Below are 51284 nucleotides of genomic sequence, written 5' to 3' on the forward strand. Positions count from 1 at the left end.
CACAGGACGTGGCGTTTTAGGCGGGCAGCGCTTGTCGGGGCTGTTCGAGGCGCTTGCGCTTTTTGTTATCCAGTATTTTCTAGAGGTTGAGAAAAATGAAAAAAGTGCAACCCTCGAAATTTGTTGTTTTTGATCGTTTAAGGGAAAAATTCGATCTTTATCTCTTTTTCTCTCTGTTTTTTAATAATTTTCATGTTTGACAAAATAAAGTTCTTTTGGCCTTAACACCATATATAGTATTGTCGAAAATAAAAAATACACTACATATTGATTTTTGGTGTTTCGATATGATAACGTTAGGGTAATTCAAAAAAGTAGCTAGAGTTTCTTTCTGCTAGTTTCACTGTAAAGAATAGTTTTAAAATCTTGAAGGAGTTGTAGAAATGTCTATTACTATTGGCGAAAAAAGGACTTTGAATGTGGAGAGTCTGAACGAGGATATTAAGTTGTTTCCTCCGGTTCACCCCATTACACCTGATATGAAACTCACCCACAAAGGGGTCTCTCGGCTAGTGATGCTAGACCGCTATACTTTTAAAGACACAGAAAAAATCACTCTGTCAAATGGAGATTTTGTTGTCCTCACCATTAAGGAGGATCCGAAATTCCCGGCACGCGGACTTGGATTCATACAAGCTATTGATTGGGAAAACAAGACAGCGACTGTGCTTGTAGAAGAAGAGTTTCGCGGAGTGCTTGATGATCCCGAAGAATCCACTACGGGGATTATCAAACGTTCACTGGACGTGATGGAAAAGCCGCTCGAACTGTTTTACGAGCAGATCGCAAAACGAAATGCCACAGGACTTGCAGCAGTTGAAAAAACAGAACAAAAGCGCAAGGAATGGTTCGAAAAGTTTTATCAAGAGCTAGTATCCATGAATTTCATCCCAGCAGGACGAGTCCTTTATGGAGCGGGAGCTGGCACAGATGTTACCTACTTCAACTGCTATGTCATGCCTTTCGTTAAGGATTCCCGTGAAGGTATCTCCGAGCACCGCAAGCAGGTCATGGAAATCATGAGCCGCGGCGGCGGGGTAGGGACGAACGGTTCTACATTAAGACCGCGCAACACTCTAGCCAGAGGCGTAAACGGAAAATCATCCGGATCGGTTTCATGGCTTGATGACATCGCCAAGCTCACGCATCTAGTCGAGCAGGGCGGGTCAAGACGCGGTGCTCAGATGATCATGTTAGCGGACTGGCATCCTGACATTGTAGAGTTCATCATTTCAAAAATGCAAAACCCTAAAATCCTTCGTTTCCTGATTGAAAACACAAACGACGAGTCAATCAAGAAAACGGCAAAAGAAAAATTGAAATTCACGCCGCTAACCATTCAGGAAGAAGCAATGTACCAGGGGATCGTCAACTATAAGAGCATTCCTGGCTACGGTGGTTTTAGCGCAGATATCATTAGATCAGCAGAAGAAAAACTCGCAACAGGCGGAACTTATACAGTCCATAACTCAGAATTCTTAACGGGTGCAAATATCTCAGTCACATTGACAAAAGATTTCATGGATGCAGTCGAAAATAATGCTGAATATGAACTTCGCTTCCCGGACGTTGAAAGCTATGATGCTGAAACAATGAAAGTTTATAACGAAGAGTGGCATAAAATCGGGGACGTACGTGAGTGGGAAAAGCTCGGCTATAAAGTACGCACCTACAGAAAGATCAAAGCGAAAGAACTCTGGAACCTGGTCAATATCTGTGCGACATACTCAGCAGAACCCGGCATTTTTTTCATCGACAATGCCAACGACATGACGAACGCACAGGCATATGGACAGAAGGTTGTAGCGACAAACCCGTGTGGTAGAGCAGCTTAGTTTGCCTCACGTTAAAAATTGCGGAATAAAGCGGGAACCCTGAGATGGGAATCCGAACCGAAGGCCTTGAGTAAAAACAAGGACAGGGGCAACGCATAGATGGTGAACCTGCGAAAGCAGAATATAATCCATCCACGAGGCCGCAACATTACAACACTAAAAATAATGGAGAGGTTTTTATGAATAGAGGCTATGCAGGTTTCTATAAAGGATTCTATTTAAGAAGTTCATATGAGTATGCATACGCCATATATCTTGACTATCATAAGGTGAATTGGACTTATGAGGCTAAAACCTTTGATATAGGATATAAGATTTATAAACCTGATTTTTTCATTTTCGATCAAAACGGCTCTTTGTCAAAGATTGTTGAAATAAAATCTCGGAACAAAGAAGCTAAAGAAGGCGCTAGAATGGCTTTAGAAAAAATTAAAACTCTACATGGAATAGATAATGAATTGATTTCTTATGAAGAACTTTTAAACTTTTATGAATACCTACCTTTCACTTTAAACTCTGTTATAACGAAATGGATTAAATCAAAAGATACTACTATCAACAAATCGTTATCAGGGTCATTGAATGGGCACTTTAATATAAAACATTCTCCAGCTACTAAGAGGAAAATCGGGGAGCATACAAGGCAATTATGGAATTCTAATAGTGGAGCAAAACAAAGAATGTTAGACGGGTTAAAAAAATCAGGTCTTTCACAAAAAGGCAAGATCAAAACTCCGAGGGAAAAAAGAAGATGCTTGATTTGCAACTCCGAGTTTATAACCCTTGTAAGTTCCCCTAAGAAGTTTTGCAATAGAGTTTGTGCTGGAAAAAGTGCAATTCAAAATGCAACTAAAGTATATGTTAACAAGAGAAAGGTTCTTCATGGAGAAATAAAGCAATTCATTATCGAATGGTCAGTTGCCAATTCAAGTTTAGTTTTAAGTACTCCCTTAAATAAAGTCAGTACTACAATTAGTAGTATGCTTGACCAAATTGAAAATTCATTTGGAGTTAAAGATTTAAGGGTAATTTCTAAAGCTGTTTTTGGAGAAGATCGAGGAAGAAAAGATCTCCTATTATTTATGAAAAGTGTGTGTAATGAAAAGATATGCTGAACTAACGGGAAACGAACCGTTAGAACTAAGGGATAAAAAGCCTTTAGGATAACAATTGGAACAGCCTCTCGCACCAAACTCTGTCTGCAACCTCGCTGCTGTCAACCTTGCAGAAATGGCGGACAAAGAAACAAAAACAGTTAACTTTGAAAAATTGAAGCATACGGTAGAAGTTGGTGTACGCATGCAGGACAATGTCATTGATGCAACTCCTTACTTCCTGGAAGATAATAAGAGACAAGCACTAGGCGAACGTCGTGTTGGTCTTGGTGTGATGGGCATGCACGATCTCCTGATTTATTGCGAAACAGAATACGGTTCAGAAGAAGGAAACAAGCTTGTTGATAAGGTATTTGAAACCATTGCTACTTCTGCCTACAGAGCATCAGTAGAATTGGGCAAGGAAAAAGGCAGCTTCCCATTCCTTCAAGGTGGAACAGAAGAAGAGACAAACAGACTTCGCAAGGCATTCACAAATACTGGTTTCATGAAGAAAATGCCTGAAGACATCCGCGAGTCGATTCTTGAAAACGGAATTCGTAACTCACACTTGCTGACTGTTGCTCCAACGGGATCTACTGGTACAATGGTTGGCGTTTCAACTGGCCTTGAGCCATACTTCAGCTTCTCATACTTCAGAAGCGGCCGTCTAGGTAAGTTTATCGAGGTGAAGGCAGATATCGTCCAGGAATACTTGGATCGCAATCCGGAGGCAGATCCTGAGAACCTGCCGAACTGGTTCGTATCTGCGATGGAATTGGAGCCGGAAGCCCATGCTGATGTGCAATGTATCATCCAGCGCTGGATTGACAGCTCGATCAGCAAAACGGTCAACGCACCGAAGGGTTACAGCGTTGATCAGGTGGAAAAAGTATATGAGCGCCTATATAAAGGCGGAGCGAAAGGCGGAACCGTTTATGTGGACGGCTCCCGCGATTCTCAAGTATTGACGCTGAAAGCAGAAGAGAACTCAATGGACGATGAAGGGGAAAAGCAAGAAAAACAAAAGCAGCACGTTGTCCTTGTCGACACGATCAATGAATTACGTTCTACAAACGTGACGATTGGCTCTGAGATCGGCAACACTTGCCCAGTCTGCCGCAAGGGTGAGGTAAAAGAAATCGGCGGCTGCAATACTTGTACAAACTGTAACGCGCAATTAAAGTGTGGTTTATAAGTTACACTCAATAGAATAGCCACGGCCCAGGCCGTGGCTATTTCTTCTTCGTTCATTCTTATCGCCTTTCCATGTACCCAAAATTCTATGTTCTAAATTTTAGGATTGTTCCTATATATATATAGTAAAAGAAATAGAAAAAAGGACAGGAGAAACGATGATCGGGTTAATGATTATTTTGCTGCTGGTGTTATTTTTGCCTTTTTCCGTTAAAACAATTGAACACAATTTGGAGATTTTTTTGTTCACTATGGGCCTCGCGGCAGCAACGATTAGTGGTACGATGGATCGCCAGCTAATTGAAAAAGCGGTGACTGATCCTATTAATATCACGCTTGCGGTGTTAGCAGCTGGATTGCTGGCAAAGTGGTTTAAGGCGGAATTGGAAAAATCAATCCTCTGGAGCAGCAGATTCCTGTCTCCTAGGTTATTTTTCGGGTTGACAGTTGTTTTTCTTGGACTGGCATCTAGTATGATAACTGCCATCATAGCAGCGCTTATCCTTGTTATGATGATAAAGGTCCTTCCGCTTGACCGTAGATCGGAAGTTCGTTTTACCATATTGGCATGCTTCTCGATTGGAATTGGTGCTGCCCTTACTCCGATGGGGGAGCCATTGGCAACGATCACCATCAGCAGACTGGACAAGGACTTCTTTTATTTATGGAGATTAATCGGAAAAGAAGTACTTCCAGCTATCACTATTTATGGCGTGATGTCGATGATCCTTGTAAGACCCATTGTGGGAAAAAAAGCTTTAAAGTCTGCCTCCCGTCCTGAGTCGTACGAGGAAATTGCTGTTCGGTCTTTTAAAATCTATCTCTTTGTAATGGGACTTACATTCCTTGGACATGGTTTTGAGCCGCTGATCAAAGCATATGTTATCGGTCTTTCTCCAAGGCTGTTGTATTGGATAAACATGATATCCGCGATCTTAGATAATGCTACCCTTGCTGCAGCAGAAATCAGTCCTGCAATGGAATCTGGAACAATTAAGGCGGTTTTGCTTGGACTGGTCATCAGTGGAGGCATGCTGGTCCCGGGTAATATCCCGAATATTATCGCTGCCGGAAAACTAAATATAACCAGCAAGGAATGGGCGGCATTTGGGGTTCCGGTCGGATTGGTCACAATGTTCCTTTACTATATTGTCCTGTTTAGTCGCTGACTGCTGGATTGTCCAGGAAACAATGGATGAAATCAAAATTTTTTACTTGTACGCTGTACTATTTTTCAAAGGAAACGCTTAAAGATGTATAGATGAGTTTACATCGACGGGAGTGACTCCTATGTACATTGATGGCGTTTTTTCCGGTGGAGGAATCAAAGGATTGGCGCTGGTTGGTGCCTGTGCCGCAATTGAGGAGCAGGGGTTCCGGTTTAAAAGAGTCGCCGGAACCAGTGCTGGTTCCATAATTGCCGGCTTGCTTGCTGCCGGCTACACAAGTGCCGAGATGGCCGACATTCTGGATGGAATTGATTTAAAAAAACTCCTCGATCCAAGGAAAACGTTCTTTCCATCTGCCTTAACCAAGTGGCTCTTTGTATACTGGCGGCTCGGACTCTATAAAGGCGACGAGTTAGAATGCTGGATCGAAGAAGTCCTGGCTGCCCGAGGGCTTCGTACATTTGGCGATCTTGTTCCTGGTTGCTTACGGATTATTGCGTCAGATCTCACAAACGGAAGAATCTTGGTCTTGCCAGATGATTTGCCAAAGTATGGCATTGATCCATTGACTTTCCCTGTCGCAAAGGCGATCAGAATGAGCAGCAGTCTCCCGTTCTTTTTCGAACCGGTTAAGTTGCGGGATCGGGTTGGTACGAATATCGTGGTGGATGGCGGAGTGCTGAGCAATTTCCCAATGTGGTTATTCGACCAGGATAAAATGTTGAAAATGCGTCCGGTACTTGGAGTCAAACTAAGCCAAAACCTGATTCAGCAGCCTAAGAAAAACATTAAAAATGCGCTGCAATTGTTCGATGCGTTATTTGATACGATGAAGGATGCCCATGACTCCAGATACATTTCTCGAAAGCACGAAAAGAATATTATTTTCATTCCGATGGAGGAAAGTTTGACTACTGAATTTCAACTAACGGATGAGAAAAAACAAGAGTTGATCAAGCTGGGAAAAAACAGCGCGGAGAAATTTTTCAAATCATGGCATTACTGATCTCTTATAACCCGAAAAAAATCGAGCTTTAAAAGGAAGCCCGATTTTTTTTTTTGCTTTTTTTCCCGTCTATGACTGTTAAGTGCGGAGCATCCTTCTTTTTCCGTGCTGATGCTAGGGATTTTATCTTTGACCGCTTAGCAGATGCATTTGCATCTTTTGCCTGGAAACGTTTTTTGGAACGCTTTGCTGCCTTTTGGAAAGCACGTTTTTGTTCTCTTCCAGCACTTGATCCGGACATACGAGTCACCAGGAAATAGATTGCGGCCCCAATCAAGGCAATTGTTGCGATTGTTACGAGAATACTGACAGGATCGGTAAACAGCTTAACAGCGAAACCAAAGATTGCAAGGACAATCAGTCCTAAAAATAGATACTTGAAATTTCGACTCATAGAAGAAAGCCACCTCCCTACTAGCATCATGAGCAATTTTTCCAGCTTTTAAACTTACCAACGATTACTTTATACAAGTTCTTCAAAATTATACGCTTCTCCTGCCCTTTTTCCTTTTTAAAAGCGATTTAAACGAGAGAATGCCATTTTCATGGCTTATATGAATAGAAAAGCTTCGTTCCATTGCTGTTACTTTCATTTTACTAAATATCTGCAAAAACCTCTATATGGAGTGCAAGCATCTATAACATTTTTTCCAGAGATGCAATGGTTTTGCCGAACAGGGACATACTAACATCGGAGGTGCAACAAATGGCAGAAAATCATGAAAACTTAGAACAGAATCAAAGGGAAAAACCGATGTCCTTCCTTGCAATGAGCATCGTGACAGGATTGTTCGGCGGCATTTTTTGGAGTCTGCTCGCTTATTTGGCCTATCTATTTCATTTTACCGAAATCCGACCAAACGTAATATTGGAGCCCTGGGCTTTAGGAGACTGGAAGCAGCAGTGGCTTGGCACAGTTATATCCATCGTAGCGATTGGTATTTTTTCAGCAGGCGCAGCGATGATTTATTATGTAACCATGAGGAAGCTGAATTCCATCTGGGCTGGGGCAGCTTACGGGATTGCACTGTTTTTCCTTGTATTTTATGTGCTCAATCCGCTGTTTCCGGGCATCAAACCATTTTGGGATCTCTCAAAGGACACCTTGGTCACTTCGCTTTGTTTTTACGTACTGTATGGTGTTTTTGTTGGCTATTCGATCTCCTACGAGGAAAATGAGAATCGCAATGAGGAGAAAAATCGTCAGGAGATCACCTCTTGAGCGAGTTAGAGTAGTTCTCGCAAATAGTTATGGTAGAATGTTCATAGTGAACATTCTTTTTTACGGGAGTTTGAAAATGTGATGAAAATACTTATGCTCAATGGTCCAAACTTGAATCGTCTTGGGAAAAGAGAACCGGGAATATATGGTGTCAGTACATTGAAGAACCTGGAAGAACGGATGATTAACCTTGGAAAGGAAAGGAAGATGGAGGTAGTCTGTTTTCAATCCAATCACGAAGGGGAACTAATTGACAAACTTCATGAGGCTGAGGACACTGAAATAGACGGAGTAATCTTCAATCCAGGGGCATTTACGCACTATAGCTATGCCATCAGAGACGCAATAGCAGGAATTACCTGTCCGGTGATCGAAGTACATATCTCAAATGTTTACCAGCGGGAAGAATTCAGGCACAAATCGGTCGTTGCACCTGTTGCAAAGGGGCAGATTGCCGGTTTGGGGATTCTTGGCTATGAACTAGCACTTGAAGCTTTTAAAAGAGAAGCAGGAAAAGAGGAGGAATAGGTTATGGAAAAAATACAAAAATTGCGGGAAAGTTTCCAACGGCTTGGGGTGGATGGAATGCTCGTGACTAGCGAATATAATCGCAGGTATATGACAGGGTTCACTGGCTCGGCCGGGATGGTGTTAATCAGTGCTGACAAGGCGCTGTTCATCACCGATTTCAGGTATACAGAGCAGGCTGCCAAGCAATGTGTTGGATATGAAGTTGTGTTGCAAAAAGGGTTGATTCAGGATGAGGTTGCCGAGCAGGCTAAAAAACTGGGAATTAACAAGTTAGGTTTTGAAGAAAATCATGTTACCTATTCAGCGTTCAAAACATTCGATCAGACCATAGAAGCAGAATTAGTTCCTGTGGCGGATGAAATTGAAAAGTTACGCTTGATAAAGAATGATTCAGAGATTAAGATATTAAAGGAAGCAGCAGCCATCGCGGATGCTGCATTTACACATATACTTGAGTTTATCCGTCCTGGAAGAACAGAGCTAGAGGTATCGAATGAGCTTGAATTCTTCATGAGAAAGCAAGGGGCAACCTCATCATCATTCGATATTATTGTGGCATCTGGCTATCGCTCAGCCCTTCCGCACGGAGTAGCAAGTGACAAGGTGATTGAAACAGGAGACTTCGTAACCCTGGATTATGGGGCATATTATAATGGGTATGTATCGGATATCACTCGTACAGTAGCGGTTGGAAATGCTTCTGATAAGCTGAAGGAAATCTATGATATTGTGCTTGAAGCCCAGCTTCGTGGTATGGCGGGGATCAAACCTGGCATGACGGGCAAGGAAGCGGATGCTTTGACAAGGAACTTGATTACCGAAAAGGGATATGGCGAGTATTTTGGCCATTCTACGGGTCATGGAATCGGTCTTGAAGTACATGAAGGCCCTGGCCTCTCATTCCGCTCAGACACTATACTGGAACCAGGTATGGTGGTGACGGTCGAGCCAGGAATTTATATTGCCGGCCTTGGCGGGGTTAGGATTGAGGACGATACGGTGATTACCCTTGACCATAATGAGTCACTGACACATTCTACGAAAGAGCTCATTATATTATAAGACACATTAGGAGGACAAATAATGATTTCAGTAAACGATTTCCGTACCGGATTAACAATCGAAGTGGACAATGGTATTTGGCGTGTACTTGATTTTCAACACGTAAAACCAGGAAAAGGCGCTGCGTTTGTACGCTCCAAGCTTCGAAACCTTCGTACAGGAGCAATCCAGGAAAAAACTTTCCGCGCTGGTGAAAAAGTAGCGAAAGCCCAAATTGAGAATCGCAAAATGCAATACCTTTATGCTAGCGGAGATCAACATGTATTCATGGACAATGAGTCCTATGAGCAAATTGAACTTCCAGGCGCTTCGATTGAATATGAGCTGAAGTTCCTAAGAGAAAACATGGAAGTATACATCATGCAATTTGGACATGAAACACTCGGTGTCGAATTGCCGAATACGGTTGAATTGGAAGTAACAGAAACAGAACCAGGTATCAAAGGAGATACTGCTTCTGGCGGCACAAAGCCTGCAACACTGGAAACTGGTCTAACTGTACAGGTTCCGTTCTTTGTTAACCAAGGTGATAGACTCATCATTAATACAACAGACGCTTCCTATGTATCACGTGCATAAATCATTGAAAAAAACCTGCTGAAAAGCAGGTTTTTTTTATGCTCTGTTTCAAATATCTTTCAGTGTTTTCTAGAGGATTTCCTATTTCTCAATCTCAAATGTCCACTCACTCAATCCGCCTGTCAGATTGTAGATACTCTTAAATCCGTTGCTTGCCAAAATTTTGCTGGCCTCTGTTGAGCGGTTGCCGCTATGACATACGACCAGATACTTTTCCTTTTGATCGAGCTCTGAGAGCATGCTATCGATGACTTGCAGCGGAACTAATTTTGCGCCGGGGATATGGCCAGCAGCAAACTCATCCGGTGTACGAACATCCAGCACCTGAACTTCGCCACTATCAATCAATTCTTTTGCCTTGTCGACTGAAACATCCGTATAAGAACCACCAGAACAGCCAGTGATTAACAAGAAGAACAAGAATGCTACGAATAATTTCTTCATGATGAACCTCCTAAAAATACTTATAGAGGTATATTATCTTAAAAATCAAAAAGTGGATATAGACAAATTGTGTTAGGAGGAGATATTGATGAACTTGAAAAAATCAATTACTCTCCGGCTCCTGGTGCTTTGTCCGTATTTTGATTGTTATTATACTTTGGGTCAGTCGATGGCGATTTACTCGGACTCCTTCCTCCTCCAAGATAAGTAGCGCGGTCTGCTCTTTGAACCTTCTGGAACTTCTGATGATCTTCATTCATATGGAACAACTCCTTTCCCTACTAGTTTTTTCATTGACAGCAAAATTTATTTGCTTTTTTCGGGTTAGAAAAATGGTGGTAGATCGGTCTCGATGGAATGTGCAGGTCATAAAGTGGTCAAGCAGGCATACATATTAAGTAAGCGAAAATCAGGAGGATCAATGATGAATGATATCTTATCTTTTTTGCCGAAAAGGATTGCTGAACGGCTGAATGAAGTCCCTCCTAATGACATAGATGGAATCGAAGAGATTCGGATTCGGATCAACAGACCACTTGAAATAACGGTGAGAGGGAAACCAAACTTCCTTCCGTATATTGTTCATCCAGAGGATGCTGTCCAGCTGTTGAATAAGCTCGGACATTTTTCCATGTATACCCTGGAGGAAGAATTAAAGCGTGGTTACATTACTGTTGCTGGTGGCCATCGAGTCGGGCTTGCCGGAAAGGTGATTCTGGAAAATGGCTCTGTAAAAGCAATCAGGGACATTTCTTCTTTCAATTTTAGAATCGCAAGGGAGAAAATCGGGATTGCAGATCCGTTGTTGCCATATTTGTACCAAAACAGCTGGAAACATACGATGATCGTCGGTCCCCCGCAAACTGGCAAAACAACCTTGCTAAGGGACATAGCTAGGATCATTTCAAGCGGTATTCCAGAAAAAAAAGTTCCGCCATTAAAAGCGGGCATTGTCGATGAAAGATCCGAAATCGCCGGATGTGTAAAGGGAGTTCCGCAGCTAACGTTTGGACCAAGGGTGGATATCCTAGACTCGTGTCCGAAAGCAGAAGGAATGATGATGATGATCCGTTCCATGAGTCCAGATGTCCTCGTCGTCGATGAAATTGGCCGAAAAGAGGATGCCGAGGCGATACTGGAAGCTGTAAACGCAGGAATCAAGCTGATTATGACCACTCATGGGGAATCGCTGCTGGATATCCAAAAAAGACCAACCTTGAAACCAATTCTAGACATGGGTATTTTTGACCGGTTTGTCGTACTTGGAAGAATTACTGGCCCTGGAACAATCATTTCAATTTGTGATGGGAGCGGGAAAGAAATCCGTCAAAAAGTGAGAGTGACATAAATGATAAAAATAATGGGCGCGATATTGATCATCCTGTCAACGACCTGGACAGGTTTTGAAGCTTCACGGCATCTTAGCGAACGGCCCAGGCAACTTCGGTTGTTGAAATCAGCATTGCAGTCGCTGGAAGCGGAAATCATGTATGGACACACACCTCTCCATGAAGCCTCGAGGAAGTTGTCTGAGCAAATGACGAAGCCGCTTTCCTGGTTTTTTAAAACATTTTCCAAAAAGCTGACTGAAACGGAGACCACAGTCCATATCGCATGGGAAGAGAGCTTAAGAGAAGTTTGGAACCTGACGGCCTTCAAACAAGGAGAATTTGAAATTATGAAGCAATTTGGAGAAACGCTAGGTAGGCATGACAGGCATTCTCAGCAAAAACAAATTCTCCTGACGATTTCCCATCTTGAAAGAGAAGAAGCAGATGCTAGCGAGAAGCAGATGAAATACGAAAAAATGGTGAAGAGCATCGGCTTTTTATCGGGCTTATTATTAATCATCTTACTGATGTAGCGTTTAGGAGGGGACAAGATGGGTCTTGATGTGGATATCATTTTTAGAATAGCAGGCGTAGGTATAGTGGTAGCATTTTTGCATACAATTCTCGAACAAGTAGGGAAGAAGGAATATGCCCAGTGGGTCACGTTGTTTGGATTCATCTATATCCTTTTTATGGTTGCATCTATTGTGGATGATCTTTTTCAAAAACTTAAATCGGTCTTCCTATTTCAGGGGTAAGGGAGGTCTCTGCGATTGAAATTTTTCAAATAACAGGTGTAGCGTTGATTGCGACATTTCTGGCACTGATTGTCAAAGAACAAAAGCCGAACTTTGCCTTTTTGCTGATTGTGTTCACAGGAGCAGCTATCTTTCTTTTCTTGGTTGATCAAATCTATCAGATCATTGCCATGATCCAGAAACTGGCTGCCAATGCTAGAGTGAATGTTGTGTACGTGGAAACGATCTTGAAGATCATCGGGATCGCCTATATTGCCGAATTTGCGGCCCAAATCACGAAGGATGCAGGACAGGGTGCAATCGCCTCAAAAATTGAACTTGGCGGCAAAATCCTCATTTTGGCGATGGCCATTCCCATTCTTACGGTAATGATTGAAACGATCATTCGTTTGATTCCAGGCTGACTACCTGCTCGAAAGAGGTGAAAGAAGTTGAAGCAGCGTCTCCAGTTCCTCTTTGCAATTCTATTGTGCCAGTTATTTTTTTTTCTCCCAGATGTACAAGCTGTTGGGGAGGAACAAAAAACAACCCCAGTGATCAATCCGGACACAATCGCAAGAACCCAGCTTGAAGAATTGAATATCGATGAGCTTAAGCAGTTTTGGGAAGATATTACGACTAAATATGATGGGTATTTGCCAGAAAGTCAGAAAGGAAGCCTCTATGATTTTATAAACGGGGAAAAGAAGTTCTCCTTAAATGGTTGGTTTAAAGGTATTATGAATTTTGCCTTTCACGAGTTCATTGTTAACGGGAAATTGCTGGGATCGTTGATTCTGTTAACTATTTTCAGCATGTTTCTTCAGGCTTTGCAAAACTCCTTCGAAAAAAGCACCGTCAGCAAGGTAGCCTATTCCATTGTGTTCATGGTTCTGATCATCATTGCGCTCAACAGCTTTCATGTAGTCGTTGAATACACGAATGACACCATCGGGACAATGATCCAGTTCATCCTTGCTCTAATCCCGCTGTTATTGGCATTGATGGCCACATCAGGGGGGCTGGTTTCAGCAGCTTTTTTTCATCCGATCATTCTGTTTATGATGAACACAAGCGGGATGTTCATTCAATATGTCGTCCTGCCCTTATTATTCTTATCTACACTTCTGAGCATTGTCAGCATCCTGTCTGAGCATTATAAAGTCACCCAATTAGCAAGCATGCTCCGTAACTGGAGCATCGGCTTGCTAGGAATCCTTTTAACCGTATTCCTTGGCGTCATTTCCGTTCAGGGTGCCTCAGCTGCGATAACGGATGGAGTGACTGTCAAGACAGCAAAATTTATTACTGGAAATTTTGTTCCTGTCATTGGGCGGATTTTTACCGATGCAACCGATACGGTGATCAGTGCTTCTATGCTTTTAAAAAATACAGTTGGAATAGCAGGAGTTGCTATTCTGCTGATGATCGCTGCCTTTCCGGCTGTGAAAATCCTCATGATTGCCTTTATCTATAAATTTGCGGCAGCCATTCTCCAGCCGCTGGGTGGCGGCCCGGTCATCACCTGTCTTGATACTATCAGTAAAAGCATCATCTATGTTTTTGCTGCATTAGGCATTGTTTCCTTGATGTTTTTTCTAACGATAACCGTTATTATTGCCGCCGGGAACTTAACGATGATGGTGAGGTAGGGGGGGAGAGAGTTGGATTTTATAAAAGAATGGGTCACCAATATTATCGTCTTCATTCTTCTAGCGACTGTACTTGATATGCTTCTGCCTAATTCAAGCTTCCATAAATATACAAAAATTGTAACTGGGCTAATTTTGATTGCCATCATTCTTTCTCCAGTTATGAAACTATTCAATACTGATATGGAAACAGTAATTGCAAATGTTGGCGAGCTCAACGGCCAGGAGGTTGATGAGATAAAAAGTTCAATAGAATTTCAAAAAAAAGAAATACAAGCCTCTCAGCATGCATATATTTTAGAAACAATGGCTGTCCAAATGAAAACAGCCGCAGAGGAGGAGTTGATGGAACAGCAAGGAATGGAGATTGCTCATATCGAGCTTGAAGTAAATGAACAGGATCAGCGGCCTTTCCCAGAAAACCTAAAGCATGTCATCGTTCAGTTGAGGAAAGCAGGGGATAAGGGAGTGGCTGTGGCAGTAGTAAGAGAAGTAAAAATTGATACGAATGCGCCTCTTCCATCAAAGCAATCCGCACAGAAACTAGCTGAACTATCTTCTCTTCTGTCAGAAAAATGGAATGTTCCTGAAAAGTCTATTCAGATAATGATAGAAGGAGGGAGTGAAGCGCATGGACAGTGAGAAAGGTCCGTTGAGCTGGCTGAAGAAACAGCTGAGCAGCAAGAATGGACCGCCGGCCAAGAAATCCGGCAAATACCAATACTTCTTAATTGTTGTCTTGTTTGGGGTAGCGATCATGCTAATCAGCAATCTAATCGGCGATCCGAAACCCGATATGGCTGTTACTGCCACGAAGGAAGCGAAGACAGAAGAGGATATAGCGGTATTCGGTCAGAAAAATTCAGCTGAGAACGATATCATTTCCAAATATGAACAAGCATATGAAGCCCAGTTGATCGAGATTTTGGAAGGCATCAATGGCGTAGGGGATGTCTCCGTTTTGGTGAACGTAGATGCTACTGAAAAGAAGATTTTAGAGAAAAATACCGTCATCCAATCACAGACGACCGATGAAACGGACCCTGAAGGCGGCAAGCGCAAAGTCTTGGATGCATCACAAGATGAGCAGCTAGTCATCATCAAAAATGGGGAGAAAGAGGTGCCAATCGTTCTCGAGACAAAGAAACCTGAAATCAGAGGGGTGCTCGTCGTAGCGAATGGTGCGGAAAATATACAAGTGAAAAAATGGATCATTGAGGCAGTCACAAGGGCATTGGATGTTCCAAATCACCGTGTGTCTGTCATGCCTAAAAAATCTAAGGGGGAATAATAGATGTTGTTGAAAAAGCAAACAGTCTGGTTGCTGACGATGTTGAGTCTAGTGGTTGTCTTATCAGTGTATTATGTCACTGCACCAGAACAGCAGAAGTCTGATCTTGCAGCGGTTGATGAGAAGCAAGCCGAACAAAAGGAAACAATGACGACTGAAACGAAAGATGGCACGACTGTGATTTCCGAAGTTGCGAACGATGAGAAGTTTGAAGCGCTGCGCATGAACCTGGAAGAACAGCGGACTAGACAAAAAGAAGAGCTGCAAACCGTAGCAGCAACGACTGACTTGCCAGCAGAAAAGAGAAGTGAAGCAATCGATAAGATGAATCAGCTTGATGAGATTTCGCAAAAAGAACAGATTCTTGAAACACTGATTACATCAATGGGCTATGACGATGCACTAGTGCGTGCGGATGGTGAAAATGTCAGAATCACAGTAAAAGCCAAAGAACCTTCAGCATCTGCAGCCAATGAAATCATCCAGATGGTTCGCACAGAATTAGGTTCTTTCCAACCGGTAGCGGTCCAGTTTGATCCAGCAAATTAAATACATGAGAAAGGGAAGGCAAATGCCTTTCCTTATTTTTGCAGTTTTTCGCTAAAATACCTGCTGTTCACATTTTTTTCAGAAAACAGTAAAATGGAGAAAGATGACCAGAAATAGTGTTAAATATTGAATTTCCTCATGGTAATATCGTATAGTGTTAGTATCTAGTCTTAATTATTATAAGGACAAGGGGTGCCGAATGGTGTTAAAAATACAAGAAATCAGAGAGTTAATTAAATTAGTAGACCAATCAAGCATTGACGAGTTTTCATACGAATACGAAGGATCAAAAATTAAAATGAAGAAGCATGGAGTCGAAAAGTCAATGGTCGAATCTGTGCAGACAGATGTACCGGTCCAAACTCCGTCCCTGCCTGCAATGCCAGGAGGACAGAACTCTGAGCCAAAAATGGACGCAGCTGCAATGAAAGAATCGAAGCAAGAGGAAGATAAGGATACTGCAAATTTACATAAGATCGTTTCCCCCATGGTCGGGACATTCTATGCATCTTCCTCACCGGAAGCAGAAGCATATGTGAAAGCGGGAACCAAAGTGAGCAAGGATTCGATTGTTTGTATTGTCGAAGCAATGAAGCTTTTCAATGAGATCGAAGCAGAAGTGAATGGAGAAATCGTCGAAATTCTTGTTAAAGATGGACAGCTTGTAGAATACGGCCAGCCTTTATTTCTGGTTAAGCCTGAATAAGGAGCGATATAGATGATTGAAAAAGTACTAATTGCCAACAGGGGAGAAATAGCAGTCCGGGTCATCCGTGCGTGCAGAGAATTGGGCATAGAGTCCGTCGCTGTCTATTCGGAAGCTGACAAAGAATCTCTCCATGTACAGCTAGCTGATGAGGCATACTGCATCGGACCTAAGGCTTCAAGGGATAGTTATTTAAATTTCACCAATATAATCAGCGTGGCAAATTTAACAGGATGCGATGCCATTCATCCGGGATACGGCTTCCTTTCTGAAAACGCTGATTTTGCCGAGCTATGCAGAGAGTGTAATATCATTTTCATTGGTCCATCTCCTGAAGCGATCCAAAAAATGGGAACAAAGGATGTTGCGCGAGAAACGATGAAGCAGGCGAATGTGCCAATCGTTCCTGGTTCGCAGGGAATCATTGATAGTTTAGAGGAGGCTCAAAACCTTGCAAATGACATCGGGTATCCGGTCATTATCAAGGCAACTGCTGGCGGAGGCGGGAAAGGAATCCGTGTTGCCCGGAATGAACAAGAGATGATCAAAGGAATTACGATCACCCAGCAGGAAGCAATGACAGCGTTCGGAAATCCTGGAGTATATATGGAAAAATATATAGAAGATTTCCGTCATGTGGAAATCCAGGTCCTTGCTGACAGCTACGGCCACACCATCCACCTTGGAGAGCGGGATTGCACTATTCAAAGACGCCTGCAAAAACTGCTAGAGGAGACACCTTCTCCGGCGCTTGACGGGGAAACAAGGGCAGAAATGGGCATGGCAGCAGTCAAAGCTGCAAAAGCAGTTGATTATACTGGTGCAGGCACTGTAGAATTTATATATGACTACCACGAGCGCAAATTTTATTTCATGGAAATGAATACCCGCATCCAGGTGGAACATCCTGTAACCGAAATGGTGACAGGCGTCGATTTAATCAAGGAACAGATCAAGATTGCTTCCGGCGAAAAGCTAAGTCTTTCGCAGGAAGACGTTCAGTTCAACGGCTGGGCGATAGAATGTCGGATAAATGCGGAAAATCCAGCAAAAAATTTCATGCCATCAGCAGGGAAAATCAAAATGTACCTCCCGCCAGGTGGGTTTGGTGTTAGAATAGATTCAGCGGCATATCCTGGTTATACAATCCCGCCCTACTATGATTCAATGATTGCAAAAGTCATTACTTATGGAAGTAGCAGAGAAGAAGCAATTGATCGCATGAAGAGGGCGCTCGGTGAATTTTTGATTGAGGGAATCCATACTACCATCCCGTTTCATCTCAAGCTGCTGAACCATGAAAAATTCGTGGAAGGTCAATTCAATACGAAATTCCTGGAAATGTATGATGTAATGTCAGAAGAATAATAGGAGGGTCTAGCTATGAATGAACAGCAACACACATTGGAAATGAGCCATGACGAAAACGGATTAGGAAAAGTAGAAATTGCACCTGAAGTAATTGAAGTGATCGCAAGCATTGCTGCATCCGAAGTAGAGGGTGTTATGCAAATGCGCGGCAGCTTTGCTGCTGGGGTAGTCGAAAGACTCGGAAAAAAAAACCACGGCAAAGGTGTAAAAGTGGAGTTAGTCGAAGATGGAATCAAGGTTGATGTTTATTGCGTTATGAAGTTTGGTGTATCCATTCCTGTCGTTGCACAGAGGATTCAGGATAACATCCGTCAGGCATTATTAAACATGACCGCGCTTGATGCAACAGAAGTCAATATCCATATAGTCGGCATTCAATTCGAAAATCAAAAACCAGAAACAGAAGTCGACCAGGAAGTGTAATCACCAAAACCAAAGGCATAAAGATACATGCCTTTGGTTTTTTTAAGATAAAAAGTATAAAATTCACTTTGAGAATGGTCCAGCTCCAGCGCTTGTCGGGGCTGAACAAGGCGCTTGCGCTTTTCTTACTAATAAGTGAAAAATAATAGGAAACTATGCTTTATCCGATAGGATATGCTATTATTTTGTTAGCATCAGACAAGTGAAAAAGGAGCTAATGATTTCCATGAAAAGAAGAACAGCAAGAGAAAAGGCACTGCAAGCCTTATTTCAGATTGATATAAGCAAGGTGGATGCAGCCGATGCGATTGAACATGTGCTGGAAGAAGAAAGCGGAGATGACTATCTGAACATGCTTGTGAATGGTACATTGAAGCATCAGCCAGAGATTGATGAGGAGATCAAGATGTATTTGGAAAAGTGGTCCCTCGACCGCCTGGCAGCTGTTGACCGCAATCTGCTTCGCCTGGCTGTATATGAATTGAAATATTGCAATCAAGAAGTACCGGTGAATGTTGTTCTTGATGAAGCGATTGAAATTGCTAAATTATATGGAGATGACCAATCAAGTCGGTTCATTAATGGAGTTCTGTCGAAAGTGAAACAAAGTATCTCTTAACACCATTAGAAGCATATTGATTGGCTTTTTCACGATTACATAGGGGGAGAATGTATGGCTGCTACAATCATTGATGGGAAAGAAATTGCAAAAAAGAAAAGGTTAGAGATTGCGGACCAAGTCCAGGAGCTTAAAAAACAGGGGATCATTCCTGGTCTTGCTGTTATTCTTGTCGGAGAGAACCAAGCATCAAGAACTTATGTGAACAGCAAGCAAAAAACAGCCGGAGAACTGGGTATGCACAATGTGCTGATTGAGTTTCCGGTGTCGATTACGGAACAGGAGCTATTGGCTAAAATCGATGAACTGAATCATGATGAAGCCATTCATGGCATTTTGGTACAGCTTCCACTTCCAACACATATCAGTGAAAAGAAATTGATTGAAGCTATTTCTCCTGAAAAAGATGTGGATGGCTTCCATCCCCTTAATATTGGCCGAATGATGACCGGACAGGATGCATTTTTGCCATGTACTCCATACGGTGTGATGGTGATGATGGAGGAAATCGGAATCGACCTTTCCGGCAAGCATGTAGTTATTGTGGGCAGAAGCAATATTGTTGGGAAGCCGGCAGGTCAATTGTTTTTAAATGAAAATGCAACGGTTACCTATTGTCATTCGAGAACAAAAGATTTGAAGGAACAGACAAAGCAGGCAGATATCATTGTAGCTGCTGTTGGAAAAGCTGGATTGATTACAGCAGAACATATCAAGCCAGGAGCTGTGGTCATCGACGTAGGCATGAACCGGGACGAGCAAGGCAAACTTTGCGGGGACGTCGCTTTTGAGGAAGTAAAAGAAAAAGCAGGCTACATTACTCCGGTTCCTGGCGGTGTCGGTCCAATGACGATTGCCATGCTGATGTACAATACCTTGAAGTCGGCAAAAAATCATAGTAGCAAATTGCCAGATTCAAACCGTTAAAAAATGATTCTGCCTATATCTGTTCATCCACTTTGGATGGTGAGATACGAATCGGGATTCTATACTTATTATTGATATGGGCAGCTTTTTCTTATCGATTAGATCAGTCTTGCCAAAGGAGTTTTTCCAATGGAGCAACAGCATTATCTTACCGTTCATGCGCTTACGAAATACATAAAACGAAAATTCGATGCTGATCCGCATTTGCAAGGTGTTTATCTAAAGGGGGAAATTTCCAACTTCAAAAGACATTCAAGCGGACACATGTATTTTACCCTCAAGGACGAGAAAGCCCGAATCCTAGCTGTCATGTTTGCTGGGTCAGCGCGAAGCATGAAGTTTATGCCCGAGAATGGGATGAAGGTACTGGTTAGAGGGGAAATCTCTGTTTATGAAGGCAGCGGCCAGTATCAAATATACATAAAAGACATGAAAACCGATGGAGTTGGCGATTTATTTGTTGCCTATGAGCAGCTCAAGAAAAAGCTTGAACAGGAGGGGCTCTTTTCTCCAAACAATAAACAATCTATTCCCAAGTACCCAAAGGCTGTCGGAATTGTTACATCCCCAACAGGAGCAGCGATAAGGGATATATTAACCACCATCAAAAGAAGATATCCAATAACAAAGGTACTGATCTTCCCAGCTCTTGTCCAAGGTGACCAGGGTGGCCCTTCCATCGTAAAGGCAATCGAGAAGGCAAATGAACAAGGCAATCTTGATGTGCTAATCATCGGACGCGGAGGTGGATCGATAGAGGAATTGTGGAATTTCAATGAGGAAATGGTCGCAAGAGCGATTTTTGCCTCGCGAATACCGATCATTTCAGCAGTTGGACATGAAACAGATTTCACGATTGCTGATTTCGTTGCAGATATGAGAGCACCGACGCCGACAGCTGCGGCTGAATTGGCTGTCCCTCATATCCAGGAATTGCTCGAGAAGATAATGAACAGAGAAACAAGACTGATGAGGGCTATGCGCGAAAAGGTGTTCTTCCAGCAGGAGCGCTACCAGCGGTTGATCAAATCTTATGCCTTTCGCTATCCGAGGAAATTGTATGAACAAAAACTTGAACAAGTGGACAAGTTGACGGAAGCATTGACCCGCGGAGCAAAGAAGCTCTATTCCAACAGAAACGAAGCGCTTATTCAATTAAAACGAAGATTGGAGCGCAGTCATCCAGAGGAAGTAAGGAAATTGTCAGCACAGAGATATATCAGAACAACGCGGGCATTAAACAGGGCGATGACAGCAGTTGTTTCAAAAAAAAGAAAAGAGTTCAACGGGACCCTGTCCACTCTTGAAGCATTGAGCCCCTTGAAAATAATGGACCGCGGATATAGTCTAGCCTACACTGAGGATGGAAATTTAATCAAGACAGTGAATCAGGTGAAGCCAGAAAGAAAAATATTCGTCAAGCTTTCTGACGGAAGCCTTCAATGCGTGGTTACCGATATAAAGGAGAGTGAGATAAGTGGCTGAAGAAAAAACCCTAAGCTTTGAACAGGCAATGGACCAACTGGAAAATATTGTTGAAAAATTAGAAGAGGGTGATGTGCCATTGGAGGAAGCCATTTCGTTTTATAAAGAAGGAATGGAATTATCCAAGCTTTGCCATGATAAGCTAAAGAATGTGGAAGAACAACTGGCTCAAATTATGAATGAAGATGGACGGACGGAAAGCTTCTTCATGAATGAGGAGGAATAGTATTGCATCCTGTTTCATTAGAATCTTTTACAAAGAAATATAAGACACTTCTTGAGGAGCGGCTCAGGGATGCAGTTGGTTCCCTGGAGACTCCGGAAAATCTTGCAAAAGCCATGCTCTATTCGCTGGAAGCAGGCGGGAAGAGAATCCGTCCGCTCCTGGTCTTTGCGGTGATTGACGCTTTTGGAAAAGACCCGATTCATGGACTTGATGCTGCTGCGGCAATTGAAATGGTCCATACTTATTCTTTGATTCATGATGATCTGCCAAGCATGGATGATGACGATTTAAGAAGGGGAAAGCCGACGAATCACAAGGTTTTCGGAGAAGCAACAGCCATTCTCGCAGGAGATGCCTTATTGACCTTGAGCTTTAGCATGCTTGCGGATATGCCAGAAGAAGCGGCATTAGCAACTGTCAAGTTTTCATTAATAAAAGGACTGTCAGTAGCAGCTGGTGCTGCAGGGATGGTTGGAGGCCAAATAGCCGATATGGAAGGGGAGCACAAGCAGCTGACTCTCGAACAATTGGAATATATCCATCTTCATAAAACTGGGAAGTTGCTTGAATATAGTATCATCGCTGGAGCAGAGATTGCTGGAGCAAATGAGGTGCAAAAGAAAATGCTGGCCAAGTTTGCGTATCATCTCGGTCTCGCTTTTCAGATACGTGACGATATCCTGGACCTAGAAGGGACAGAAGAAATGATCGGCAAACCAATCGGAAGCGATGCAATGAACGAAAAAAGCACTTACCCAGCCCTGCTTGGTCTGGAAGGAGCAAAAAAAGCCTTGCAAGATCACCTCATCCTTGCTAAAGATACTTTGAATTCAATGGGACTTCAAGTAGATGTCCTTTCACAAATTACCGATTTGATTGGGTTGAGGAACTATTAACAATCTGTGCGTCGTTGAAGACCTTTTTATCCATGTGCTATAATAAGCTGTTGGCACCTTGGTGTTGGCAGTTTTTTTACATTTGCAATGGATCGTGTGACAAATAACCGCTGTCATCCAAGGAAAAGCTTGAAATCCGGTCTTTCTATACTATATGGTATTACTAACACCTATTTTATTATAGCCATGTGTAACTAATTTTTCTAAAACAGCATCCCTAAACAGAAGGATCGAAAACAGCCAAAAATAAAATGGCAGGATGATAAGTCAGAAATGAAAGTGAGTGGTCCGAATGGATCTTTTATCGATAAAAGACCCTTCCTTCTTGAAGAATCTTTCGAATAAGGAATTGGAAGAGTTAGGGAGGGAGGTTCGGCAGTTTTTAATTGAAAAATTATCGGTCACAGGCGGACATATAGGACCGAATCTCGGAGTTGTAGAATTAACGATTGCTCTTCATAAATGCTTTGACAGCCCGAAGGATAAATTTCTCTGGGATGTTGGACACCAGTCCTATGTTCATAAAATCTTGACAGGAAGAGCATGCCAATTCGATACTTTGCGGCAATATAAAGGCCTGTGCGGTTTCCCAAAAATGGCAGAAAGTGAGCATGATGTCTGGGAAACCGGCCATAGCTCGACCTCTTTATCGGCTGCCATGGGAATGGCAATTGCCCGAGATTTAAAGGGAGAATCTTCCTGTATCATACCGATTATCGGCGATGGTGCACTTACAGGGGGGATGGCTTTAGAGGCGTTGAACCATATCGGACATGAGAAAAAGAAGTTGATCGTGATTCTGAATGATAATGAAATGTCGATTGCACCAAATGTCGGAGCTATGCATAATATGCTTGGACGCCTTCGCACGGCGGGCAAATACCACTGGGTAAAGGATGAACTAGAATACCTATTGAAAAAAATCCCTGCGATTGGCGGGCAGTTGGCAGCCACAGCTGAACGGATCAAAGATAGTTTAAAGTATCTTTTCGTTTCAGGAATTTTTTTCGAAGAGCTAGGTTTCACCTATCTTGGACCGGTCGATGGCCATGATTATGATGCGCTGTTCGAAAACCTTGCTTATGCGAAAAAGCAGGAAGGCCCTGTGCTGCTGCATGTCATCACCAAAAAGGGAAAGGGATACAACCCTGCTGAAAGTGATAAAATCGGAACCTGGCATGGAACCGGTCCTTATAAAATGGAAACAGGTGATTTTGTTAAACCAGATTTGTCGCCGCCTGCTTGGAGCAAGCTTGTTAGCGAAACGGTAAGGAAAATGGCCAGGGAAGACGAACGGATCGTCGCGGTAACACCAGCAATGCCTGTTGGATCAAAATTGGAGGGATTCGCTAGTGAATTCCCAGATCGGATGATTGATGTTGGCATTGCAGAGCAGCATGCAGCTACTTTTGCTGCGGGTTTGGCGACACAAAAAATGAAGCCATTTCTCGCGATCTATTCCACCTTCCTCCAGCGTGCTTACGATCAGGTGGTCCATGATATTTGCCGTCAAAATCTAAATGTGTTTATTGGCATTGATCGGGCAGGCCTTGTAGGAGCGGATGGAGAAACGCATCAAGGTGTATTCGATATTGCTTTTTTAAGACATTTGCCAAATATGGTTTTGATGATGCCGAAGGATGAAAATGAAGGACAACATATGGTAAACACTGCCATTCATTATGATGATGGACCAATTGCAATGCGATATCCTAGAGGCAATGGTCTCGGCGTCCCTTTGGATGACGAACTGAAGCTGATACCGATTGGCAGCTGGGAAGTGCTTCGAAAAGGAGAAGATGGAGCGATCCTCACGTTCGGTACCACGATTGCAATGGCAATGGAAGCGGCAAATATTCTTCAAAAACAAGGCATATCCATCAAGGTTGTCAATGCCCGTTTTATCAAGCCGCTTGATGAAAAAATGCTCACAGAGATTCTCAACAAAAATATGCCAATCTTGACGATCGAAGAAGCTGTTCTTCAGGGCGGATTCGGGAGCTTCGTGCTTGAAACAGTGCATGACCTTGGCTTTGGGCACGTTGAGATCGACAGAATGGGCATTCCGGACAAGTTTATAGAACATGGCAGCGTGGACAAACTGCTTCAGGAAATTGGCATGACAACAGAAGATGTAGTTTTAAGGATGCAAAAGCTTGCAAGAAAGAAACAAAAAAGGGCGTAAGCAATGAAAATGAAAAAAGAACGTTTAGACGTACTGCTAGTAGAACGCGGCCTTGCCGAAACAAGAGAAAAAGCGAAAAGGACCGTGATGGCAGGACTTGTGTACTCAAACGAATCCAGACTTGACAAGCCAGGTGAAAAGATTAGCGTCGACCTGCCGTTGACGGTAAAAGGAAACCCTCTCCCATATGTAAGCCGCGGCGGATTAAAATTGGAAAAGGCTTTGGCAATTTTTGAACTTGATGTCAAAGGGAAAACGCTGCTCGATATTGGAGCTTCCACTGGAGGATTCACTGATTGCGCCCTGCAAAATGGTGCTAAAATGTCTTATGCCCTTGATGTTGGCTACAATCAGCTCGCCTGGAAGCTTCGCCAGGACGAAAGGGTTGTCGTGATGGAGCGGACAAATTTCCGTTATGTGAAACGAGAAGACTTTGCAAAAGGGATGCCTGATTTTGCGAGTATTGATGTTTCGTTTATTTCCCTTCGTCTCATCTTGCCGGTCCTTAAAACACTGATCGTAACTGGAAGTGATATCGTGGCGCTCGTAAAACCGCAGTTCGAGGCAGGAAGAGATCAGGTAGGCAAAAAAGGAATCATCCGTGACAGGAAGATTCACGAACAGGTTTTAAACAGAATCCTCTCTTTTTCCATGGAAGAAGGCTATGACGTCCTCAACTTAAGCTTCTCGCCAATTACCGGTGGCGACGGCAATATTGAATTCCTGCTCCATCTCCAGTGGAACAATCGTGAAGAAAAACCAGGGAAATTGATGGCAAAGCTCCTGCCTGAAGAAGTCGTGACGAATGCACATGATCAATTAAAATCAAAACAAACTAGTAGCGAAGAATAGACTGAAACGTCTGTTCTTTTTTTCTGAAAGATTGTACATTTTATTAAAATCGGCTAACATAAGGGTATAGGAATGTTCGGATTTTTCCCAGAGGTGATAGGAATGAATAAAGGACAACGACTAATTAAAATCCGTGAACTGATTGCGAGCAGAGATATCGAGACTCAGGATGAACTCGTCGACCGTTTAAAGTCAGCGGGTTATAATGTAACACAGGCCACAGTTTCCCGTGATATTAAAGAGCTGCATCTAGTAAAGGTGCCGTTGAGTGACGGACGATATAAATATAGCCTCCCCGCTGACCAGCGATTCAACCCATTGCAAAAATTAAAGAGAGCGCTAAAGGATGCTTTTACGCGTATCGATCAAGCTGGACATCTGTTAGTCATGAAAACCTTGCCAGGCAACGCAAATGCAATTGGCGCGCTGATAGACAATTTGGATTGGGATGATATATTAGGGACGATTTGTGGGGACGATACGATCTTGATTATTTGCCGGACTCCGGAGGATACAGAGCGAGTCACAAATCGTTTTCTAGAGATGCTGTAAATAGAGGTGACGTTTGCTTGTTAACTGAATTATCAATACGTAATTTCGCGATTATTGAATCTTTATCTGTTTCTTTTACGAAAGGATTAACTGTTCTCACCGGAGAAACAGGTGCCGGCAAATCGATTATTATCGACGCCATCCACTTGCTGGTCGGCGGGAGAGGATCAGCTGAATTTGTCCGGCATGGCGAGGATAAGGCGGAGATCGAAGGATTGTTTTTTATTGAAGACCCGAATCATCCAAGTAAAGCGAAAGCAGCAGAATTCGGCATCGAAATAGAGGACGGAATGATCGTTTTAAGAAGGGATATTGCAGCCAATGGGAAAAGTGTGTGCAGAATCAATGGGAAACTTGTCACCATTGCTGTCTTGAGAGAAGTTGGTTCCACACTGATTGATATCCATGGACAGCATGAACATCAGGAACTCATGGATGAAACTAGGCATATCAACCTTCTCGACCAGTTTGGCTCCGAGGAGATCTTGCCAGCGATCCAGGAGTATCGTCAAGTGTATAGATCGTTCGAACAAACACTCAAAAAGCTTAATAGTCTCAAGTTAAATGAGCAGCAAATGGCACACAGATTAGACCTAATCCAATTCCAGCATGATGAAATCCTGTCCGCAAACTTGATGATGAATGAGGACGTGGAATTGCTGGAAGAGCGACGGAAGCTTGCCAATTTTGAACGAATTTTTGAAAGCATCCAGATGAGCTATAATGCACTGCACGGCGATCAGCAAGGTCTGGATTGGATTGGTCTCGCCATGGATAATCTCCAAACAGCTGCGGAGTTGGATTCTGAGTATAAAACTGTTGCAGAAGCAGTCGCGAATAGCTTCTATATGATTGAGGATGCTGCGAGAACGATCAGGAATCACCTTGATTCTCTTGAGTATGACCCTCAGCGCTTGCTGGAGATAGAAGACAGATTGAATGAAATGAACCAGCTTAAGCGAAAATATGGAAAAACGATTGAAGAAATTCTTGAATATGCCTCAAAAATAGAAGAAGAAATCGAAACTTTGCAAAATAAAGAAGTCCATATTGACCAGATGGAAAAAGAATTGGCCTCGCTCAAAAAAGATTTGCGGATTGAAGCTCATCATATAACACAAATCCGAAAAAAATGGGCCAAGAAACTGACAAAACTAATTCATAAAGAATTAAAAGAACTTTATATGGAAAAAGCTGTATTTGAACTAAAGATCGATTCAGACCTAGACGATTTTCATAAAAATGGGGTAGATAAAGTTGAATTTTATATTTCAACGAATCCAGGTGAACCCGTAAAGCCATTATCAAAAATTGCTTCTGGAGGAGAATTGTCTAGAATCATGCTCGCACTAAAAAGTATTTTCTCTAAACATCAGGGTGTTACGTCGATAATTTTTGATGAAGTGGACACAGGTGTCAGCGGGAGAGTAGCACAATCCATCGCCGAAAAGATCTACCATGTATCGACTGACTCCCAGGTTCTCTGTATTTCGCACTTGCCTCAAGTAGCAGCAATGGCGGATACCCATCTTTATATCGCGAAAGTGATAAAAAACGGGCGGACAAAAACCTCTGTCACTCCCCTGTCCGCTGCTGAAAAGGTAAAGGAAATTGGCAGGATGATTTCCGGAGTCGAAATCACAGAGCTAACAAAGCAGCATGCAGAGGAATTGCTGCAAATGGCACAGAGTATGAAGACCGTTACTTGAAAAGCTATCCATAATGGGTAGCTTTTTTATTTTTATACTAGTTATAAATGAGACAAGTCAAGGCAAAATTAAAGGTGTAGCCATTTTTGATGTGTGTGAACTAGAAGCGAGGAGAGTGAATGGAATGAAAAAAGATTTTCTCAGAAAATTTATTGGTGGAATTCTCCTTGTTTCATTAATTGCTCTAGGATATGCAAAACCAGTACATGAATATTTATCTATTCCAGGTGAATTGACATTGTTCGAGGGGCAAACTCTTGAGTTCCAGGCAAATGCAGCTCAAGTAACGGCTCCTTTAAAGGATTCGAGCATTACGGTTGACCAGAAAGATGAAACGGTTTCGATAGACGCCAAGAGACATGGAAAGGACGAAATGGTCCTTGAGTTAGCCGGCTTTCCAGTGAAAAAGGTCGATGTAAATGTCCTAAAGGATTTTAAGGTCAGACCGGGTGGTCAATCAATAGGCGTAAAACTTAATACGATTGGTGTCCTAGTGGTCGGGCATCATCAGGTTCAGGCAGCGGAAGGAAGGGTATCACCAGGAGAGCTGGCTGGTATTAAGAAAGGCGATATCATCACGGAAATCAATGGACAGCAAATAGAAAAAATGGCAGACGTCGGCGATCTTGTTAAACAAGCAGGAGCCAATGGAAAGGCGTTGGATGTAGTCATCAAAAGGGATAATGAAAAAATCAAAACGAAGCTTCAGCCTATGAAGGATGTAAACGAAAACACGTATAAACTTGGCTTGTATATACGTGATTCGGCAGCAGGTATTGGGACGATGACGTTTTATCATCCTCAGTCCAAAAAGTATGGCGCGCTTGGCCATGTCATATCAGATATGGATACTAAAAAGCCGATTGTCGTTGAAGATGGGCAAATTGTGAGGTCAACCGTTACTTCCATCGAAAAAGGCGGGAAAGGGAATCCGGGTGAAAAGCTGGCTCGTTTTTCTGCTGACAGAGAAGTAATTGGAACGATCAGCAGAAACAGCCCATTTGGGATCTTCGGGGAGTTGAACAAAGAGATTGCGAATGGGATTTTTGATAAACCATTGTCGATTGCTCTGTCGCATCAAGTAAAGGAAGGGCCAGCAAAAATTCTTACCGTTGTCGATAATGACGAGGTGAACCTTTTTGATATAGAAATTGTTAGCACCATCCCGCAAAAATTTCCGGCAACAAAGGGGATGGTTATCAAGATAACCGATCCTGAGCTGCTTGAGAAAACGGGCGGAATTGTCCAGGGAATGAGCGGCAGTCCGATCATACAAGACAACAAACTTGTCGGGGCTGTCACGCATGTGTTCGTAAATGATCCAACAAGCGGATATGGAGTCCATATCGAATGGATGCTAAATGAAGCCGGAATTGACATTTATGAAAAACAAAGAGAACAGGCAAGTTAACAGAAATTTGGCGGCGATATAATGCCGCCTTTTCTTTGTTTAAAAGGATATTCGACAAAATCCTCCTCTCCTTATTGTCAACTATCGAAATGAGTCGAAAAACAAAGGAAAAGGAAGAAAACATAAGAAAATATTACTTTTTTAAGAAAAAATTAAAAATAAAAGGAATATCTGTTGCATTGTCGAATTAGTTATTTAGAATAGAATTTAGAGAACAGATTGATTGAGGAGGAACTAAGCAGTGAGCAAAATAAAAGTATGCATTGTAGATGATAACAGAGAACTAGTCGATCTTTTGGAAGAATTTATTTCATCACAGGAGGATATGGAAATCGTCGGTGTCGCCCATAACGGCCAGGAATGTTTGGAAATGCTGGAAGACACGGATCCTGATGTCCTGCTTTTAGATATTATCATGCCTCATCTTGATGGACTCGCGGTGTTAGAGAGACTCCGTGATATGAAAAAAGCAATCATCCCGAATGTCATCATGCTGACAGCCTTCGGACAAGAAGATGTGACGAAAAAAGCAGTAGAGCTTGGAGCATCCTACTTTATTCTGAAACCATTCGATATGGAGCAACTCGCTGTGCATATCCGTCAGGTAAGTGGCAAGGCAAAAATGGTAGCAAGAAAGCCTTCTTCCCTCAATTATGGAAGGGCTAATGCAGAACAAAAGCCCAAAAATCTAGATGCTAACATTACTAGCATTATCCATGAAATTGGAGTTCCTGCTCATATTAAAGGTTATATGTACTTGCGTGAAGCTATTTCCATGGTATACAACGATATTGAACTCCTTGGATCAATCACAAAAGTTCTCTATCCAGATATTGCAAAGAAATTCAATACAACGGCCAGCAGGGTAGAACGTGCAATCCGACATGCGATTGAGGTAGCGTGGAGCAGAGGGAATATTGAATCCATTTCTTCCTTATTCGGCTATACAGTAAGCATGTCAAAAGCAAAGCCTACGAATTCCGAATTCATTGCAATGGTCGCCGACAAGCTGCGTCTAGAGCATAAAGCCTCTTGAAGGAGTTAGAAAAGATTTCGCTATTTTTCCATACATCATAACAAATCTTACTTGATTTCTTTTTAAGTCGGAGTCAAGGATAGAAAATAAAACACAGGCCAGATCATCATGGCCTGTGTTGCTTTTTATTGCTATCCGGAATGCGGAAAAATGCCTGTACTTTATTTCTCTTACGGTCCCGATGCAGAATGAAACCAGCGATGAATCCAAGTCCCGCCAGAAAAAAGAGTAGTCCAGACAGGAACTGAAGCCATAAATAGGGAAAAGGGACCTGTAAAATTCCGAAAACCATATCACGCATTAGTTTTACCCCTAAAGCAGCAATAACACCTGGTATTACCATGATGAGTAACGCGACAATTCTGATCATTTGAAAATCCCCTCATTAAGGTTGTCCTCTTTAGAAAGTATACTTCAACATAAGCTTTTTCCGCAATATTTGTTGTTTGCAATTAGCTGCAGAAAAAGTGGACACGAAAGAAATTTGTCAGTTTGTTTAAAAACCATTACAATGAAATTGAAAGATATTGCAGGCTGTAAAGGAAGATTCATGAAATATATTTCCAACATGTGGTGAATAATTATGCAAAAAATAATGATTGTAGGTGCAGGCAAGGGTGGAATAGCGATCCTTGATATTTTTAAACAAACGGCCTCTATAGCTGCGGTTATTGACATTAATCCAAATGCTCCCGGAATACTAGCTGCGCAGGAAGCAGGTATCCCTACAGGGGTAGACTGGCAAGCGTATTTGTCCGCTGAATTGGATATCATTATCGAAGTGACCGGGGATGAAAAAGTTTTCCAGGAATTGAGAGATGCTCGCAGTAAAAGCACGGTACTGATCCCGGGAAGCGTCGCATTTCTTCTTGCAACTTTGTTACAAGAAAAGGAAGAACTAATCAAGACTCTTAGAAAAATTACATATGAACATGATTTAATCTTTAATTCCTCTGGAGACGGCATGGTCGTTATTAATACAGAAGGAATAATAACTTTATTCAATAAGAGCGCTGAAAAAATTATTGGGAACAAGAGGGAGCGCGCTGAGGGCCGGCATGTTCTGGAGATCATTCCGACCAGCAAACTTCCGAGAGTCCTGCTTACGAGAAAGATCGAGTCTAATCAAGAATTATTGCTGTCCAATGGCTCAAAGATTATCACAACAAGAATTCCGATCATTGATGAGAATGACCAGCTGATTGGTGCCTTTTCTGTATTCAAGGATATCACCGAAGTAGTAAATCTTGCGGAAGAAATCACAAACCTAAAAGAAATCCAGACGATGCTCCAGGCAATCATTCATTCCAGCGATGAGGCTATTTCCGTAGTCGATGAGGATGGCCGAGGGATTATGATTAATCCTGCTTACACGAGAATAACCGGGCTTAAAGAAGAAGAAGTAATCGGACAGCCAGCAACTGCAGATATTTCTGAGGGAGAAAGCATGCATATGAAGGTGCTTCAAACGAGGAGGCCTGTTCGCGGAGCAGCGATGAGGGTTGGCCCGAAAAAAAAGGAAGTAGTCGTAAATGTTGCCCCTATCATAGTGGATGGGAAATTAAAGGGCAGTGTCGGGGTTATCCATGATATGTCTGAAATCCAAAGTCTTAACCGGGAGCTCCATCGCGCAAGGCAGATCATTCGGACGCTCGAGGCGAAATATTCGTTTGAGGATATTATTGGCCAATCGGAAGAAATGACAATCCCGATTGAACAGGCGAAGCTAGGAGCAAAAACACCTGCAACGGTCCTCCTCCGCGGCGAATCAGGTACAGGGAAGGAGCTTTTTGCTCATGCAATTCACAATGCCAGTGACCGCAAGTTCAACAAATTCATTCGAGTCAATTGTGCCGCGCTTTCAGAGTCTCTGCTAGAAAGTGAACTTTTTGGTTATGAAGAAGGGGCGTTCTCAGGGGCAAAAAGAGGTGGGAAGCGCGGATTCTTTGAAGAAGCAAACAGCGGAAGTATTTTTTTGGATGAAATCGGCGATTTGCCAGCAAATACGCAGGCTAAATTACTGCGTGTCCTGCAGGAAAGGGAAATTGTCCGTGTCGGAGGAACAAAACCTGTGCCTATCAATGTCAGGATAATTGCTGCAACCAATGTAAATCTTGAAAAAGCGATAGCTAATGGCAGTTTTAGGGAAGATTTATATTATCGGCTGAACAGGATGCCGATCCATATCCCCCCTCTCAAAAGAAGGAAAGATGACATTCCTCTGCTTTGCGAAAGATTGATCCAGAAAATAAATCAAGACTACGGACGAAATGTTGAAGGTGTATCCAATCGTGCCCTTAAGAAGTTGATGGCATATGACTGGCCAGGGAATGTCAGAGAACTAGAGAATGTGCTCGGCCGGGCAATCATTTTTCTACATTATTCCGAGACCATCATTCAGGAAGAACATCTTCCTGAACTTCAGAAAGGCGAGGAGAAGAAAAGGGAGAGCGGCGAGACTGATCCAATCCGTTCAGAGACTTTAGCCACGCAATTGGAAAGATACGAAGAAAGCGTGATAAAATCAACTCTTCATTCTATGAAAGGCAATAAAACTGCGGCTGCAAAAGTATTAGGGATTTCTGTTAGGAATCTCTATTATAAACTTGAAAAATATGGTATTGAAACAAATGGCATGCAATAACCTTCATAGTACGCAAAATTTTGCAGAATATTTTTCAGCAAGAGTAAAACGTTTTCATGTTTTTTGATTGGCATGCTTCTTGCAATAAGATACTAATGGGTGATGTGCAAACGAAAGAAAGGATGGACTAAAAACATGAAGCTTGACTCGCTGATTAGCACGGCCTCTCAAAATGGCAAAAAAACCATCGCAGTAGCAGCGGCAGAAGATCCACGTGTATTAGAAGCAGTTGCCGGGGCTGTTGAAAGAAACCTTGCAGATTTTTTTCTCTATGGAGATGAAGAGGAAATCAATAGAATCATCGCTGCACAATACCCTGTTCTCGCGAATCATCAAGGAATTGAAATTTTCTCTGCATCAAATAATAATGCAGCCGAGCTGGCAGTGAAAGCTGTAAATGCGAATGAAGCTCAGGTAGTGATGAAGGGGAATATCCCGACTGCTGCAATCTTGAAGGCAGTCCTGAATAAAGAATATGGTCTCAGAGCAGGAGCAGTATTATCGCATGTAGCTGTGTTTGAAGTGCCTGGGTATGACAGATACTTAATCGTTACCGATGCTGGGATGAATATCGCGCCGGACCTTGAACAAAAGGCACAAATAATTACGAATGCCGTCAGGGTAGCTCATTCAATCGGTATTGATATGCCAAGAGTAGCGCCTCTGGCAGCGGTGGAAGTAGTCAATCCTACTATGCAAGCCACCACGGATGCAGCGGCATTGACGGTCATGAATCAAAGAGGGCAAATTTCCGGTTGTATTGTCGATGGCCCGCTTGCGCTCGACAATGCGGTATCACAGCTTGCTGCAGAGCACAAGGGAATCAAGAGCGACGTCGCCGGGAAGGCTGATATCCTTTTAGTGCCTGCAATCGAAGCCGGTAATGTATTGTATAAATCATTAGTTTACTTCGCCAATGCAAAAGTTGGCGCAGTCATAGCTGGGGCAAAAGCTCCAATCGTGTTGACATCCAGGGCAGATACAGCGGAAAGCAAGCTATATTCTCTTGCACTGGCATTATGCTCTACTAACTAACAAATAACCTACATAAGTAAAAGGGGGAACTAGAAATGGAAATCTTCAAGTATCTTGAACAGTATGATTATGAGCAGGTAGTGTTTTGCCAAGATAAGCAATCAGGGTTGAAGGCGATTATTGCCATACATGATACAACTTTAGGTCCAGCTTTGGGAGGTACCCGTATGTGGACTTACGCTTCAGAAGAAGCAGCGATCGAGGATGCTCTTCGACTTGCAAAGGGGATGACTTATAAGAATGCTGCAGCTGGTCTTAATCTTGGCGGAGGAAAAACGGTCATCATCGGCGACCCGCGCAAGGATAAGAACGAAGAATTGTTCCGTGCATTCGGCCGGTATGTCCAGGGCTTAAATGGCAGGTACATCACCGCTGAAGATGTAGGTACGACAGTGGCTGATATGGACTTGATCCATGAAGAAACAGATTATGTAACTGGTATTTCTCCAGCATTCGGTTCTTCTGGTAATCCTTCACCTGTAACTGCTTACGGTGTATACAGAGGAATGAAGGCCGCTGCAAAGGAAGCATTTGGCACAGATTCTCTTGAGGGGAAGACAATCGCAGTGCAGGGTGTAGGAAATGTCGCCTTTCATCTATGCCGTCATCTTCATGAAGAAGGAGCGAACCTGATCGTAACGGACATCAATAAAGAAGCAGTGCAGAGAGCGGTCGAAGCATTCGGGGCCAAGTCTGTAGCCCCAGAGGAAATCTATGGAGTAGACTGTGATATTTATGCTCCTTGTGCCTTAGGTGCAGTTATTAATGATGAAACGATTCCACAAATCAAAGCAAAGGTTATTGCAGGTGCAGCAAACAACCAGCTGAAGGATGCCAAACATGGGGATATCATCCATCAAATGGGGATCGTTTACGCTCCTGATTACGTCATCAATGCTGGCGGAGTAATTAACGTAGCAGATGAGCTATATGGCTACAATGCTGAAAGAGCGATGAAAAAGGTTGAAACGATTTATAATAATATTGAAAAAGTAATTGAAATTGCCAAGCGGGACGGGATTCCTACCTATAAAGCAGCAGACCGTATGGCGGAAGAACGTATTGAAAGAATGCGCAATTCTCGCAGTCAGTTCCTGCAAAATGGCCAACATATCTTAAGTCGCCGTTAACCTTTTTTGTCGCTTGTTTTTGTGATGAAAAGGATAAGCCTTAATCAAACATGACTACAGAGTGCGCTGAACCATTCCTTCGGCGCCTCTGCTGTTCTTCCATGCTACTGATATTACGGATTAAAGATGCTTGTAAGCAAAATGGAGGTTTAACTGTGCAACAAACCGAACATCGGATTCTCGTGATAAATCCAGGATCTACATCAACGAAAATAGGTGTATTTGATAACGAAGTGTCCATTTTTGAAAAAACGATCCGTCATGATTCAGCTATTATTAACTCCTATGAAACCATCATCGATCAATACGAATTCAGGAAGAAGACGATTCTTGAGTCGCTTGATACGGAAGGCATTAATATTTCGAAACTAAGTGCAGTTTGTGGGCGCGGAGGTCTTTTACGGCCGATTGAAGGTGGAACATATAAGGTTAACAAAAAAATGCTGGAAGATCTGCGGGCAGGATTCTCTGGCCAGCACGCATCAAATTTAGGTGGTATTTTAGCGTTTGAAATTGCTTCAGGTTTGAACATTCCGTCGTTTATTGTGGATCCAGTCGTGGTCGATGAACTAGAGCCAATTGCCCGTGTATCTGGATTCTCGCTCATTGAACGCAAGAGCATTTTCCATGCTCTCAACCAAAAGGCGGTTGCGCGAAGGGTCGCGAGGGACCTCGGTAGGAAATATGAAGAGCTGAACCTCATCATTACCCATCTCGGTGGCGGGATCACCGTGGGTGCTCATAAAGGAGGAAGGGTGGTGGATGTCAACAATGGTCTGCATGGAGATGGTCCATTTAGTCCGGAACGTGCAGGCACCGTACCAGCTGGAGATCTTGTTCAGCTTTGCTTTTCTGGAGATTACTTTCGGGATGAAATCATGAGAATGCTTGTCGGAAGAGGAGGTCTTGTTGGCTATCTGGGCACAAATGATGCAGTCAAGGTTGAAAAGATGATCAAGCAAGGGAATGAAAAGGCGAAACGAGTTTATGATGCGATGGCATACCAGGTGGCAAAGGAAATCGGTTCTGCCAGCGCAGTCCTGGCTGGAAAGGTTGATGCGATTGTTCTTACTGGGGGACTTGCTTACGGCAAGGAATTTGTCCAGAAAATTTCTGAACGCATCAATTGGATTGCGGATGTTCTTGTTCATCCGGGAGAAAACGAATTGCAAGCTCTTGCTGAAGGAGCTCTTCGAATTTTACGAGGCGAGGAAGATGTCAAAGAATACCCAGGCAGTTAAATCCTGCAAGACAAGGATGGTTCTTTTTAATCCAATTTCATTCCTATTAGAGGAGGGGTACAGATGACTCAAGAATATGATTTGGTCATTCTTGGTGGCGGTACAGGCGGATATGTAGCAGCAATCAGGGCTTCACAGCTTGGCCTGAAAACTGCCATTGTTGAAAAAGGAAAGCTGGGCGGAACTTGCCTGCATAAAGGCTGTATACCAAGTAAGGCATTGCTCAGAAGTGCTGAAGTTTATGCGACTGCAAAGAATAGTGAAACCTTCGGTATTACTGTCGGTGAGGTCACCGTGAATTTCACCAAGGTTCAGGAGAGAAAAGAAAAGATTGTCGAACAGCTACATAAAGGTGTCCATCACTTGATGAAACAGGGGAAAATCGATGTTTATGAAGGGTTGGGAAGAATCCTCGGACCTTCGATATTTTCGCCTATGCCGGGAACCATTTCCGTTGAAATGAACAATGGGGAAGAGAATGAGATGCTTCTGCCTAAGAATGTCATCGTTGCAACTGGATCCCGTCCGCGTACGCTTCCAGGGCTTGAAGCTGACGGCCAATATGTCATGACTTCTGATGAAGCGCTTGTCATGGAAGAACTTCCTAAATCGATCATCATCGTCGGCGGAGGAGTCATCGGAATAGAATGGGCGTCGATGCTCGCGGATTTCGGGACAGAAGTTACTGTCATTGAGTATGCTGATCGCATCGTTCCAACGGAAGATAAAGAAGTCTCTAGGGAAATGCAGCGCGCGATGAAGAAAAAAGGCGTGAAAATCATAACGAGTGCCAAAGTCCTTTCGGAAACATTGAAAAAGGGTGATGGTGTCAGCATTGGTGCTGAAGTGAAGGGTGAAACGAAAGAATTTTTTGCTGAAAAATTACTTGTTTCTGTTGGACGTCAAGCGAATGTGGAAGGAATTGGACTGGAGAATACAGAAATCGAGCTAGAAAAAGGCTATCTTCAGACAAACGAGTTTTTCCAGACAAAAGAGTCCCATATTTATGCAATTGGGGATGTCATCGGCGGTCTGCAGCTTGCTCACGTAGCTTCACATGAAGGAATCGTAGCAGTGGAGCATATTGCCGGAGGAAACCCGGATCCAATCGATTATACGCTTGTTTCTAAATGCATCTATAGCTCTCCTGAAGCTGCAAGCGTAGGGCTGACAGAGGATGAAGCGAAGGAAAAAGGTTTTGAAGTAAAGACTGGAAAGTTCTCTTTCAAAGCTATAGGAAAAGCACTTGTATATGGAGAATCAGATGGTTTTGTAAAAATCATAGCTGACAAGGCAACGAACGACATTCTTGGGGTGCATATGATCGGTCCGCACGTAACGGATATGATTTCGGAAGCAGGCCTTGCAAAAGTACTGGATGCGACACCTTGGGAAGTTGCGCATACAATCCATCCGCATCCGACATTATCGGAAGCTATTGGAGAAGCCGCCTTAGCTGTTGAAGGAAAAGCAATCCATTCTTAAATTTTTTAGAACAAGAACTATTTTTCGAAGGAAAAAAGCATGGGAGGAATAAACATGGCAGAAAATCGTCACGCTGCAGTTGGCTTAAGTGATGAAAGGGTTATGGAAATGTATGAAACAATGCTGTTGGCCCGCCGCCTCGATGAGCGGATGTGGTTGTTGAACCGCTCCGGGAAAATTCCGTTTGTAATTTCCTGTCAGGGGCAGGAGGCAGCACAGGTGGGAGCTGCTTTTGCGCTTGATCGCGACAAGGACTATGTGCTTCCTTATTATCGTGATATGGGAGTTGTCTTAACTTTTGGCATGACAGCAAAGGATTTGATGCTTTCTGGTTTTGCCAAGGCGGAAGACCCTAACTCTGGTGGGCGCCAAATGCCAGGGCATTTTGGACAAAAGAAAAACAGGATCGTTACAGGTTCTTCACCGGTAACAACGCAGGTTCCTCATGCTGTCGGCATTGCTCTCGCGGGGAAAATGGAGAAGAAAGACATTGTTACATTGGTTACATTTGGTGAAGGATCATCCAATCAGGGTGATTTCCATGAAGGGGCTAACTTTGCTGGAGTTCATAAGCTTCCTGTTATCTTTATGGTTGAAAATAATAAGTATGCAATCTCAGTCCCTTATGAAAGGCAGGTTGCTGCCGAGAAGGTATCTGATCGAGCGATCGGATATGGAATGCCTGGCGTAACCGTTGATGGGAATGATCCGCTCGAAGTATACAAAGCGGTCAAGGAAGCTGCAGACCGCGGACGCCGTGGCGAAGGCCCGACGCTGGTCGAAGCGGTTTCGTACCGTCTGACACCACATTCTTCTGATGATGACGACAGAAGCTACCGTACGTCCGATGAAGTTGCAATAGCGAAGACAAAAGATCCAATCATCACGTTTGGTGCTTATCTGAAAGAGAGTGGCCTAATGGATGAGGAGAGCGAAAAAGCGATCAATGACAAGATCATGAAATTGGTGAACGAAGCAACAGATTACGCTGAAAACGCTCCGTATGCAGAGCCTGAACATGCATTAAAATACGTTTATGCTGAAGAGTGAGGAGGAACGAAAATGGCGGTAATTTCTTATATAGAGGCTGTAACAATGGCAATAAAGGAAGAAATGGAAAGAGATCCGAGAGTTTTTGTTCTCGGGGAAGACGTTGGAAGGAAAGGCGGAGTGTTCAAAGCAACGCAAGGCCTGTACGAGAAGTTTGGCGATGATCGGGTTATTGATACTCCTCTTGCAGAGTCAGCAATCGCTGGAGTCGGTATTGGTGCAGCAATGTATGGCATGCGCCCAATTGCTGAAATGCAGTTTGCTGATTTCATCATGCCTGCTGTCAACCAGATCATTTCTGAAGCTGCGAAGATACGGTACCGATCTAACAACGACTGGAGCTGTCCGATGGTCATTCGTGCTCCTTACGGCGGCGGCGTCCACGGTGCGCTTTACCATTCACAGTCGGTGGAGGCGGTTTTCGCGAATCAGCCTGGTTTGAAAATTGTCATGCCATCCACACCTTATGATGTGAAAGGACTGTTGAAGGCGGCGATCAGGGATGAGGATCCAGTATTGTTCTTTGAACACAAGCGTGCTTATCGATTGATTAAGGGAGAAGTTCCAGAAGATGATTATGTTTTGCCAATCGGTAAAGCAGATGTGAAGCGTGAAGGGGAAGACATCACTGTTATTACATATGGCCTCGCTGTTCATTTTGCACTACAGGCTGCTGAAAAGCTCGCAAAGAATGGAATTTCTGCTCACATCCTCGACCTTCGCACTGTATACCCATTGGATAAGGAAGCTATCATGGAAGCTGCTTCTAAAACAGGAAAAGTTCTTTTGATAACGGAAGACACGAAAGAAGGCAGCATTATTAGTGAAGTATCTGCGATTATAGCGGAAAACTGCTTATTCGAACTTGATGCTCCGATCAAGAGACTGGCTGGCCCGGATGTTCCTGCTATGCCATATGCTCCTACAATGGAAAAATACTTCATGATCAACCCGGATAAAGTGGAAAAAGCAATGAGAGAGCTTGCTGAATTTTAAATCCAGAAGGAGGGTCTATCTGTGGCGATCGAACAAATCAAAATGCCTCAATTAGGTGAGAGTGTTACAGAAGGAACGATCAGCAAATGGCTGGTCTCTGTTGGTGATAAAGTAAGTAAATACGATCCGCTTGCCGAAGTCATGACCGACAAGGTAAATGCTGAGGTACCATCTTCCTATACGGGGACAATTAAAGAATTGATTGCAAATGAAGGAGATACTTTTGCAATTGGTGAAATTATTTGCACTATGGAAGTAGATGGCGGCAGCACCGACGAAGCTCCAGTGGCAGAGGAGTCTGCAGCAGAAGCTTTAATAGAGAACGCTGCACCTGCTGCTGTCGGCGGCAAGGAAGGAAATAAAGCAAGATATTCACCAGCCGTCTTAAAGCTTGCTCAGGAACATGCTATCGACTTGACTATGGTGAATGGAACCGGGGCAGACGGAAGAATTACGCGGAAGGATCTTCAGCAAATCATTCAATCCGGAAACATCCCTCAGCCAGCTGCCGATGCACCTAAGGTTCAAGCTTCTGAAAACACAGATGCTCCAGCCAAGCCGGCAGCACCATCTCAGCCAGTAGCACCGGAAGCTCCTTCTGTACCAGTTGCTGCTGGTGACATCGAAATTCCGGTGACTGGAGTTCGCAAGGCGATTGCTGCGAATATGCTACGCAGCAAGCATGAAGTTCCGCATGCTTGGACTATGGTCGAAGTGGACGTTACGAATCTTGTGGAATACAGAAATAGCCTAAAGGATCATTTCAACAAAAAAGAAGGTTTCAACCTTACGTTCTTTGCCTTCTTCGTAAAAGCTGTCGCCCAGGCATTGAAGGAATTCCCACAAATCAATTCGATGTGGGCTGGCGACAAGATTATCCAGAAAAAAGAGATTAATCTTTCCATCGCGGTTGCGACGGATGATGCGTTGTTCGTACCTGTCATAAAAAACGCAGACGAAAAAACAATTAAAGGCATTGGTCGCGAAATCAATGAACTTGCCCAAAAGGTACGTACTGGAAAGCTTCGTTCCGAGGATATGCAAGGCGGAACCTTTACCGTCAACAACACAGGCTCGTTCGGTTCCGTTCAGTCAATGGGTATTATCAATTACCCACAGGCTGCGATTCTTCAGGTAGAATCAATCGTTAAGCGCCCTGTCGTGATGAACAATGGCATGATCGCAGTTCGCGATATGGTGAATTTATGCCTGTCCCTTGACCATCGTGTCCTGGATGGCCTTGTTTGCGGACGATTCCTGGCAAGGGTAAAAGAAATCCTGGAAAATACATCAAAAGAGACGACTTCCATCTATTAATTCAGCTCTAAAAACGCCCAGAACTAGTTCTGGGCGTTTTCCTATGTAAATAGGAAAAAGTCATTCGTTGCTAGAAAAGCATTCGTATACTAAAATAAAAGAGAAATTAAAAATTAGAATTTTATCACAATTCCAAGTGAAGGAGGGAAGACTGTCTGAACGATAGACAGGGAATTATATGACAATCGAGAGTATGAAGGCTGCTGCATTTCATAAGGCAGAATTAGATGATTGGCAAAAAAAAGTTGCTGCTTCACTTAAAGAGAAATCAATTCAATCGCTTTATACCGATACATATGAAGAGATCATTCTTAAACCTCTTTATACAAAAGCCGATTTACCTGACGGATGGACCGGAGCACTTCCCGGCACACCAGACTACAGGCGCGGAATCGAACCATTAGGATACCAATCTGTAACCTGGCATATAGCAAATCGTCTTTCTTACAAGGATGTAACGGAACTGAAAGAAAAAATGCACGCTGCTTTAGCAAAGGGTCAAACCGCGATTTCCTTTGAAGTAAAGCCCAATTTGTTCATGGACCCTCGTGGATTGGCAGAATTCTTCGCTTCTTTTAAAAATAACTACCCTTTAAGTTTGAATGCAGGATTGCTTCAAACACCGCTTCTTGCGGCATTGTCTGTTGCTTGCCAAGAGGAAGGGACTTCAAGGAAGGTTTCAGGATTTGTCGCGGCGGATCCTGTTGCTGAAGCAAGTCTAAATGGGGGATTGCCAAAAAAAGAAAAGATATTTTTTGCTGAATGGGCAAGGATGCTGAAGGAAGCAGACCAGCAATGGCCACAACTAAAAACAGTGCTCGTCCATACCGTTCCTTATCATGACAGCGGTGCAAGTGCGGTGCAGGAACTCGCTGCCAGCATTGCTACTGGGGCATACTTGCTGCAGCAATTGCTTGACCAGGGCTGGGAATCGAAGAAAGCGTTGTCAAAATTTGTGTTCCATTTTGCGATCGGCTCGAACTTCTTCATGGAAACAGCCAAGCTCAGGGCTGCCAGGATTGTATGGAGTAAAATAGCGGAAGCATACGGTGCTGAACCTGAAGACCAGAAAATGGTTCTATCAGCTGAGACTTCAACGTATACGAAAACGATTTTTGATCCGTATGTAAACATGCTCAGGACTGGGAATGAAGCTTTTGCTGCAGTGCTGGGCGGCATACAGTACCTGCACACAGGAAGCTTCGAGGAAGCAATGGGAACCGTCAGCACCTTCTCTGAAAGGGTGGCCCGCAACACACAACTAATCCTGAAAGCAGAGGCGCATCTCGAAAAAGTAGCCGATCCTGCTGGAGGATCTTGGTACTTGGAATCCTTGACTAATGAACTAGCTGAAAAAGCATGGGATCTATTCCTTGAGTTGGATAGCAGGGGAGGCATTTATCAGGCCTTGAAGTCCGGTTGGCTTCATGAACAGATTGACAAGACGGCACATGCTAGGGAAGAGGATCTGTTTAAACGGAAAACGAGCATCGTCGGGACAAATGTGTATGCCAATCTATCAGAAACAGTTCGCCAGCCAGAAGTACAGAACAGTAATCGTCCATATTTTGGAGGCACACTTCGTGACTGTAAAAAAATGATTGAATCAGAAGAGCCGCTATTAACAGGGTTTGAAGACATTGAACAAAGTTTTACACGACTAGAACCGAAACGTTTATCACAACCATTTGAGAAACTAAGATTCAGGGCAAAGGTTCTGGAGAAAATAGGGCAGCGTCCAGTAGTTGGTTTACTCTGTCTTAACCAGTTGAAAAAACATAAGCCAAGGGCCGATTTCATTACTGGTCTTTTATCAGCGGGTGGAATTTATACGCTAAAGAGCGACGAGATCTATACAGTTCAGGAAGCGCTGGATTTCATTAAAGCATCGAGTGTAAAACAATTTGTCATCTGTGGGGACCAGGCTTCCTATCACTCATTTGGTCCCAAGCTGGCGCTTGAGATCATGAAGAAATATGATGTAAAGCTTTATCTCGCAGGTATCCCGGAGAAAAAAGCAAGCGAATGGAACACTGCTGGAATCGGGGATTTTCTGCATGTAAGAAGCAATGCTTACCAGTCCCTATCATCGATTCTTCAAGAAATGGAGGAAGGCAACAATGCGAAAGCCTGATTTCACAAAAATCACCTTATTTGCTGATGAAAAAAAGGAAGGCAAGGAGCAGGTTGACACTCCTATTAAAGAAAAGCTTGAAGACTTGTTGTTTGAGACAAATGAACAAATCAAGGTAAAGGGTGTATATACAAAAGAAGATGTTGAATCTGTTAAGCATCTGGATGGCATGCCTGGTCTTCCGCCTTACACAAGGGGGCCATATCCAGCGATGTATGTAAACCGCCCATGGACGGTAAGACAGTATGCGGGCTTTTCCACTGCGGAAGAAAGCAACGCATTTTACAGACGGAACCTTGCGATGGGACAAAAAGGTTTGTCTGTTGCCTTTGACCTTGCCACTCATAGGGGATATGATTCGGATCATCCGCGGGTGGAAGGGGACGTTGGAAAGGCAGGTGTCGCGATTGACTCCATCCTGGATATGAAAATTCTGTTTGATGAAATTCCGCTTGACCAGATGTCTGTGTCAATGACAATGAACGGAGCAGTCCTGCCGATCATGGCATTTTTTATCGTTACAGCCGAGGAACAAGGTGTGACGCAGGAACAATTATCCGGCACGATCCAAAATGATATTTTGAAGGAGTACATGGTCAGAAACACCTATATTTACCCGCCGGAAATGTCCATGAAAATCATCGCTGATATTTTTGAGTACACATCCCAATACATGCCTAAATTTAATTCAATCAGTATTTCAGGCTATCATATGCAGGAAGCCGGAGCGCCGGCGGATATTGAACTTGCTTATACCCTGGCTGATGGCCTTGAATATGTGCGGACAGGTTTGAAAGCTGGCATTGATATCGATTCATTCGCCCCGAGATTAAGCTTCTTCTGGGCGATCGGCATGAACTATTTTATGGAAGTCGCCAAAATGAGGGCGGCGAGATACATTTGGGCAAAAATGATCAATACGTTCCATCCCAAAAATGAAAAGTCAATGGCTTTGAGGACCCATTCCCAGACTTCAGGATGGAGCCTGACTGAGCAGGACCCCTATAATAATGTCATCCGAACATTAGTGGAGGCACATGCAGCAGCAATGGGCCATACACAATCCCTGCATACCAATGCGCTTGATGAAGCGATTGCGCTGCCAACAGATTTCTCGGCCCGCATTGCCCGCAACACCCAATTGTTTTTGCAGGAAGAGACCGGAATCACAAAAGTGATTGATCCATGGGCGGGTAGCTATTATGTAGAAAGCCTGACAGATGCGCTGATTGAGAGAGCTTGGGCGCATATCGAAGAGATTGAGAATCTTGGCGGGATGGCCAAAGCAATCGAAACTGGTTTACCAAAGATGCGCATTGAAGAAGCAGCTGCAAGACGTCAGGCCCAGATTGACTCTGGCAAAGAAATAATTATCGGCGTGAATAAATACAGGCTTGACCAGGAGGATCCGCTTGAAATCCTCGATATTGATAACTCTGCTGTTCGCGCAAAACAGCTCGAAAGGCTCAAGCAGCTGAAAGAAAATCGTGATAGTGAAAGAGTTGCAGTTGCTTTAATGGATTTGGCTGCTGTAGCTGAAACTGGGGAAGGCAATCTTCTGGAGTATGCTGTAAGGGCCGCTCGGGCACGGGCGACGCTTGGAGAGATTTCAGATGCCATTGAAAAAGCGGCAGGAAGGCATAAAGCAGTCATTCGGTCAGTGAGCGGCGTATACAGTGCCGCCTTCACAAATGAAGAAGAAATTTTAGAAGTCCAGCAAATGACAAAGGAATTCCTCGAAAATGAGGGGCGCCGACCGAGAATTATGGTAGCAAAGATGGGGCAGGATGGCCATGACAGGGGGGCTAAAGTCATTTCAACCGCATTTGCAGACTTAGGCTTCGATGTCGATATCGGCCCGTTGTTCCAGACACCGGAAGAAACAGCCATCCAGGCAGTGGAAAACGATGTCCACGCCATAGGGATCAGCTCGCTGGCAGCAGGACATAAAACGCTGTTGCCCCAGCTCGTTCATGAACTGAAAAAGCTGGGCCGTGAGGATATTGTTGTCCTAGTCGGCGGAGTCATCCCTGCACAGGACTACCAGTTTTTATATGACAACGGAGCCAGCGCGATTTTTGGGCCAGGAACAATCATACCGATTGCAGCCCAAAAAGTGTTGCGGACAATCTATGAACGCTTGGGCTATGAGGAAGTGTCCCAATAATGAAGGACGAAAAAAGGCCAGAATGGTATGAACCGAAAAAGGCTGATTTCTTTTCAAGCACCTTGAAGCCCGGTGTTTCAGGGAATGATCCTGGGGACGAATATCCTGTTAAAACAGGACGTTTCGTTAAGAAAACAGCAAACCGTAAAATAGATCCTTATACCCTTGCAGTGGAAATCAGAGGCGGAAACAGAACCGCGCTGGCAAAAGGAATCACCTTGATTGAAAGCAACGCAGAACGTGATTTTCAATACGCCCAATTGCTATTGCAACATCTCCTACCTGATTCGGGAAATTCCATTAGGATAGGCATTACAGGTGTTCCGGGAGCTGGGAAGAGTACGTTTATTGAGAGTTTCGGCAGCTATCTATGCGACCTAGGACACAAGGTTGCAGTACTTGCCGTGGACCCTACCTCAACTGTAACGGGCGGAAGTATCTTAGGAGATAAGACAAGGATGGAAAAGCTTGCAAGAAATCCACGAGCTTTCATCCGTCCCTCCCCATCCGGAGGGAAACTTGGAGGAGTACACCGGAAAACGAGGGAAACGATGTTAATCTGTGAAGCAGCAGGCTTCGATGTGATCCTCGTTGAAACGGTCGGGGTCGGACAGAGCGAAGTCATCGTCAGGGATATGGTCGATTTCTTCCTGCTGCTTGTCCTCACCGGTGCAGGGGACGAACTTCAAGGCATGAAAAAAGGAATCATGGAACTTGCGGATTGTGTTATAGTCAATAAAGCAGATGGTCAAAATGAACAGGCGGCCAAAAAGACAAAAGAAGAATATAACCGAATTCTTCCTTTCCTGCAGCCGGCAACAAAGGGTTGGCAAACGACCGCTTTAACGAGCTCAGCGTTGCACGACAAAGGGAACGACGAAATATGGAATAGGATCTCAAACTTCAAGAGCCTTACTAAGGAAAGCGGTGTTTTTGAGGAGAGAAGAAGGTTTCAGATAAAGGAATGGCTGAATGATCTAATCATCGACCAGCTTCAGATGAATTTTTTTCAGCACCCTGCTGTCAAAAGTTTGCTTCCAAAAATTAAAAATGAAGTGATATCAGGTAACACGCCCGTTGCCTCTGGCGTCGACGAGTTATTCAAAGCCTATTTTGAAGCCAGAAAATAATAGAGCATGATTCAAAAAAAGCGGACAACAGCATATGCCGTTGTCCTCCATTTAGGGAGTTTAGGGGTATGGATCTAGCTGTGTTGTTACCTTTCCCGGATTTTCGGAAAGTTAAACTTACTTTGAAAAATTTACGTTAGTTGGTATCATTAGTGAAGTACTAAATAATTCCTAGCAGAGGAGAGATTTCAATGAGCATGGATTTTAATTTTTTCATGAATGATGTAGTCCGTCAGGCACGCCAGGAAATTGTGGCAGCTGGATATACAGAACTGACCACTAGCGAAGATGTAGAACAGGCTATTGCTAAAAAGGGGACAACGCTGGTCATGGTGAATTCCGTTTGCGGATGTGCTGGAGGCATCGCTCGTCCAGCGGCCACGCATGCGCTGCACTACGATAAGCGTCCTGACCAACTTGTTACTGTTTTTGCCGGCCAGGATAAAGAAGCGACAGAAAAGGCCCGCAGCTATTTCACCGGATTTCCGCCTTCCTCTCCTTCCTTTGCCCTTTTGAAGGATGGAAAGCTTTGCAGAATGATCGAGCGCCACGAAATTGAAGGCCACGATCCAATGCAGGTAGTAAATAAACTGCAAGAAGCATTCGAAGATTATTGCGAAGAAGTATAAATGAAAAAGGATCTCGGTTTTCCGGGGTCTTTTTCACTAAAAAAACAGTTAATTAATAAAGAAAAATATTATTGCATAATTATTAATATGTGTTAAAATACACTTTAGTTAATAAATATTAGTTCGATCGCTTAGAGAAATAGATTGAACAGTAGTATATTGATAAAATATCTGTTATAAATAGGGGGAAGACAAGTGAAAAAGACAGTTGCAATAGGAATCATTGGCATGTTGATGATGGCAGTTCTTGCTGCATGCGGAACAAGCCCTGAAAACACTTCAGGTAGCGGCGGAGAAGAAAAGAAGATCTTGAAAATGGGAACGTCAGCGGATTACCCGCCATTTGAATACGTGGACACAGCAAAAAGCGATGAAATCATTGGGTTTGACGTGGATTTAGCTAACCTGATCGCAAATGAGTTAGGCTATAAAATTGAAATCAAGGACATGGATTTCAACGGCCTTATTGGTGCAATCCAGGCAGATAGCGTAGACTTTGTCATGGCAGGTATGACTCCTACTCCGGAACGGAAAAAGAGCGTCGACTTCTCGGATGTTTACTATACAGCACAGCATATGATCGTTTCTGCAAAAGACAGCAATATTAAATCAATCGAAGACCTAGCAGGAAAGACCGTTGGAGTTCAGCTATCCTCCGTTCAGGAAGAAGAAGCTGGAAAAATTGCGGAAACAGTCGATATCAAAATCGAAAAGCGGACAAGAATTCCTGAACTCGTTCAGGAAATCAAAGCTGGACGCATCGACGCAGCGATTATTGAAGATACTGTAGCGAAAGGATATTTTGACAATAATCCTGACTTGGAAGGATTCACACTGGAAGGTGGAAGCGAAGAAGAAGCAGGTTCAGCTATTGCATTCCCTAAAGGAAGCAAACTGACCGCGGATTTCAACAAGGTTCTGAAAGAAAAGATGGAGAATGGGGAAGTAGACAAGTTGATCGTTAAATGGTTTGGCGGAGAAAAGTAAAAAGCAAAACAGGCGTTCAGAATGCTTATGTCTTCTGGGCGCCTTTCTCCTTCATGAATTAGACAGAGAGGGCTGTTAACAATATGGATCTTGATTTTACCGCCATCCTCCCTTCATTGCCTTATATTTTAAAGGGAATCGGCGTGACACTGAAAATCGTTTTAGTAGCAGGTCTTCTGGGCTTTGCGTTCGGTATCATCCTTGCGATTTTTAAAATCAGCAAATACAAGGCGCTCCATTGGTTTGCGGATATTTATACATCCATCTTCAGAGGGACTCCGCTCATCCTGCAATTGATGATCATTTATTACGGAGCTCCGCAGATCATCGGCTTTGAAATATCATCTTACTATGCTGCTGTTGCTTCCTTCTCTTTGAACTCTGCCGCCTATATTTCCGAAATCATTCGCGCCGGTATTTTAGCCGTGGACAAGGGGCAAAAAGAAGCAGCGCAGGCTCTTGGTGTACCTGGAAATCGCATGATGTGGGACATCATCCTGCCCCAGGCATTGAAAAATATCCTGCCAGCATTGATGAATGAATTTATCACCCTGACGAAGGAATCGGCAATCGTAACGGTTATTGCTGCAAATGATATTATGCGGAGAGCATATATTGTCGGTGGAGACCAATACCGATTTTTCGAGCCGATGATTTTTGCCGGTATGATCTATTATCTTATGGTCATCTCCTTGACATTCGTTGGGAAGCTAGTGGAAAGGAGACTGAGACAAAGTGATTAACGTACAAAATCTTCATAAATCATTTGGCCGTCTTGAAGTTCTGAAAGGAATCTCAACGTCAATCAAGAACGGAGAGGTTGTTGCCATCATTGGTCCTTCAGGTTCTGGAAAATCGACCTTTCTCCGCTGTCTCAATTTACTGGAACAGCCAACAAGCGGCAAAATTATAATAGGCGCAGATAATATTACTGATAAAAAAACGAATATCATGAAAGTCCGCGAGAATGTTGGCATGGTGTTTCAGCACTTTCATCTATTCCCGCATATGACCGTGCTGCAAAACATCACCTATGCACCATTAAAGGTGAAAGGCATTAGCAAGTCAGAAGCAGAAAAACATGGTCTAGAACTGCTGAAAAAAGTTGGGCTATCCGAAAAAGCAAATGAATATCCAAGCAGATTGTCAGGTGGCCAAAAACAGCGAGTAGCGATCGCTCGGGCGCTTGCGATGGACCCTGGTGTTATGCTGTTCGATGAGCCTACTTCCGCACTGGATCCAGAAATGGTCAAAGAGGTATTAGAGGTCATGAAGTCGCTGGCTCATACCGGTATGACGATGGCCATTGTCACACATGAAATGGGCTTTGCACGCGAGGTGGCGGACCGCGTTCTATTCCTCGATGGCGGAGTTCTGGTAGAAGATGCGCCACCAGCTGAATTTTTCAGCAGTCCGAAGAGCAGCAGGGCTAAAGAGTTTCTTGATAAAATGCTATAAAAAAAACCGGCAGCTTGCTTTTCATAACAATGATATATCTGATAAACTATGAATGATCATATCCTGAATGGTATGATCTTCTTTTTATTAAGTTTTAAGTTGAGAAAAGTTGGTTTGATAGGAGAAATTACTGTGAAATTCAGAATTGGTTATCGGACTTTAAAAACAGCACTTGGTACGGCGCTCTCCATTATCATTGCCCAGTTTTTTGGCTTCGAGAATTTTGTTTCGGCAGGCATTTTGACGATTCTCTGCATCCAGGTGACAAAAAAGAGGTCGCTACAAGCATCATGGCACCGGTTTATCGCCTGTATTATTGCGATGGCTTTCTCTGCGGTGTTTTTTGAGGGCATTGCCTACCATCCAGTTGTGATTGGACTGCTGCTGCTGTTTTTCATCCCGACCGTTGTCATGTTTGGGGCAAAAGAGGGAGTAGTGTCGAGCAGCGTCATCATCATGCATCTCTACTCGGCTGGAAATGTAACAGGCAGTCTTTTATTCAATGAATTAGGAATCATCACCATTGGAATTGGGGTAGCGTTGATCATGAATCTTTATATGCCAAGTGTCGATTACAAGCTTGAGCATTACCAAAGTGAAATAGAGGCGTTGTTCAAGAAAATTTTCAACGAAATTTCCAAATATCTCCGAAACAATGATTCCACTTGGGATGGCAGGGAATTGACGGAAACATCCATTTTGCTTGATAAAGCAATTGGTCTGGCGATTCTTGATGTCGAAAACAATATTTTGAGAGATGAGAACTTATACTATCAGTATTTTAAAATAAGAGAAAAGCAATTTGAAATTATTGAGCGAGTGTTGCCATCGATCACGTCCATTCCTCAGCACGTTGCGCAGGCTAATATGGTTGCTGAGTTTATCGAGGATTTGGGAAAAGGCATCCACCCGGGGAATACGGTTGTATTTTATCTGGAAAAATTATTGAGGATGAGAGCTGAATTTGAAAATATGGAGTTGCCGAAAACAAGGGAGGAATTCGAGGCGCGGGCTGCCCTGCTTCATTTCGTCAATGAAATGGAACAATTTCTTTTGTTAAAACGGTCATTTAAAGGTATGAATACGGGGAAGAATAAAAGTCAGCCGGCTGCGGCAAACTAACGGAAAAAAAGACAACGGAGGGATCAGCATGCCGATGTTTATCTCCATGCTTCTTGCAGTTTTCATTTTTTCTCCTGTCTGGCCGTTGGGAACAAATCCACTGCCGGGGGACCCATTTGTGATTGTAAATAAAAAAACGAACGAGGTCGCTTTGATCAATGAGAACAGAGTGCAGACGGTTGTCAGCGCAGCAACAGGCAAATCAGCGGACCTGACACCTGAAGGTCTTTTCACCATAACAGTCAAGGCTGCTAACCCGTATTATCGAAAGCTTGATATTCCAGGAGGGGACCCTCGAAATCCGCTGGGTAGCAGATGGATCGGTTTTGACGCGGAAAACACAGATGGCCGAACCTATGGAATACATGGAACAAACGACCCCTCCAGTATAGGAAAAAAAGTATCGAAAGGCTGTGTCAGACTGCAAAATGAGGCGGTTGATTCCCTCTATGAGTATATTCCATTGGGAACAAAAATCCTGATTACTTCCACTGAGAAAAGCTTCCTCCAGCTGGGCCAAGAGCACGGGGCGATCAGAACAAAAAAATGAGGACTGTCAGACGACAGCCCTTTTCTTGCTGTTTAGGAAATTATTAAATTATTTAGTTGTGGATAACTACTTGTGGTTTTCTTAATCCAGCTCCAGCGCCTAGCCCCTCGAG

Annotated in this window: 50 protein-coding genes and 2 pseudogenes; 48 read left to right on the forward strand and 4 right to left on the reverse strand. The window is 43.4% G+C overall.

The window, feature by feature from the left end:
• Nucleotides 1-383 precede the first annotated feature (383 nt).
• From UB32_RS10840 to UB32_RS10860, 5 genes and pseudogenes are all read left to right on the forward strand, one after another.
• Nucleotides 384-1823 (forward strand): annotated as a pseudogene (locus UB32_RS10840) (vitamin B12-dependent ribonucleotide reductase); the annotation flags it as partial.
• Between the two features lie 191 nt (nt 1824-2014).
• Nucleotides 2015-2950, forward strand: a complete 936-nt coding sequence (locus tag UB32_RS10845; protein WP_044393713.1) for a hypothetical protein — start codon at nt 2015-2017, stop codon at nt 2948-2950.
• 58 nt (nt 2951-3008) lie between these two features.
• A pseudogene (locus UB32_RS10850) lies at nt 3009-4127 on the forward strand (vitamin B12-dependent ribonucleotide reductase); the annotation flags it as partial.
• Between the two features lie 157 nt (nt 4128-4284).
• The gene (locus UB32_RS10855; protein WP_044393714.1) at nt 4285-5295 is read left to right on the forward strand and encodes a DUF1646 family protein; all 1011 of its coding nucleotides are present in this window, start codon (nt 4285-4287) and stop codon (nt 5293-5295) included.
• Nucleotides 5296-5416: 121 nt separating this feature from the next.
• Complete coding sequence (locus UB32_RS10860) at nt 5417-6301, forward strand: patatin-like phospholipase family protein (protein WP_044393715.1); 885 nt, start codon at nt 5417-5419, stop codon at nt 6299-6301.
• A 28-nt stretch (nt 6302-6329) separates the two neighbouring features.
• On the opposite strand, the gene UB32_RS10865 is transcribed toward UB32_RS10860, so the two are convergent.
• Nucleotides 6330-6695, reverse strand: a complete 366-nt coding sequence (locus tag UB32_RS10865; RefSeq protein WP_044393716.1) for an SA1362 family protein — start codon at nt 6693-6695, stop codon at nt 6330-6332.
• Nucleotides 6696-7007: 312 nt separating this feature from the next.
• Here UB32_RS10865 and UB32_RS10870 point away from each other — a divergent pair, with 312 nt between their 5' ends.
• The 4 genes from UB32_RS10870 to efp all read left to right on the forward strand — a co-directional run bounded on the left by UB32_RS10870 (nt 7008) and on the right by efp (nt 9695).
• Entirely contained in the window at nt 7008-7523 is a 516-nt protein-coding gene (locus tag UB32_RS10870) for a YqhR family membrane protein (protein ID WP_044393718.1), read from the forward strand.
• A 78-nt stretch (nt 7524-7601) separates the two neighbouring features.
• Nucleotides 7602-8051: a type II 3-dehydroquinate dehydratase gene (gene aroQ, locus UB32_RS10875; RefSeq protein WP_044393720.1), complete on the forward strand. Its 450-nt coding sequence runs from the start codon at nt 7602-7604 to the stop codon at nt 8049-8051.
• A gap of 3 nt (nt 8052-8054) precedes the next feature.
• Nucleotides 8055-9116 carry a M24 family metallopeptidase gene (locus UB32_RS10880; RefSeq protein ID WP_044393721.1) on the forward strand — a complete coding sequence of 354 codons (1062 nt, stop codon included), beginning with the start codon at nt 8055-8057 and terminating at the stop codon, nt 9114-9116.
• A gap of 21 nt (nt 9117-9137) precedes the next feature.
• Nucleotides 9138-9695: an elongation factor P gene (gene efp / locus UB32_RS10885; protein ID WP_044393722.1), complete on the forward strand. Its 558-nt coding sequence runs from the start codon at nt 9138-9140 to the stop codon at nt 9693-9695.
• 81 nt (nt 9696-9776) lie between these two features.
• Here efp and UB32_RS10890 read toward each other — a convergent pair whose 3' ends face one another.
• Nucleotides 9777-10139 carry a rhodanese-like domain-containing protein gene (locus UB32_RS10890; protein ID WP_044393723.1) on the reverse strand — a complete coding sequence of 121 codons (363 nt, stop codon included), beginning with the start codon at nt 10137-10139 and terminating at the stop codon, nt 9777-9779.
• 107 nt (nt 10140-10246) lie between these two features.
• The gene (locus UB32_RS20025; protein WP_157841624.1) at nt 10247-10399 is read right to left on the reverse strand and encodes a hypothetical protein; all 153 of its coding nucleotides are present in this window, start codon (nt 10397-10399) and stop codon (nt 10247-10249) included.
• 164 nt (nt 10400-10563) lie between these two features.
• On the opposite strand from UB32_RS20025, the gene spoIIIAA reads away from it, so the two are divergent.
• The 22 genes from spoIIIAA to spo0A all read left to right on the forward strand — a co-directional run bounded on the left by spoIIIAA (nt 10564) and on the right by spo0A (nt 30097).
• The gene (gene spoIIIAA / locus UB32_RS10895; RefSeq protein ID WP_044393725.1) at nt 10564-11487 is read left to right on the forward strand and encodes a stage III sporulation protein AA; all 924 of its coding nucleotides are present in this window, start codon (nt 10564-10566) and stop codon (nt 11485-11487) included.
• Nucleotides 11488-12003 carry a stage III sporulation protein SpoIIIAB gene (spoIIIAB, locus tag UB32_RS10900; protein WP_044393727.1) on the forward strand — a complete coding sequence of 172 codons (516 nt, stop codon included), beginning with the start codon at nt 11488-11490 and terminating at the stop codon, nt 12001-12003.
• Between the two features lie 18 nt (nt 12004-12021).
• Nucleotides 12022-12228, forward strand: a complete 207-nt coding sequence (spoIIIAC, locus tag UB32_RS10905; protein ID WP_044393729.1) for a stage III sporulation protein AC — start codon at nt 12022-12024, stop codon at nt 12226-12228.
• 14 nt (nt 12229-12242) lie between these two features.
• The gene (gene spoIIIAD / locus UB32_RS10910; protein WP_128721531.1) at nt 12243-12632 is read left to right on the forward strand and encodes a stage III sporulation protein AD; all 390 of its coding nucleotides are present in this window, start codon (nt 12243-12245) and stop codon (nt 12630-12632) included.
• A 27-nt stretch (nt 12633-12659) separates the two neighbouring features.
• Nucleotides 12660-13859: a stage III sporulation protein AE gene (gene spoIIIAE, locus UB32_RS10915; RefSeq protein WP_044393733.1), complete on the forward strand. Its 1200-nt coding sequence runs from the start codon at nt 12660-12662 to the stop codon at nt 13857-13859.
• Nucleotides 13860-13871: 12 nt separating this feature from the next.
• Nucleotides 13872-14501 (forward strand): stage III sporulation protein AF, encoded by a 630-nt coding sequence (gene spoIIIAF / locus UB32_RS10920; protein ID WP_044393734.1) that lies wholly within the window; start codon nt 13872-13874, stop codon nt 14499-14501.
• Nucleotides 14491-15150, forward strand: coding sequence for a stage III sporulation protein AG (gene spoIIIAG / locus UB32_RS10925; RefSeq protein ID WP_044393735.1), 660 nt, complete (start codon nt 14491-14493; stop codon nt 15148-15150). The genes spoIIIAF and spoIIIAG overlap by 11 nt, the downstream gene beginning before the upstream one ends.
• A 3-nt stretch (nt 15151-15153) precedes the next feature.
• Nucleotides 15154-15699 carry a SpoIIIAH-like family protein gene (locus UB32_RS10930; RefSeq protein WP_044393736.1) on the forward strand — a complete coding sequence of 182 codons (546 nt, stop codon included), beginning with the start codon at nt 15154-15156 and terminating at the stop codon, nt 15697-15699.
• A gap of 202 nt (nt 15700-15901) precedes the next feature.
• A complete protein-coding gene (gene accB / locus UB32_RS10935; RefSeq protein ID WP_044393792.1) occupies nt 15902-16405 on the forward strand; it encodes an acetyl-CoA carboxylase biotin carboxyl carrier protein in 504 nt (167 codons plus the stop codon).
• A 12-nt stretch (nt 16406-16417) separates the two neighbouring features.
• Nucleotides 16418-17773 carry an acetyl-CoA carboxylase biotin carboxylase subunit gene (accC, locus tag UB32_RS10940; protein ID WP_044393738.1) on the forward strand — a complete coding sequence of 452 codons (1356 nt, stop codon included), beginning with the start codon at nt 16418-16420 and terminating at the stop codon, nt 17771-17773.
• A gap of 15 nt (nt 17774-17788) precedes the next feature.
• The gene (locus UB32_RS10945) at nt 17789-18199 is read left to right on the forward strand and encodes an Asp23/Gls24 family envelope stress response protein (RefSeq protein ID WP_044393740.1); all 411 of its coding nucleotides are present in this window, start codon (nt 17789-17791) and stop codon (nt 18197-18199) included.
• 226 nt (nt 18200-18425) lie between these two features.
• Complete coding sequence (nusB, locus tag UB32_RS10950; RefSeq protein WP_044393742.1) at nt 18426-18818, forward strand: transcription antitermination factor NusB; 393 nt, start codon at nt 18426-18428, stop codon at nt 18816-18818.
• Nucleotides 18819-18872: 54 nt separating this feature from the next.
• Nucleotides 18873-19745 (forward strand): bifunctional methylenetetrahydrofolate dehydrogenase/methenyltetrahydrofolate cyclohydrolase FolD, encoded by an 873-nt coding sequence (folD, locus tag UB32_RS10955; RefSeq protein WP_044393743.1) that lies wholly within the window; start codon nt 18873-18875, stop codon nt 19743-19745.
• A gap of 129 nt (nt 19746-19874) precedes the next feature.
• Nucleotides 19875-21230: an exodeoxyribonuclease VII large subunit gene (gene xseA / locus UB32_RS10960; RefSeq protein ID WP_044393744.1), complete on the forward strand. Its 1356-nt coding sequence runs from the start codon at nt 19875-19877 to the stop codon at nt 21228-21230.
• Nucleotides 21223-21456, forward strand: a complete 234-nt coding sequence (locus UB32_RS10965; protein WP_044393746.1) for an exodeoxyribonuclease VII small subunit — start codon at nt 21223-21225, stop codon at nt 21454-21456. Before xseA ends, UB32_RS10965 begins: the two co-directional genes overlap by 8 nt.
• Before the next feature lie 2 nt (nt 21457-21458).
• Nucleotides 21459-22352, forward strand: a complete 894-nt coding sequence (locus UB32_RS10970; RefSeq protein ID WP_044393748.1) for a polyprenyl synthetase family protein — start codon at nt 21459-21461, stop codon at nt 22350-22352.
• Nucleotides 22353-22644: 292 nt separating this feature from the next.
• Nucleotides 22645-24537 carry a 1-deoxy-D-xylulose-5-phosphate synthase gene (gene dxs / locus UB32_RS10975; protein ID WP_044393750.1) on the forward strand — a complete coding sequence of 631 codons (1893 nt, stop codon included), beginning with the start codon at nt 22645-22647 and terminating at the stop codon, nt 24535-24537.
• A gap of 3 nt (nt 24538-24540) precedes the next feature.
• Complete coding sequence (locus tag UB32_RS10980) at nt 24541-25389, forward strand: TlyA family RNA methyltransferase (RefSeq protein WP_044393752.1); 849 nt, start codon at nt 24541-24543, stop codon at nt 25387-25389.
• Nucleotides 25390-25491: 102 nt separating this feature from the next.
• Nucleotides 25492-25941 (forward strand): transcriptional regulator AhrC/ArgR, encoded by a 450-nt coding sequence (ahrC, locus tag UB32_RS10985; protein ID WP_044393793.1) that lies wholly within the window; start codon nt 25492-25494, stop codon nt 25939-25941.
• Between the two features lie 17 nt (nt 25942-25958).
• On the forward strand, nt 25959-27650 hold the full coding sequence (gene recN, locus UB32_RS10990; protein ID WP_044393753.1) for a DNA repair protein RecN: 1692 nt from the start codon (nt 25959-25961) through the stop codon (nt 27648-27650).
• Nucleotides 27651-27774: 124 nt separating this feature from the next.
• Nucleotides 27775-29061: a SpoIVB peptidase gene (spoIVB, locus tag UB32_RS10995; protein ID WP_044393754.1), complete on the forward strand. Its 1287-nt coding sequence runs from the start codon at nt 27775-27777 to the stop codon at nt 29059-29061.
• 241 nt (nt 29062-29302) lie between these two features.
• The gene (spo0A, locus tag UB32_RS11000; protein WP_044393755.1) at nt 29303-30097 is read left to right on the forward strand and encodes a sporulation transcription factor Spo0A; all 795 of its coding nucleotides are present in this window, start codon (nt 29303-29305) and stop codon (nt 30095-30097) included.
• Nucleotides 30098-30203: 106 nt separating this feature from the next.
• Here the strand turns inward: spo0A and UB32_RS11005 are convergent, their stop codons facing one another.
• Nucleotides 30204-30467 (reverse strand): DUF2627 domain-containing protein, encoded by a 264-nt coding sequence (locus tag UB32_RS11005; protein WP_044393756.1) that lies wholly within the window; start codon nt 30465-30467, stop codon nt 30204-30206.
• Between the two features lie 213 nt (nt 30468-30680).
• Here UB32_RS11005 and UB32_RS11010 point away from each other — a divergent pair, with 213 nt between their 5' ends.
• The 17 genes from UB32_RS11010 (at nt 30681) to UB32_RS11090 (ending at nt 51172) form a co-directional block, all read left to right on the forward strand.
• Nucleotides 30681-32741 (forward strand): sigma-54 interaction domain-containing protein, encoded by a 2061-nt coding sequence (locus UB32_RS11010; RefSeq protein WP_044393758.1) that lies wholly within the window; start codon nt 30681-30683, stop codon nt 32739-32741.
• 135 nt (nt 32742-32876) lie between these two features.
• Nucleotides 32877-33776: a phosphate butyryltransferase gene (yqiS, locus tag UB32_RS11015; RefSeq protein WP_044393760.1), complete on the forward strand. Its 900-nt coding sequence runs from the start codon at nt 32877-32879 to the stop codon at nt 33774-33776.
• 35 nt (nt 33777-33811) lie between these two features.
• Nucleotides 33812-34906, forward strand: a complete 1095-nt coding sequence (bcd, locus tag UB32_RS11020; protein WP_044393761.1) for a branched-chain amino acid dehydrogenase — start codon at nt 33812-33814, stop codon at nt 34904-34906.
• A 155-nt stretch (nt 34907-35061) separates the two neighbouring features.
• Nucleotides 35062-36147, forward strand: coding sequence for a butyrate kinase (gene buk / locus UB32_RS11025; RefSeq protein WP_044393762.1), 1086 nt, complete (start codon nt 35062-35064; stop codon nt 36145-36147).
• A 63-nt stretch (nt 36148-36210) separates the two neighbouring features.
• Entirely contained in the window at nt 36211-37632 is a 1422-nt protein-coding gene (lpdA, locus tag UB32_RS11030) for a dihydrolipoyl dehydrogenase (RefSeq protein ID WP_044393763.1), read from the forward strand.
• 54 nt (nt 37633-37686) lie between these two features.
• Nucleotides 37687-38682, forward strand: a complete 996-nt coding sequence (locus UB32_RS11035; protein WP_044393764.1) for a thiamine pyrophosphate-dependent dehydrogenase E1 component subunit alpha — start codon at nt 37687-37689, stop codon at nt 38680-38682.
• A 12-nt stretch (nt 38683-38694) separates the two neighbouring features.
• A complete protein-coding gene (locus tag UB32_RS11040) occupies nt 38695-39678 on the forward strand; it encodes an alpha-ketoacid dehydrogenase subunit beta (protein ID WP_044393767.1) in 984 nt (327 codons plus the stop codon).
• A 21-nt stretch (nt 39679-39699) separates the two neighbouring features.
• Entirely contained in the window at nt 39700-40995 is a 1296-nt protein-coding gene (locus UB32_RS11045) for a dihydrolipoamide acetyltransferase family protein (protein ID WP_044393768.1), read from the forward strand.
• A 178-nt stretch (nt 40996-41173) separates the two neighbouring features.
• Nucleotides 41174-43129, forward strand: coding sequence for a methylmalonyl-CoA mutase family protein (locus UB32_RS11050; RefSeq protein WP_044393770.1), 1956 nt, complete (start codon nt 41174-41176; stop codon nt 43127-43129).
• On the forward strand, nt 43116-45296 hold the full coding sequence (gene scpA / locus UB32_RS11055; RefSeq protein WP_044393772.1) for a methylmalonyl-CoA mutase: 2181 nt from the start codon (nt 43116-43118) through the stop codon (nt 45294-45296). The genes UB32_RS11050 and scpA overlap by 14 nt, the downstream gene beginning before the upstream one ends.
• Complete coding sequence (gene meaB, locus UB32_RS11060) at nt 45296-46426, forward strand: methylmalonyl Co-A mutase-associated GTPase MeaB (RefSeq protein ID WP_044393774.1); 1131 nt, start codon at nt 45296-45298, stop codon at nt 46424-46426. Before scpA ends, meaB begins: the two co-directional genes overlap by 1 nt.
• Nucleotides 46427-46617: 191 nt before the next feature.
• A complete protein-coding gene (locus tag UB32_RS11065; RefSeq protein WP_044393776.1) occupies nt 46618-47055 on the forward strand; it encodes a BrxA/BrxB family bacilliredoxin in 438 nt (145 codons plus the stop codon).
• A gap of 195 nt (nt 47056-47250) precedes the next feature.
• Nucleotides 47251-48042: a transporter substrate-binding domain-containing protein gene (locus UB32_RS11070; protein WP_044393778.1), complete on the forward strand. Its 792-nt coding sequence runs from the start codon at nt 47251-47253 to the stop codon at nt 48040-48042.
• Nucleotides 48043-48125: 83 nt separating this feature from the next.
• Complete coding sequence (locus UB32_RS11075) at nt 48126-48785, forward strand: amino acid ABC transporter permease (protein ID WP_044393780.1); 660 nt, start codon at nt 48126-48128, stop codon at nt 48783-48785.
• Nucleotides 48778-49500 (forward strand): amino acid ABC transporter ATP-binding protein, encoded by a 723-nt coding sequence (locus UB32_RS11080; protein ID WP_044393782.1) that lies wholly within the window; start codon nt 48778-48780, stop codon nt 49498-49500. Before UB32_RS11075 ends, UB32_RS11080 begins: the two co-directional genes overlap by 8 nt.
• A 132-nt stretch (nt 49501-49632) precedes the next feature.
• Nucleotides 49633-50622 (forward strand): aromatic acid exporter family protein, encoded by a 990-nt coding sequence (locus tag UB32_RS11085; protein ID WP_044393784.1) that lies wholly within the window; start codon nt 49633-49635, stop codon nt 50620-50622.
• Between the two features lie 28 nt (nt 50623-50650).
• Nucleotides 50651-51172, forward strand: coding sequence for a L,D-transpeptidase (locus tag UB32_RS11090; protein ID WP_044393786.1), 522 nt, complete (start codon nt 50651-50653; stop codon nt 51170-51172).
• Nucleotides 51173-51284: the final 112 nt, after the last annotated feature.

Source organism: Mesobacillus subterraneus (assembly GCF_000934845.1).
Lineage (GTDB): Bacteria > Bacillota > Bacilli > Bacillales > Cytobacillaceae > Mesobacillus > Mesobacillus stamsii.

Coding starts and splice junctions, on each gene's coding strand:
- UB32_RS10845 (WP_044393713.1), top strand. CDS start 2,015: ATGAATAGAGGCTATGCAGGTTTCTATAAAGGATTCTATTTAAGAAGT.
- UB32_RS10855 (WP_044393714.1), top strand. CDS start 4,285: ATGATCGGGTTAATGATTATTTTGCTGCTGGTGTTATTTTTGCCTTTT.
- UB32_RS10860 (WP_044393715.1), top strand. CDS start 5,417: ATGTACATTGATGGCGTTTTTTCCGGTGGAGGAATCAAAGGATTGGCG.
- UB32_RS10865 (WP_044393716.1), bottom strand. CDS start 6,695: ATGAGTCGAAATTTCAAGTATCTATTTTTAGGACTGATTGTCCTTGCA.
- UB32_RS10870 (WP_044393718.1), top strand. CDS start 7,008: ATGGCAGAAAATCATGAAAACTTAGAACAGAATCAAAGGGAAAAACCG.
- UB32_RS10880 (WP_044393721.1), top strand. CDS start 8,055: ATGGAAAAAATACAAAAATTGCGGGAAAGTTTCCAACGGCTTGGGGTG.
- efp (WP_044393722.1), top strand. CDS start 9,138: ATGATTTCAGTAAACGATTTCCGTACCGGATTAACAATCGAAGTGGAC.
- UB32_RS10890 (WP_044393723.1), bottom strand. CDS start 10,139: ATGAAGAAATTATTCGTAGCATTCTTGTTCTTCTTGTTAATCACTGGC.
- UB32_RS20025 (WP_157841624.1), bottom strand. CDS start 10,399: ATGAATGAAGATCATCAGAAGTTCCAGAAGGTTCAAAGAGCAGACCGC.
- spoIIIAA (WP_044393725.1), top strand. CDS start 10,564: ATGAATGATATCTTATCTTTTTTGCCGAAAAGGATTGCTGAACGGCTG.
- spoIIIAB (WP_044393727.1), top strand. CDS start 11,488: ATGATAAAAATAATGGGCGCGATATTGATCATCCTGTCAACGACCTGG.
- spoIIIAC (WP_044393729.1), top strand. CDS start 12,022: ATGGGTCTTGATGTGGATATCATTTTTAGAATAGCAGGCGTAGGTATA.
- spoIIIAG (WP_044393735.1), top strand. CDS start 14,491: ATGGACAGTGAGAAAGGTCCGTTGAGCTGGCTGAAGAAACAGCTGAGC.
- UB32_RS10930 (WP_044393736.1), top strand. CDS start 15,154: ATGTTGTTGAAAAAGCAAACAGTCTGGTTGCTGACGATGTTGAGTCTA.
- accC (WP_044393738.1), top strand. CDS start 16,418: ATGATTGAAAAAGTACTAATTGCCAACAGGGGAGAAATAGCAGTCCGG.
- UB32_RS10945 (WP_044393740.1), top strand. CDS start 17,789: ATGAATGAACAGCAACACACATTGGAAATGAGCCATGACGAAAACGGA.
- nusB (WP_044393742.1), top strand. CDS start 18,426: ATGAAAAGAAGAACAGCAAGAGAAAAGGCACTGCAAGCCTTATTTCAG.
- folD (WP_044393743.1), top strand. CDS start 18,873: ATGGCTGCTACAATCATTGATGGGAAAGAAATTGCAAAAAAGAAAAGG.
- xseA (WP_044393744.1), top strand. CDS start 19,875: ATGGAGCAACAGCATTATCTTACCGTTCATGCGCTTACGAAATACATA.
- dxs (WP_044393750.1), top strand. CDS start 22,645: ATGGATCTTTTATCGATAAAAGACCCTTCCTTCTTGAAGAATCTTTCG.
- UB32_RS10980 (WP_044393752.1), top strand. CDS start 24,541: ATGAAAATGAAAAAAGAACGTTTAGACGTACTGCTAGTAGAACGCGGC.
- ahrC (WP_044393793.1), top strand. CDS start 25,492: ATGAATAAAGGACAACGACTAATTAAAATCCGTGAACTGATTGCGAGC.
- spoIVB (WP_044393754.1), top strand. CDS start 27,775: ATGAAAAAAGATTTTCTCAGAAAATTTATTGGTGGAATTCTCCTTGTT.
- UB32_RS11005 (WP_044393756.1), bottom strand. CDS start 30,467: ATGATCAGAATTGTCGCGTTACTCATCATGGTAATACCAGGTGTTATT.
- UB32_RS11010 (WP_044393758.1), top strand. CDS start 30,681: ATGCAAAAAATAATGATTGTAGGTGCAGGCAAGGGTGGAATAGCGATC.
- yqiS (WP_044393760.1), top strand. CDS start 32,877: ATGAAGCTTGACTCGCTGATTAGCACGGCCTCTCAAAATGGCAAAAAA.
- bcd (WP_044393761.1), top strand. CDS start 33,812: ATGGAAATCTTCAAGTATCTTGAACAGTATGATTATGAGCAGGTAGTG.
- lpdA (WP_044393763.1), top strand. CDS start 36,211: ATGACTCAAGAATATGATTTGGTCATTCTTGGTGGCGGTACAGGCGGA.
- UB32_RS11035 (WP_044393764.1), top strand. CDS start 37,687: ATGGCAGAAAATCGTCACGCTGCAGTTGGCTTAAGTGATGAAAGGGTT.
- UB32_RS11040 (WP_044393767.1), top strand. CDS start 38,695: ATGGCGGTAATTTCTTATATAGAGGCTGTAACAATGGCAATAAAGGAA.
- UB32_RS11050 (WP_044393770.1), top strand. CDS start 41,174: ATGACAATCGAGAGTATGAAGGCTGCTGCATTTCATAAGGCAGAATTA.
- scpA (WP_044393772.1), top strand. CDS start 43,116: ATGCGAAAGCCTGATTTCACAAAAATCACCTTATTTGCTGATGAAAAA.
- meaB (WP_044393774.1), top strand. CDS start 45,296: ATGAAGGACGAAAAAAGGCCAGAATGGTATGAACCGAAAAAGGCTGAT.
- UB32_RS11065 (WP_044393776.1), top strand. CDS start 46,618: ATGAGCATGGATTTTAATTTTTTCATGAATGATGTAGTCCGTCAGGCA.
- UB32_RS11075 (WP_044393780.1), top strand. CDS start 48,126: ATGGATCTTGATTTTACCGCCATCCTCCCTTCATTGCCTTATATTTTA.
- UB32_RS11090 (WP_044393786.1), top strand. CDS start 50,651: ATGCCGATGTTTATCTCCATGCTTCTTGCAGTTTTCATTTTTTCTCCT.